Annotated in this window: 54 protein-coding genes and 1 pseudogene (2 of these 55 cut by a window edge); 30 read left to right on the top strand and 25 right to left on the bottom strand. The window is 67.9% G+C overall.

What is annotated here, in order from left to right; all coding sequences use genetic code 11:
• Positions 1-315 carry the 3' portion of a nuclear transport factor 2 family protein gene (locus ACFYZ4_RS11365; RefSeq protein ID WP_390783727.1) on the top strand. It extends 159 nt beyond the left edge of the window, so only the last 315 of its 474 coding nucleotides appear in the window; its start codon lies beyond the left edge, outside the window; its stop codon occupies positions 313-315.
• Positions 316-417: 102 nt separating this feature from the next.
• Here ACFYZ4_RS11365 and ACFYZ4_RS11360 read toward each other — a convergent pair whose 3' ends face one another.
• Both ACFYZ4_RS11360 and ACFYZ4_RS11355 read right to left on the bottom strand, forming a co-directional pair.
• On the bottom strand, positions 418-1,773 hold the full coding sequence (locus tag ACFYZ4_RS11360; protein WP_390783825.1) for an ISL3 family transposase: 1,356 nt from the start codon (positions 1,771-1,773) through the stop codon (positions 418-420).
• Between the two features lie 19 nt (positions 1,774-1,792).
• Positions 1,793-2,026 (bottom strand): annotated as a pseudogene (locus ACFYZ4_RS11355) (transposase family protein); the annotation flags it as partial.
• 154 nt (positions 2,027-2,180) lie between these two features.
• On the opposite strand from ACFYZ4_RS11355, the gene ACFYZ4_RS11350 reads away from it, so the two are divergent.
• On the top strand, positions 2,181-3,779 hold the full coding sequence (locus tag ACFYZ4_RS11350) for an ISL3 family transposase (protein ID WP_390783726.1): 1,599 nt from the start codon (positions 2,181-2,183) through the stop codon (positions 3,777-3,779).
• Between the two features lie 4 nt (positions 3,780-3,783).
• Here the strand turns inward: ACFYZ4_RS11350 and ACFYZ4_RS11345 are convergent, their stop codons facing one another.
• The 4 genes from ACFYZ4_RS11345 to ACFYZ4_RS11330 form a co-directional block, all read right to left on the bottom strand.
• The gene (locus tag ACFYZ4_RS11345) at positions 3,784-4,242 is read right to left on the bottom strand and encodes a hypothetical protein (protein WP_351291807.1); all 459 of its coding nucleotides are present in this window, start codon (positions 4,240-4,242) and stop codon (positions 3,784-3,786) included.
• A 219-nt stretch (positions 4,243-4,461) separates the two neighbouring features.
• A complete protein-coding gene (locus ACFYZ4_RS11340; protein WP_390783725.1) occupies positions 4,462-4,893 on the bottom strand; it encodes a hypothetical protein in 432 nt (143 codons plus the stop codon).
• A 114-nt stretch (positions 4,894-5,007) separates the two neighbouring features.
• The gene (locus ACFYZ4_RS11335; protein WP_390783724.1) at positions 5,008-5,472 is read right to left on the bottom strand and encodes a hypothetical protein; all 465 of its coding nucleotides are present in this window, start codon (positions 5,470-5,472) and stop codon (positions 5,008-5,010) included.
• Positions 5,472-6,143 (bottom strand): hypothetical protein, encoded by a 672-nt coding sequence (locus tag ACFYZ4_RS11330; RefSeq protein WP_390783723.1) that lies wholly within the window; start codon positions 6,141-6,143, stop codon positions 5,472-5,474. Before ACFYZ4_RS11330 ends, ACFYZ4_RS11335 begins: the two co-directional genes overlap by 1 nt.
• 397 nt (positions 6,144-6,540) lie before the next feature.
• Here ACFYZ4_RS11330 and ACFYZ4_RS11325 point away from each other — a divergent pair, with 397 nt between their 5' ends.
• Positions 6,541-6,870 (top strand): hypothetical protein, encoded by a 330-nt coding sequence (locus ACFYZ4_RS11325; RefSeq protein WP_390783722.1) that lies wholly within the window; start codon positions 6,541-6,543, stop codon positions 6,868-6,870.
• 228 nt (positions 6,871-7,098) lie between these two features.
• Here ACFYZ4_RS11325 and ACFYZ4_RS11320 read toward each other — a convergent pair whose 3' ends face one another.
• Positions 7,099-7,230 (bottom strand): hypothetical protein, encoded by a 132-nt coding sequence (locus ACFYZ4_RS11320; RefSeq protein WP_390783721.1) that lies wholly within the window; start codon positions 7,228-7,230, stop codon positions 7,099-7,101.
• A 219-nt stretch (positions 7,231-7,449) separates the two neighbouring features.
• Here ACFYZ4_RS11320 and ACFYZ4_RS11315 point away from each other — a divergent pair, with 219 nt between their 5' ends.
• On the top strand, positions 7,450-8,346 hold the full coding sequence (locus ACFYZ4_RS11315) for a hypothetical protein (RefSeq protein ID WP_390783720.1): 897 nt from the start codon (positions 7,450-7,452) through the stop codon (positions 8,344-8,346).
• Between the two features lie 82 nt (positions 8,347-8,428).
• On the opposite strand, the gene ACFYZ4_RS11310 is transcribed toward ACFYZ4_RS11315, so the two are convergent.
• Positions 8,429-9,511: an integrase gene (locus ACFYZ4_RS11310; RefSeq protein ID WP_390783719.1), complete on the bottom strand. Its 1,083-nt coding sequence runs from the start codon at positions 9,509-9,511 to the stop codon at positions 8,429-8,431.
• A gap of 348 nt (positions 9,512-9,859) precedes the next feature.
• Here ACFYZ4_RS11310 and ACFYZ4_RS11305 point away from each other — a divergent pair, with 348 nt between their 5' ends.
• Positions 9,860-10,528, top strand: a complete 669-nt coding sequence (locus ACFYZ4_RS11305; RefSeq protein ID WP_390783718.1) for a hypothetical protein — start codon at positions 9,860-9,862, stop codon at positions 10,526-10,528.
• Between the two features lie 234 nt (positions 10,529-10,762).
• On the opposite strand, the gene ACFYZ4_RS11300 is transcribed toward ACFYZ4_RS11305, so the two are convergent.
• Positions 10,763-11,494, bottom strand: a complete 732-nt coding sequence (locus ACFYZ4_RS11300) for an integrase (RefSeq protein ID WP_390783717.1) — start codon at positions 11,492-11,494, stop codon at positions 10,763-10,765.
• A 95-nt stretch (positions 11,495-11,589) separates the two neighbouring features.
• On the opposite strand from ACFYZ4_RS11300, the gene ACFYZ4_RS11295 reads away from it, so the two are divergent.
• Positions 11,590-11,994, top strand: coding sequence for a hypothetical protein (locus tag ACFYZ4_RS11295; protein WP_390783716.1), 405 nt, complete (start codon positions 11,590-11,592; stop codon positions 11,992-11,994).
• Positions 11,995-12,494: 500 nt separating this feature from the next.
• Here ACFYZ4_RS11295 and ACFYZ4_RS11290 read toward each other — a convergent pair whose 3' ends face one another.
• The 5 genes from ACFYZ4_RS11290 to ACFYZ4_RS11270 form a co-directional block, all read right to left on the bottom strand.
• The gene (locus ACFYZ4_RS11290) at positions 12,495-13,424 is read right to left on the bottom strand and encodes a hypothetical protein (protein WP_390783715.1); all 930 of its coding nucleotides are present in this window, start codon (positions 13,422-13,424) and stop codon (positions 12,495-12,497) included.
• An 8-nt stretch (positions 13,425-13,432) separates the two neighbouring features.
• Positions 13,433-14,443 (bottom strand): JmjC domain-containing protein, encoded by a 1,011-nt coding sequence (locus tag ACFYZ4_RS11285; RefSeq protein ID WP_390783714.1) that lies wholly within the window; start codon positions 14,441-14,443, stop codon positions 13,433-13,435.
• Positions 14,421-14,750: a hypothetical protein gene (locus ACFYZ4_RS11280; protein WP_390783713.1), complete on the bottom strand. Its 330-nt coding sequence runs from the start codon at positions 14,748-14,750 to the stop codon at positions 14,421-14,423. The genes ACFYZ4_RS11285 and ACFYZ4_RS11280 overlap by 23 nt, the downstream gene beginning before the upstream one ends.
• Position 14,751: 1 nt before the next feature.
• Positions 14,752-19,821, bottom strand: a complete 5,070-nt coding sequence (locus ACFYZ4_RS11275; RefSeq protein WP_390783712.1) for an RHS repeat-associated core domain-containing protein — start codon at positions 19,819-19,821, stop codon at positions 14,752-14,754.
• Between the two features lie 2,008 nt (positions 19,822-21,829).
• On the bottom strand, positions 21,830-22,273 hold the full coding sequence (locus ACFYZ4_RS11270; protein ID WP_390783833.1) for a hypothetical protein: 444 nt from the start codon (positions 22,271-22,273) through the stop codon (positions 21,830-21,832).
• Positions 22,274-22,397: 124 nt separating this feature from the next.
• On the opposite strand from ACFYZ4_RS11270, the gene ACFYZ4_RS11265 reads away from it, so the two are divergent.
• Positions 22,398-23,111: a transposase gene (locus ACFYZ4_RS11265; protein ID WP_390783824.1), complete on the top strand. Its 714-nt coding sequence runs from the start codon at positions 22,398-22,400 to the stop codon at positions 23,109-23,111.
• A 150-nt stretch (positions 23,112-23,261) separates the two neighbouring features.
• Here the strand turns inward: ACFYZ4_RS11265 and ACFYZ4_RS11260 are convergent, their stop codons facing one another.
• A complete protein-coding gene (locus ACFYZ4_RS11260; RefSeq protein WP_390783711.1) occupies positions 23,262-23,909 on the bottom strand; it encodes a class I SAM-dependent methyltransferase in 648 nt (215 codons plus the stop codon).
• 276 nt (positions 23,910-24,185) lie between these two features.
• On the bottom strand, positions 24,186-25,523 hold the full coding sequence (locus ACFYZ4_RS11255) for a hypothetical protein (RefSeq protein WP_390783710.1): 1,338 nt from the start codon (positions 25,521-25,523) through the stop codon (positions 24,186-24,188).
• Between the two features lie 638 nt (positions 25,524-26,161).
• Between ACFYZ4_RS11255 and ACFYZ4_RS11250 the strand changes: the two genes are divergently transcribed.
• The 11 genes from ACFYZ4_RS11250 to ACFYZ4_RS11200 are packed head-to-tail and all read left to right on the top strand — an operon-like array spanning position 26,162 to position 35,934.
• Positions 26,162-27,511 (top strand): TfuA-like protein, encoded by a 1,350-nt coding sequence (locus ACFYZ4_RS11250; protein ID WP_390783709.1) that lies wholly within the window; start codon positions 26,162-26,164, stop codon positions 27,509-27,511.
• A complete protein-coding gene (locus ACFYZ4_RS11245; RefSeq protein WP_390783708.1) occupies positions 27,504-28,643 on the top strand; it encodes a YcaO-like family protein in 1,140 nt (379 codons plus the stop codon). Before ACFYZ4_RS11250 ends, ACFYZ4_RS11245 begins: the two co-directional genes overlap by 8 nt.
• A gap of 45 nt (positions 28,644-28,688) precedes the next feature.
• Complete coding sequence (locus ACFYZ4_RS11240) at positions 28,689-29,504, top strand: hypothetical protein (RefSeq protein WP_390783707.1); 816 nt, start codon at positions 28,689-28,691, stop codon at positions 29,502-29,504.
• Positions 29,497-29,775 (top strand): hypothetical protein, encoded by a 279-nt coding sequence (locus ACFYZ4_RS11235; protein ID WP_390783706.1) that lies wholly within the window; start codon positions 29,497-29,499, stop codon positions 29,773-29,775. The genes ACFYZ4_RS11240 and ACFYZ4_RS11235 overlap by 8 nt, the downstream gene beginning before the upstream one ends.
• Complete coding sequence (locus ACFYZ4_RS11230; protein WP_390783705.1) at positions 29,768-30,217, top strand: GNAT family N-acetyltransferase; 450 nt, start codon at positions 29,768-29,770, stop codon at positions 30,215-30,217. The genes ACFYZ4_RS11235 and ACFYZ4_RS11230 overlap by 8 nt, the downstream gene beginning before the upstream one ends.
• An 11-nt stretch (positions 30,218-30,228) precedes the next feature.
• Positions 30,229-31,332: an acyl-CoA dehydrogenase family protein gene (locus ACFYZ4_RS11225; protein WP_390783704.1), complete on the top strand. Its 1,104-nt coding sequence runs from the start codon at positions 30,229-30,231 to the stop codon at positions 31,330-31,332.
• Positions 31,332-31,574, top strand: coding sequence for a phosphopantetheine-binding protein (locus ACFYZ4_RS11220; protein WP_390783703.1), 243 nt, complete (start codon positions 31,332-31,334; stop codon positions 31,572-31,574). The genes ACFYZ4_RS11225 and ACFYZ4_RS11220 overlap by 1 nt, the downstream gene beginning before the upstream one ends.
• Positions 31,574-33,130, top strand: coding sequence for an amino acid adenylation domain-containing protein (locus ACFYZ4_RS11215; protein WP_390783702.1), 1,557 nt, complete (start codon positions 31,574-31,576; stop codon positions 33,128-33,130). Before ACFYZ4_RS11220 ends, ACFYZ4_RS11215 begins: the two co-directional genes overlap by 1 nt.
• A 39-nt stretch (positions 33,131-33,169) precedes the next feature.
• A complete protein-coding gene (locus ACFYZ4_RS11210; protein WP_390783701.1) occupies positions 33,170-34,429 on the top strand; it encodes an MFS transporter in 1,260 nt (419 codons plus the stop codon).
• A 55-nt stretch (positions 34,430-34,484) separates the two neighbouring features.
• Positions 34,485-35,378: a phytanoyl-CoA dioxygenase family protein gene (locus tag ACFYZ4_RS11205; RefSeq protein WP_390783700.1), complete on the top strand. Its 894-nt coding sequence runs from the start codon at positions 34,485-34,487 to the stop codon at positions 35,376-35,378.
• 55 nt (positions 35,379-35,433) lie between these two features.
• A complete protein-coding gene (locus tag ACFYZ4_RS11200) occupies positions 35,434-35,934 on the top strand; it encodes a hypothetical protein (RefSeq protein WP_390783699.1) in 501 nt (166 codons plus the stop codon).
• 1,276 nt (positions 35,935-37,210) lie between these two features.
• On the opposite strand, the gene ACFYZ4_RS11195 is transcribed toward ACFYZ4_RS11200, so the two are convergent.
• Positions 37,211-37,750 (bottom strand): NUDIX domain-containing protein, encoded by a 540-nt coding sequence (locus ACFYZ4_RS11195; protein ID WP_390783698.1) that lies wholly within the window; start codon positions 37,748-37,750, stop codon positions 37,211-37,213.
• A gap of 225 nt (positions 37,751-37,975) precedes the next feature.
• On the opposite strand from ACFYZ4_RS11195, the gene ACFYZ4_RS11190 reads away from it, so the two are divergent.
• From ACFYZ4_RS11190 to ACFYZ4_RS11175, 4 genes are all read left to right on the top strand, one after another.
• Positions 37,976-38,560 carry a hypothetical protein gene (locus ACFYZ4_RS11190; protein WP_390783697.1) on the top strand — a complete coding sequence of 195 codons (585 nt, stop codon included), beginning with the start codon at positions 37,976-37,978 and terminating at the stop codon, positions 38,558-38,560.
• Between the two features lie 94 nt (positions 38,561-38,654).
• Positions 38,655-38,828, top strand: coding sequence for a hypothetical protein (locus ACFYZ4_RS11185; protein ID WP_390783696.1), 174 nt, complete (start codon positions 38,655-38,657; stop codon positions 38,826-38,828).
• Positions 38,825-38,947 (top strand): hypothetical protein, encoded by a 123-nt coding sequence (locus ACFYZ4_RS11180; RefSeq protein ID WP_390783695.1) that lies wholly within the window; start codon positions 38,825-38,827, stop codon positions 38,945-38,947. Before ACFYZ4_RS11185 ends, ACFYZ4_RS11180 begins: the two co-directional genes overlap by 4 nt.
• A gap of 547 nt (positions 38,948-39,494) precedes the next feature.
• Positions 39,495-39,743 (top strand): hypothetical protein, encoded by a 249-nt coding sequence (locus ACFYZ4_RS11175; protein WP_390783694.1) that lies wholly within the window; start codon positions 39,495-39,497, stop codon positions 39,741-39,743.
• A gap of 301 nt (positions 39,744-40,044) precedes the next feature.
• Here the strand turns inward: ACFYZ4_RS11175 and secD are convergent, their stop codons facing one another.
• Positions 40,045-42,408 (bottom strand): protein translocase subunit SecD, encoded by a 2,364-nt coding sequence (gene secD / locus ACFYZ4_RS11170; protein WP_390783693.1) that lies wholly within the window; start codon positions 42,406-42,408, stop codon positions 40,045-40,047.
• 99 nt (positions 42,409-42,507) lie between these two features.
• The gene (locus tag ACFYZ4_RS11165) at positions 42,508-42,885 is read right to left on the bottom strand and encodes a hypothetical protein (protein WP_390783692.1); all 378 of its coding nucleotides are present in this window, start codon (positions 42,883-42,885) and stop codon (positions 42,508-42,510) included.
• Positions 42,886-43,598: 713 nt separating this feature from the next.
• On the opposite strand from ACFYZ4_RS11165, the gene ACFYZ4_RS11160 reads away from it, so the two are divergent.
• From ACFYZ4_RS11160 to ACFYZ4_RS11150, 3 genes are all read left to right on the top strand, one after another.
• Positions 43,599-43,868, top strand: a complete 270-nt coding sequence (locus tag ACFYZ4_RS11160) for a hypothetical protein (RefSeq protein ID WP_390783691.1) — start codon at positions 43,599-43,601, stop codon at positions 43,866-43,868.
• A gap of 719 nt (positions 43,869-44,587) precedes the next feature.
• Positions 44,588-44,848 carry a hypothetical protein gene (locus ACFYZ4_RS11155; protein WP_390783690.1) on the top strand — a complete coding sequence of 87 codons (261 nt, stop codon included), beginning with the start codon at positions 44,588-44,590 and terminating at the stop codon, positions 44,846-44,848.
• 695 nt (positions 44,849-45,543) lie between these two features.
• On the top strand, positions 45,544-45,867 hold the full coding sequence (locus tag ACFYZ4_RS11150) for a hypothetical protein (protein WP_390783689.1): 324 nt from the start codon (positions 45,544-45,546) through the stop codon (positions 45,865-45,867).
• Positions 45,868-46,023: 156 nt separating this feature from the next.
• On the opposite strand, the gene ACFYZ4_RS11145 is transcribed toward ACFYZ4_RS11150, so the two are convergent.
• Both ACFYZ4_RS11145 and ACFYZ4_RS11140 read right to left on the bottom strand, forming a co-directional pair.
• The gene (locus tag ACFYZ4_RS11145) at positions 46,024-46,785 is read right to left on the bottom strand and encodes a class I SAM-dependent methyltransferase (protein ID WP_390783688.1); all 762 of its coding nucleotides are present in this window, start codon (positions 46,783-46,785) and stop codon (positions 46,024-46,026) included.
• A 1,140-nt stretch (positions 46,786-47,925) separates the two neighbouring features.
• Positions 47,926-48,258, bottom strand: coding sequence for a hypothetical protein (locus ACFYZ4_RS11140; protein WP_390783687.1), 333 nt, complete (start codon positions 48,256-48,258; stop codon positions 47,926-47,928).
• A gap of 286 nt (positions 48,259-48,544) precedes the next feature.
• On the opposite strand from ACFYZ4_RS11140, the gene ACFYZ4_RS11135 reads away from it, so the two are divergent.
• Positions 48,545-48,874, top strand: coding sequence for a hypothetical protein (locus ACFYZ4_RS11135; RefSeq protein WP_390783686.1), 330 nt, complete (start codon positions 48,545-48,547; stop codon positions 48,872-48,874).
• Between the two features lie 46 nt (positions 48,875-48,920).
• Here the strand turns inward: ACFYZ4_RS11135 and soxR are convergent, their stop codons facing one another.
• Positions 48,921-49,385 (bottom strand): redox-sensitive transcriptional activator SoxR, encoded by a 465-nt coding sequence (gene soxR / locus ACFYZ4_RS11130; RefSeq protein ID WP_384347211.1) that lies wholly within the window; start codon positions 49,383-49,385, stop codon positions 48,921-48,923.
• Positions 49,386-49,485: 100 nt separating this feature from the next.
• On the opposite strand from soxR, the gene fdxA reads away from it, so the two are divergent.
• The gene (fdxA, locus tag ACFYZ4_RS11125; RefSeq protein WP_351296205.1) at positions 49,486-49,809 is read left to right on the top strand and encodes a ferredoxin; all 324 of its coding nucleotides are present in this window, start codon (positions 49,486-49,488) and stop codon (positions 49,807-49,809) included.
• Positions 49,810-49,938: 129 nt separating this feature from the next.
• Here fdxA and ACFYZ4_RS11120 read toward each other — a convergent pair whose 3' ends face one another.
• Positions 49,939-50,505, bottom strand: coding sequence for a hypothetical protein (locus tag ACFYZ4_RS11120; protein ID WP_390783685.1), 567 nt, complete (start codon positions 50,503-50,505; stop codon positions 49,939-49,941).
• A gap of 817 nt (positions 50,506-51,322) precedes the next feature.
• Between ACFYZ4_RS11120 and ACFYZ4_RS11115 the strand changes: the two genes are divergently transcribed.
• Positions 51,323-51,973 (top strand): hypothetical protein, encoded by a 651-nt coding sequence (locus tag ACFYZ4_RS11115; protein ID WP_390783684.1) that lies wholly within the window; start codon positions 51,323-51,325, stop codon positions 51,971-51,973.
• A 473-nt stretch (positions 51,974-52,446) separates the two neighbouring features.
• Here the strand turns inward: ACFYZ4_RS11115 and ACFYZ4_RS11110 are convergent, their stop codons facing one another.
• Entirely contained in the window at positions 52,447-54,897 is a 2,451-nt protein-coding gene (locus ACFYZ4_RS11110; protein ID WP_390783683.1) for a hypothetical protein, read from the bottom strand.
• A gap of 219 nt (positions 54,898-55,116) precedes the next feature.
• On the opposite strand from ACFYZ4_RS11110, the gene ACFYZ4_RS11105 reads away from it, so the two are divergent.
• Complete coding sequence (locus ACFYZ4_RS11105) at positions 55,117-56,289, top strand: hypothetical protein (protein WP_390783682.1); 1,173 nt, start codon at positions 55,117-55,119, stop codon at positions 56,287-56,289.
• 114 nt (positions 56,290-56,403) lie between these two features.
• On the opposite strand, the gene ACFYZ4_RS11100 is transcribed toward ACFYZ4_RS11105, so the two are convergent.
• Positions 56,404-56,793 carry a hypothetical protein gene (locus ACFYZ4_RS11100; protein ID WP_079403197.1) on the bottom strand — a complete coding sequence of 130 codons (390 nt, stop codon included), beginning with the start codon at positions 56,791-56,793 and terminating at the stop codon, positions 56,404-56,406.
• 87 nt (positions 56,794-56,880) lie between these two features.
• On the opposite strand from ACFYZ4_RS11100, the gene ACFYZ4_RS11095 reads away from it, so the two are divergent.
• On the top strand, positions 56,881-56,925 hold the start of the coding sequence (locus ACFYZ4_RS11095; RefSeq protein WP_390783681.1) for a hypothetical protein. It continues 423 nt past the right edge of the window; only the first 45 of its 468 coding nucleotides appear in the window; it begins with the start codon at positions 56,881-56,883; the stop codon falls past the right edge of the window.

The following is a 56,925-nucleotide window of genomic DNA, read 5'->3' as shown; positions in this document are numbered from 1 at the left end:
CGCCGCATCGCGGGTCACGAGGCCCTGCGCATCTACTTCGGCAACCGGCCCGCAGACCGACTGTCGCGCCGTATATGCACCAACATCCTGGTTACCGTGACCTCTGCGGACACCGCCGCCGCCACCACCTACTTCACCACGTACCGTGTCGACGGCTACAGCGAGGGCCTCGTACCGCCGCGGCCCCCGGTTCAGGTGGGGCACTACGAAGACACCTTCCGCAAGGTGGACGACACCTGGCTGCTCACCACGCGGACTCTCTTCCTCTCCTTCGCCGGTCCCACCGAACGCCTGAACGGGCCCGGTCACTCATGAGAACGTCTCCCAGCCGGCCGGCCATCAAGGGTCCTGCACCACGGGGAGTGACACTCCACAGAACTTGGCTCTGTCGCAATTTTGGGGGTCGCGGTCTCTTGATCATGGTGAGAGCAGGATGCGGCGTCGTAGGAGGTCGAAGTTGGCACGGCCATACATCTGTCTCTTCAGCAGCTTGATCCGAGTGACGTTGCCCTCGGCTGCTCCGGAGGTGTAGGTCGTGGTGAGGGCGGCCTGGATCGCTGCGCGGTCTCGTCGCATGCCGTTGGCCAGGGTGCGGAGTTCGCGTTGGCCGTCGAGGCGGACGTCGGCGATCCAGACGTCGAGGGCAAGGTGTTCACTGCGCCGAGTGCGGATCATGAAGGCCAGGCGGCGGGCGTACTCGACGGTCGTCGCCAGCGCAGGGTTCCGCTCACACAGCTCGTCGAGACCCTTCCGTTCAACATCGGTGAGGTGCTCGGGTCGGCGCATGGTCCAGTCGGTGACCCTGCGGACGGTGAGGTTTGGCAAGGGAGCGGTGGCCGGGATCGCGCCGTCGCGGTAGGGCTTGAGGTGCCGGCGGACGGAGTTGGGGTCGCCGCGGTAGCCCAGCCGCTGGATTTCCCGGGTGAGGGCGGAAGCGTTGGTGCAGCCTTCCATCCAGCGATGGTGCAGGTAGAGGCGATAGTCGTCGATCAGGCTGGGTCGGTGGATGGCTGCTATGAGCAGTTCATCGACATCCGCGGCGCGTGCGAAGCGGTTGACGGTGCCGCGGCTCAGCTCGAGGTCGCGTGCGATCGCACGAAGGCTGTCGCCGCGTTCGATGCGCTCGTGGATTTGTTGGTGGCGTTCGCGGGTGCGGGCGACCAGAGGTCGCGGCCGTCCGTGAACGTCCAGTTCTGCACGGTCGCGAACTGCAGGGGCCGGGCCGTCTTCGGTCCGGTCATCGTGGGAGGTGAGAGGTTGTCGCAGGTCAGCACGGTGCCGCCCAATGACACGTTCGACTGCTTGCGCCAGGTTGTTCAGGAGGTGCCAGGCATCGGCCACCTGCCTGGCCTGCGGGGCACCAACCTGAGCCCCGTCACGGTAGGAGCCGGCCCGGTCGCGGCAGATGATCCGGACCTCAGGATGGTCCCGCAGCCAGGACGCGAAGGTCGCTGCGGCCCGGTCTGCCAGGACGTCGACCGGACGGCGTGTTGCCATGTCGATGAGGATCGTCGCGTAGGTCCGTCCCCTTCGAACAGCGAACTCGTCGACCCCAAGATGCGGAACCAGCCCGGACGCGGGCAGCGGCAGAGTGCGGATCAGCCGCAGCAGGGTGTCCTTGCAGATGTCGATGGTCATGCGCTGGAACAGGCGAGCGCCTGGCCGGCCGCCCAGGAACAAGGCCACATCGGTCAGCTGAGCGGTGAGAGCGTCCGTGCGGCGTGCGTGGCGACGGGTCAGGGCCGGTCTGCTCGGCGAACGTCCGACGGACACAGCGGTCGTGCGCGCACACGAGTCGGCGCGCTCGCAGTTCGATCCGTACACGCCTGCCAGCGACCGGACGATCCGTCAGAGTCCGCTGGTAGTAGCAGTGCACTCTCGAGGATTTCCGCCCACAACCAGGACACGCAGCCGACGTCGCTCCGGACCGTACGGCGAGCCGGACCTCCGTATCTGTGAGCACCAACTGGTCGACACGCACGGCGACACCCGGAAGAAGAAGATCAGAAACCTGCACCCCACCCATCACACCCGATAGATGCCCAACTACCCCCAAAATTGCGACAGAGCCAGCTTTTGTGCAGGGGCCACGGTGAGTGACAGCTGAGCGTCCCTGGACGGCTTGCGAAGGCGCCCGAAAATAGGCGTTGGTCGGTACTGCTGGGCTGACAGTCCGGACCGTGGAAGAGGTCGTGCTGCGGTTGAAGGAGTTGTTGTTCCCGGCGATCGCGGACGTCGCGGTGGTGTCGGTGGACGTGGATATCGAGATAGTGCGTGTTGACGCGCAATGCACCACGGTCGGCGCCGCCTGTCCGGGATGCGGAGCCTGGTCGACCCGGGTTCACAGCTCCTACCTGCGGTTTCCCGCTGACGCGCCGAGCGCCGGACGACGCGTCGTACTCCAGTTACGAGTTCGGCGCTTCCGATGCGGGAACAACATGTGCCCCCGCCGGACCTTCGCGGAACAGATACCCGGCCTCACCCGCAGGCACAGCCAGCGCACTGAGCGACAACGTTCCACCCTGGCCGCAGTCGGTCTCGCCCTGGCCGGCCGGGCCGGTGCCCGGCTGGCTGCCGTCCTGGGCGTGGCCGTTAGCCGGAGCACGGTGTTGCGCCCGGTCGACGCTCTTCCCGAGCCGGAGGTGCCCGCGCCGCGGGTAGTCGGCGTCGACGAGTACGCCACCCGCAAGGGCCGCCACTACGGCACCGTCCTGGTCGATGTCGAAACCCGCCGCCCGATCGACCTGCTCCCCGACAGGGAAGCATCAAGTCTGGCTGCGTGGCTCGCCGAGCGTCCTGGCGTAGAGGTCGTCTGCCGGGACCGTGCGCCCTTCTTCGCAGAAGGGGCCACAGCCGGAGCGCCGCAGGCGATCCAGGTCGCGGACCGATGGCACCTCTGGCATAACCTGAGCGAAGCCGCCGAACGATCCGTCGCCCAGCACCGCCACTGCCTCCGAGCCCTCGTTCCTGAGGCCGCTGGCCTTGGGCCGGAGCCCGCGTCCGAAGGTATGCCGTCCAGTTCTCCCTGGCCGATGGGCCACCGGTTCGCCGAACGCACACGAGCCAAGCACGCCACCATTCACGCACTGCTGGACGCTGGGCACAGCAAGCGGTCCGTGGCCCGGCAACTCGGCATGAGTCAGAACACGGTCCTGCGGTTCTCCCGTGCTGACGCTCCCGAAGACCTTTTCGATGGGCAGTGGCAGAACCGGGCATCCGTCCTCGACGAGTACAAGACCTACCTCGACGACCGCTGGAATGAGGGGTGCACCAACGCCTGGAAGCTCTGGGAAGAGATCGTCCCGCTGGGCTACAGAGGCAGCTATCAGCGCGTCCGCGCCTACCTGCACAAGAAGCGCACCTCGCCGCGGCCGGTGACCGCACGGCCGCCCTCACCCCGAGCCGTCGCCGGATGGATCCTCCGGCACCCGGACACCCTCACCGAATCCGAGCAGCTACAGCTCAAGAATGTGCGGACACACTGCCCCGAACTCGACGCGCTCACCCGGCATGTGCGGTCCTTCGCGGCCATGCTTACCGGGCGTCAAGGCGAACGCCTGCCGGACTGGCTCGACGCCGTCCGACAGGACGACCTGCCCAGCCTCCACACCCTGGCCGCTGGCATCGACCGAGACCGCGACGCTGTCATCGCCGGCCTCACCCTGCCCTGGAGCTCTGGTGTCGTCGAAGGCCACGTCAACAGGATCAAGATGCTGAAGCGTCAGATGTTCGGCCGCGCCGGCTTCGACCTCCTGCGCAAGCGAGTCCTGCTGGCGTGACTACCTATACCGGCTCCTCGTACACGTCGATCTCGGAGGGCACACGAGCCAGCAGCGGTTCGAAGTGCCCCTCCATGGCAGCGAGCCACTCGTCGAGGCCCGCGTTGGCGTCGTGGAAGAACCAGGAGTTGAAGGTTCCCAGGACGTCCAGGGCGGGTTCGCACTCGTAGCGGAGTTCGCAGTGAATCTGTACGTAGTGGTCGTGCTCACCGCCGTCGTCACTGATGTCGAACTGTCGCGTGAGGTCCACAGTGAACATCGGACGCCCGCTGAAGGCGTACGTGCCGTACTGGAAGAGCAAGCCGTCTGAGTCGGGCGTCGGCGCGGTGGCAAAGCGCCGTCGCGCGAATCGCATGAAGGCCAGCCACGCAGCCCGGGTGGTCAACTCCGTCGTCGACCGCCCGACCTCCAGTTCGGCACGTAGGGCATCAAGGGCTTCCTCGATCCGCGGTCTGTCGTGCACGCCAGCTCTCCTCAGTTCGGTGAATCAGCACCCTAACCTCGTCGAGCCGGATCAAATCCAGCCCTGACCAGCGAGGCAACCGCCTCCCGGCTCGCAACGCTCAGTCACTGCTGCCGGAACCTGTGCCAGAACCCGTTCTCGTGAACAAAGCCACCCTCCCCAGGAGCGGCCGCGCACGCCCACCGCACGCGCACGACCCTCGCCTCCCCGCCTGGGGAGTTAGCCAGCGTCCCGGAGCTGGGTAAGGCGTTCGGCGGCCGCGTCCGGACCGTAGATGTCGATGAGGCGGGCGACGGCGCTGATGGCGTAGGTGGCGATCCACTGGCTGTCGTCGAGGTGGTGGCGGGGGTCGGCTCCGTCGTCGGCGAGGGCCATGACGGTGTCCGCTACGGGTCCGTGCATGGTGACGTGCTGGAGCCAGGCCCGTCCGGCGGGCCCGAGGAAGGCCGGCCGGTTGAGGGAGAGATCGGGGCGGGCGAGGACGGCGTCGTGGAGCAGTCCGCAGAGCTGCTGGCGCGCGTAGGCCTGGGTGGTCGGGCAGGCGGCGCTGTCGGCCGTCGCGGAGGCGATGGCTGCGGCGTCGTGGGCGAGATGGGCCAGCATCAGGTCCAAGGCGGCGTTCTCACCGGCGATCTGCTGTGTACTGATCATTCCGGTACAACGATGCGACTCCTGCTCTGGGGGCGCTCACGTTGCGGGCTTCCGCCTGGGCCTGGACCTCGGCGACGGTTCCTCGTCTGCGTCGCCGAACGGAGTCGGTCTCCTTCAGCGACCGTGGGGGCTGAGCCGTGCGGCGGCCGCGGTGACGAAGGCGGCGGCGGCCTCCTTGGCGGCGTGCCGCCGTTCGTCCAGCTCGGCCCTGTCGTTGGCCCGGCGCAGTGCGTAGGTGGCGTCAGCAGCCTGCTGGGCTGGGATGGTCAGTTCGGGGACCAGGATCTGCAGGCGGATGTGGGGCGCGGTGATGGCGGCGCGGGTCTCGTGGGACCGGGTCTGCGCCTCCAGCTCCGGTTCCGATCCGGCGCCGGTCAGGGTGAGGCGCTCGCGGTGGAACATCGCGGAGCGGTGCGCGTCGAGCGCCGCCGAGAACTGTGTGACGGCGTCGAGCTGGTCCTCGCGGTGGTCGTCGGCGCGCTGCTCGGCTCGCGCGGTGCGGGCCGAGCGGTGCTGGAGGAGTCCGGCGGTCAGGGCTCCGGCGAGGGTTCCGAGGACGGCGACGATCGATGCCCACATCAGGCGGTCCGCCGGGTACTGCAGAACCCGCAGGAGAAGGCGTCGCCGTTCTCGGCTCCGCAGTGCGTGCACGTCCAGGTGACGGTGCTGGTGGTGTGTTCGGCGAGGCAGGCTTTCGCGTCGTTGGCGGCGGCAGCGCTGGTCGGGTAGTCGGGTGCGCTGGTGTGGTGGGTGCCGTCGGCGGCGACGGCGGTGAACATCCAGTGGTCGGTGGCCTGGTGGTGGAGTACGGCGGCGGTGCCGCCGGCGTGCTGGACGGTGACGGGCGGCTGGGGGAGGTCGGCGCGGGAGGGGACGGCCTCGGGCCACTTCACGCGGGCGGACTGACGGCTGATGCCCCAGGCCTCGCCGATCCGCGCGTAGCTGGCGCCCTGGTGACCGGCGACCTTCGCGGCGGCGCCGGCCCGCTTCTCGACGGCGGCCGCGGTCTGGCGGAGCGCGTGGAGCAGGGCCAGCTGGTAGTCGCCGGAAAGCACAACGCGGTCGGGGACCTGGCCGTCGACCGCGCGGTGGGCACGGGCGCGTTCGGAGATCTGCCAGGCCATCGCGTCGGCGGCTTCGGCCACGGCGTCCTGGAGGGCGAGCACGTCGTCCTCGGACGGCTCGGCGTAGGCGGGGGTGCGGATCGTGTTGACGTCGGTCCAGATGTCGGTCTCGCTGTCGAGAGTCATGAGTGACAGTTTCAACTGTCAGTCGTGACGCGACAACTAGATTCTCGGGACTGGCATATGACAGTTCATCCTGCGCGGTGATGACTTCCCCCCATAACCATTACCAGGGATCGCTGCGAGCGGTACACGAAGGGGTGCGCCTACCTCAAGTCCCGGAGGACGTACGAGGCCTGCAGGCGATCGGCCCCCTAGTTGATCTTTGGCGGCTTTGGCGGCCTTGCCGGGCCTCCGGGGGTACCGGTCCGCTGCCGTCGGACGGTTTGCTCATCACAGCGCTGCCCGGCTGGGGTTGCGGGGCTAACCGCCGGCTATCGCACTGTGCCGCCCAGGACGCGACGTTAGCGCTGACGTCCCTCCATGCTCCGCTCTCCATCACAACGCAGAAGAGGACAATGACATGCTCACGAACGTGCTCACCGGCTGGACCGCGGAGACCCTGGGCGGCCTCACCGTGCTCATGGCGGCCGGGATCTGGGGCTGGATCCGTCGGCGGCGGACCGCGCCGCCCGCCGCGGGCGCCGTCACGGCGGCCGCGACGATCCGCACCTACACCCTGCTCGGCGCCCGGGCCACCGACGGCCAGCCGGTCCACTACCCCAGCAGCCGTCCCGTCGGCGCCTGGGTCCTCTGGACCGGGCCGGAGGGGAAGGTGTGGTTCACGCTGACCGACGGGCAGCTGTCGGACGGCACGTATGCGGCCGAGCGGATATCGGTCTTCCACGGTTGAACGGGTGCGGCGGCAGGGCTGTCCGGCCCAGCCAGGGTCCGTCGCCGGGTGGCTGGATGTTGACGGGGTGGATTTCCCGAGGTCTGTGGCGCGTGCCGAGTCGGTCGGGTCGACGCGGCACGCGGTGGTCCCCGTGGTGAGGGTTCGCCGGGTGTTCCCCGGCCCGGTGGCGGCCCAGGCGGCCAGCGGGCCGGTGGGGCACCGCTCGTGGATGCTCCGGGGATCCGTCTACTTGTTGCGCTGTGCGTCCCATTTGCGTACGCCCCAGACGGCGAGCGCGGTGAATGCGGCCGTGATCAGGCTGGCGGGGAGTTCGGTGAGCAGGCCCTGGACTACCAGGGTGAGTGCGGTGTCGATCATGGTGTCTCCCGGTGCGATTCCGATCGGTCTCACTCAGGTTCGCCCCGACTTCAGGCCCGCTGACGTGGTCTGACGCTCCCCGACAACTCAAGGCGGAGATTTACGAGTTCGGACGCGGTACGTTGCCTATAGGACGTTGTTGGACACTTCTGGACACGGCGAGGATGGCGTATGGCTCGGCTCACGGCTCCCACGTTTCCGCCGGGGCCTCGCAAGAGGTTGAGTGATGAGCTGCACGCGGTTCATCGGCGGGCGGGATGGCCTTCGGTACGGGAGCTGGCTCGTGCGCTCGGCGCGGGGGTGGTCAGCTCAAGCCGAATCCATGACGCGTTCACCAAGCCGCGGCTGCCGGCATGGGGGCTGGTGCAGGTGCTGGTGGTGGAGCTTGCGGGCCGGACGCCCGGCGCCGACGCGGACACTGAGGTGAAACGGTTCCACGGCCTGTGGGATGAGGCTGCGCAAGCAGATGGTTCCTCGCGAATTCTCCCCATGGTTAACCCGGTCCCGCCGGCTCAGCCTCCTGTGGCCGCCGTGGAGAGGCCGGTCTTGCGAACCCTGCTGATGGCCGACGTCGACAGCCGAGCCGCACAAGACGAAGCCGGGTGGAAAACCATGCGGCACAAGCTGATCAAGCTTCTTGATCAGGTCACATACGAAGCCGGAGTCAGCCCGGGGGGGCGTGCGCGCGCCGACTGGGGTGACGCCGTCTTGACGGTGATCTCCGCCCCTCTGCCTGCGGGCCGCCTCGTGCGGTCCCTGCTCAAAGTCCTTCCCGAGGACCTGGCTGTCGCCAATCGGCGCACGTCGGCCTCCTCCCAGATCCGGATGCGGCTCGTTGTGACGCCGGGCTTCGTGACCTTGAACGAAGAAGGCCACTGGGTGGGTAGTGACCTCACCCGCGCCTCCAAGCTCCTCGACTCCAACGTCCTGCGGGATGCGCTGCGCGATGCAAGCGGCGACCACGTCCTCTGTGTAACGGAGCCGGTCTACGAGGACGTCGTTCGCCACGAATACGACGGCGTTCCTGCGAACGCGTTCCACAAGGTTCTGGTCTCCACGAAGGAGGGTCCACTCCATGCGTGGCTTCACCAGCCCCCCCTCCGACTCAACTGGTGACGGCCCTCCACCGGGGTGGTGGAACGGATCGCCCCGTACCCAGCACCCCGCGACCGCCGCGCGTGCAGTAAAGGCCTGCTGCCTATAGCACGCCGTGCAGGGCGTTCTCCCTGAACCCGTCGTCGACCTCGCGGTACTTCCTCATCACCTTGCTGCCGGGGGCCCATCCCCCTTGCCGCTCCGCCACGGCGTCGGGGTTGCCGGCGCGGGAGGATTCGGTGACCAGCCCCCGGCGCGGGCTGTGCCCGGTGGGCCGGATGTCGAGCTCGGCGCGGGCGCCGATGCGGGTGAGGATGTCGCCGACGGTCTCGGCGTCAAGTCCGCCCTGCAGGACGGTCCCCCACCGGTTGTGCAGGCGGAGGTAGGCGAACCCGTCCGGGTCGTCGTCGAGGCGGGCCTCCGCTTTCCAGCGGCTCCAGGCCCGGACCGGGCAGAGGTGGGCGCGGGATCCGTACGGGACTTCGACCACGCGCGGGGACACCTTGGACACGCGCACGTCCACGATGAGGCCGCGGCCCTCGGGGTCCTCGGCAACGTCGCGGACGCGCAGCCACGCCAGTTCGTGCTCGCGGCCGGCGATGGCGAAATGCATGGTCATCAGGCTGAGGTCCCGGACGCCGAACCGGTTCGCGGGCAGGGCGGCGGCGATCTTCTCCATGTGCCGGACGAGCAGGGCGGGGGCCGGGCCGCGGCCGCGCGTCTCCTCCGTCTTCGCTATGGCCTTGGTCTTCGCCTTGAGCAGGGCGCGGGCCTCCTCGGCGATGTCCTGCTGCAGCTGGAGCTTGAGCTGTCGGCGGGCGGTGACGACGACGCCGGAGAGGCGGCGGTCGATGGTGGTGGGCGTGGTGAGCCTGCCTGCAGGCCGGCCGGGTTGCGGTGGCCGCGCGGGCTGGTGCCAGCACCACTCGACGAACGCCACCAGGGTGCCGGCGCGGACGGCCGCCGGCGGGAGGTCTGCCTCGACGCAGAATCGGAGCCATGTGTTCCAGTCGGCGGCGTACGACGTGCGGGTGCTGGCGGGGCGGGCGTCGTCGACGTGGCGGCTCGCCTCGCGGTCGAGCCGGTCCAGTCGGTCCTCGGTCGCGGCGTCGAACCGTCCGGGCGCCGGCACCGCGGGCTGACGGGTCGTGGTGCTCGTCGTGACCGACAGATCCGTGTTCGCCACGTTCCACCCCTGAGTGTCCGTCAAGCCTGTTTTTTCGTAGCAGATTTTGTGCTGCCTGGTTCCGTCATATGTGAGCCGTGGCCTTTGGTCCGGGAGGTTGTCGCCAGGCTCTGCGGCGGCGGACTCGATACCGGCGGGCACCAGCAGGGGAGCACTGCTATGTCATCACAGTTGAACGTTCAGTGAAATTCGGCGGCCAGATTCCTTTGCCATCAGCAGCTACGAGGTGAAGGATGGAGTGTATGGGGACTGGCTCCTGTCCACGCGTCCCCCGTGAAAGTGGTTACCGCAGGAACTGCGAGTCAAGTTCGCATGGACCGTAGTCGCTTTTTCCGTCAGGGAACCATCATGAACACCCTTCAGCGCCACCGGATTCCTACTTGTATCGGCGCCTCATGCTTGGCTGCAGCGCTTTCTTTCTCAACAGGTGCAACCATCGCTACGGCAGCCCATCAAGCCCCGGCAATAGCAGCGCAGGACGATTCCGGCAGTGACCAATCTGGGACCGACACCAGCGGCTCCGACACCAGCCAGCAGGACGGCAGCCACCCGCAGGGCTCCGACACCAGCCAGCAGGACGGCAGCCACCCGCAGGGCTCCGACACCAGCCAGCAGGACGGCAGCCACCCGCAGGGCACCGACACCAGCAATCCGCGGACCGACACAAGTAACCAGCAGGACACCGACACCGGCGGCGGCCAGCCCGGCAAGACAGACAAGTGTCACGGCCTCGGTGGACACTGGGTAAATGGCTCTTATATCTGCAACGTCCGGCTTGGGGGAAACCACCCCAGCGACCAGAATAGTAATCCGTCTGGATCGTCCCACCGTAAGCGCACCGGCAACCGAGATGGCGGATTGTTGAATGTGCCCAGGGTGCCAGGATCAGCGGTGAATGTCCTCTACGACGCGGCGCGCTGCAGGCCGAGCCCGACCCCCTTTAACCCATATTGCTGGAAATACGTCGCGGGCGTCGGGTTGCTCTTCATTCTGCCGCCACCCGTGGAATCGCGTTAGCGCCTACAGCACTCCCAGCAGTGCGTTGTCCTCCCATTGGTCGACAACTTCCAGGTATCCGGCGAGGACTTTGGAGTGGGGGGCCCAGCCGCCCTGTTTGGCGATGACGATCTGGTCGTGGCCCTTGAGGCGGGAGGAGGTGGCCAGTCCCCGGCGGGGGCTGTGGCCGGTGAAGCGGATCTCGATTCCTGCGCGTTCGCCGGCGCGGGTGATGACGTCGCCGACGGACTCGGGCTACAGTCCGCCCTTCAGGACGGTGTGCCAGCGGTTGTGCAGGCGGCGCCAGGCGGGCCCGTCGGGGTCGGTGAGGCCGGCGGCGTCCTTCCAGGCGGTCCATGCGCGGACCGGGCAGATCGAGGGGCGGGAGCCGTACGGCACGGGCACGGTGCGGGGGTGGACCTTGGAGACGCGGAGGTCGGCCCGGATCCCGTCGGGCGTGAGCGCGTAGTCGCGGACCCGGTTGAAGGCGAGTTCGTGTTCGCGGCCGGCGACGGCGAAGTGCATGAGGACCAGGGCCCGGTCGCGGATGCCGGTGAGGTTGTCCGGGCAGGCGGCGCTGATCGCGACGAGGTGGTCGACGAGGAGCGGCGGGGCTTGGCCGCGGCCGCGGGTCTCCCCGCTGGCCTCCATCTCCTTGACGAGCTGCTTGAGGCGGTTGCGGGCGAGGCGGGCGATGCCGTCCTCCAGCCGCACGCCGTGGTCTGCGCGGGCGGAGACTACGGTGCCGGACAGGCGCCGGTCGATGGTCGAGGGAGCGGTGAACGTCCTCTTCTTCCATCCGGGCTGGGTCCACAACCACTGCACGAACATCACGAGGGTGCCCGGGGTGACGGCGAGCATCGGCACCTCGGCGGCGGTGCAGAACTTCGTCCAGCTCGCCCAGTCCTGGGCGTAGCCGGAGCGGGTCCGCTCCGGCCGGCCGTCCGCGACGGTGCGCACGGCCTGGCGGTCGATGTGGTCGAGCACAGCGCGGGTCGCGGTGTCGTACTCCTCCGGCCGGGTCGGTGCCGCCGGGATGACGACCGCTTCGACGGCCTTCTGATGGTCCCGAGGAGCAGACCGTGCTGCGGGAGACCCCGCGCCTGATCCTGGCGGAGGCCACGATGGAGGAGCAGGCGGTCTGTGAGGCGATGCTGACCACCGGCGCCACCCAGGAGGAAATCGCGCGGCGGCTCGGCACCACCCGCAAGTCCGTCGAGCGCCGGCTGCACCGGGTGCGGCGCCGCGCGCGGAAGCTCGCCGCGGCCGGCACCATCGTGGTCCCCGTCGGTCAGCTCGGCGGTGACCTGGTGAACGGGCCCCTCGACCTCCGCCTCCTGGTGCTGCTGCTGCTCGGCGTCTTCGCGGCGTACATCGCGTACATGCACCCTGCGGCCGGCGGCGCGCTGCTCGTCGGAGCGGGCGTGGTCACGCTGGCCTACATCCTGATGGGAACCGGCGGGAGCGGCGGGCCGCCGACACCCTGACGGCCAGACAGCACGCGGCGGCCCAGCCGGAGGATCCGGGGGCCACCGTGCGCGCGTGCAGGCTCGGCCTGGACGGGGGCGGATCGGCTCGGGCGCGGGCGGTCAGAGCAATCTGGGCTTGGCTGTGGCCAGCGCGATCCACTGGCGCAGGGCCTCGGCTCCGGCCTGGTCCCGGGTGGCGTGTACGGGCAGGGCGGAGGATCGGATGGAGCCTGCGGCCCAGCCGTTCCAGCCGGAGCGGCGTCCGGCCTTGTAGGCGGGCTCGACGTGGCCGAGGACGGTGCCGCTTTCGGTGTGGAGTCCCGGCCGTGGCGGCCCGAGGACGGGCGCGCGCCCACGGTCTGGAGCTGGCCTGCGGGCGACCGTCCGGCCCTGTGGGTGTGGTCCTGCGAGGCACGGCGGTATGGGGCCGTGATGGCGCGGCACGACTGGGCTGACGGCAGGGTGATCTACAAGGTGGCCGTCGACTTGGACGGGTCGACCAGCACCGTGTCCCGGTTCTACGCGTGGCCGCAGCCGGGCCTGCGCCGGGCGCATGGATCCGGGTCGGAGCCCTCTGCCTCCGGCCCGCCGACGCTGGCCGCAGGTCGGCGCAGCGTCGACTCCGCGTAGGCGCGGCCGCGGCTACAGGTGGGCCAGGTGCTCGCGCACGGGATCGGCGAGCTCGGCGTAGAAGTCGACGCGGTCCTGGGCCTGGAGGACCTGGGCGCAGACGGTGAGCAGGCCGGTGCGGGCCTCGGGCCGGTCCAGGACGGGGCCAGTTGGGTCCGGATGCGGGCGGCCGTCTCGGGGGTCAGCAGGGCGTAGACGTACAGGGTGGCCGCGTCGTAGCCGTACGGGGCGCGGCCCCATCCTTCCCGGTCCAGGATGTGCGGGCCGCGGGTGACGTTGCCGTAGTGGAGGTCGCCGTGGGCGGTGGACCAGGTGACGTCGTCGACCTGGTAGCCGGTGAACTCGGGGATGACGCGGCGCAGGTACTCCTCCCGTACGGCCTCGCGGTCCACCGGCGGCGGCACGTCGGCGAGGGCGTCCAGGGCCGCCAGCATCTCCTTCCACCACGTCTCGGGCAGGCACGGGTCCTCGTCGAGGACGGGGCGCGGGGAGACCATCGGGTCCGGGGCGAGGGCGTATAGCTCGGCCCGGTAGGCGTAGCTCTCGGTGGTCCAGTCCCGGATGCGGAACAGGTCGGGGCGCGGCGCCGACACGGGGAGGGCGCGGGAGGTGGACGGGCCGTTCCACAGCGTGCCGCCCTCGGTGCCGGCCTCGGCGCAGACCACGCGCAGCCAGTGCGGACCGGCGGCCGAGGACAGGGTCCGGCCCCGGTACCCCCACACCCGGCGGCCGGTGGCGCGCAGGCCGAGCTGGGCGGCGGCGTGCTGCTGGGCGGCCAGCATCCGGTCGACGGTGGCAGGGGCGGGGGCCTCGAACATGGCGGGTCCTACCTCGAGTGGGAGACGGCTGCCGCGTCCTTGGATACCAGCTCGGTGGCGAGGGCCGCGACCTGTTCCACGGTGAGGCCGGAGCGCTCGGCCAGGTCCCCGAAGGTGAGGCGGGCGCCGGAGACCAGGGCCTCCAGCGCGGGGCGGACGGAGGTGTGGAGTTCCCATTCGTGTCCGGCGGCGCGCAGCACGACGGCCTCGTCGGCACCCTCCAGCGCGGCCCGGGCGGTGGTGAGGGCCAGGGTCAGGCCGGGGTCGGCGGGGACGTCGCCGATGTACGGGAGGGAGGGGGCCGGGTGGCCGGGGTCGCGGGCGTCCAGGGAGGCGGCGAACTCCGAGACAACGTGGGGGTGGAGCGCCTCGAACACCTCCTTGCGCAGCTGCTCGGCGTACGCCGTGCGCTCGGCGGGCCCGGCCACCGTGGGCACGTTCGCGCGCAAGGTGGGGGAGTGGAGGAGCTGTCCAGCCAGCCACACCAGGAGGTGGTGGCCTGTCGCCGGGGTCAGGCCGCACGTCAGGTGCAAGGACCGGCCCTGGGTGGCGGCCACCGCGTGCCACCAGCCCCGCGGCACGTACAGCATGTCCCCAGGCTGCAGGACCACTTCGGCCAGCGGCGGCCCCTCGGGCTTCTGGGGCGCTTCGACATCCAGGCGGAGCGGGTCCGTGCAAGTGGCCCGGTACAGGTTCCAGCGCTTCGCGCCTTCGAGCTGGAAGATCACCGTGTCGTGGTCGTCCCAGTGGATGCCGAAAGCCTCGGTGGGGTGCCGTGCGGAAGCGCCGCTCCAGAGGCTCGACGAGGTCCTGAACTCCGGGGTGGAGCTTGTCCACGGCGCCCAGAACCAAGGAGGCGCCGGCGCTGGTCTGCCGGTGGAGGCCCGAGGGCTCGACGCGCTGGCGCCTTGGGTCCCCGCCGTGAATGAGGCGGGGACCCAATACGGGCACCAAGTCAGGGCACAGTTGCTCACCCTGCCCAGATGGAACGCGCCATCACCTGAAACGCGCCTCGCCATTCTCGATGTAGAGAATCAGAGGGCTGATTATTTCTTCACTTTCCGCTAGTAGCGGATGCAGCTTCACCCCCCTATCGCGAATTTCCCTGACTGGCCCCATCCGGTCGACGGGGAATCGATTCCTGGCCGCCTCGTTCTGCGCGTTGAAGAGGCTTTCAAGCTCCGAGCTCCAGCCGGGCAGTGGGGCAAACCTGCAGGTGATCCAAGGCTGATCGAAGCCGTACGGGTAGAGATCACCTACCGGCTCGCCGCCGACGTACACCCTCCACGAAGCCGAAGGCGGGGCGTTCCCTTCTTCTCCTACCACTCTAGCTCCTACCGATATCCTTCATGACTTGTTCCAGGGTTGTGCCGGGCGGCCAGTAGTGAACTATTGCTTCGGCCTCCAGACGCAAGTACACAAGCAGCTCATTATGTCTAGTGGCGTTATCCGACAGTTCATCCCCGAAAACTGCTCGAATGTGTTCCGGGACAGTCAGATTCTTGGCCGCGTCGAAAATCCTGGAATTAGTCTTGCTGAGGTCGAGGGAAACGTAACCGTATTCGCCGCTCCCCTTCCATCCTGTCACGCTGCCGCTGCCGTAGGTGTCGAACATCGTCTTGGCGCTGGTCGTGACCGATATCCATGGAGAGTTTTCGTGGCCCATGACGTGCTCCCACGGCTCGACAGACTCGTCGGCTCCTGGCCGTACAAGGCTGGCTCCAGGCCCTTCACCCTTTCGCAAGGACCGGAAGGCATTGGGAGAGCCGAGGGCGAAGACTTGGGCCCGGGGGGCTGCGAGGCTACGGATCCAGCTGAATGCGGGCCCGATGAGACTGCTACTGCCTCCGCCGACTGCGCCGAGAAGTAGATCCCAGGGGTCCGTCGGGCGGCAGTTCACTTCGTTGACTGCGTAGGAGAAGCCCGCACCCACAGCAGCGTTGACTGCTGTTGATGTAGCGAGTGCCCGTCCGCCGGTCAGGCCGAGCGATCGGGCTGCGAAGCTGCCTGTGCCGGGCATGAGGAGGCCAGCAATACCGCCGACCACGGCGCCTCGGCCCGCAGCCATGGCCAGACCGGAGCCGGTGAAGCCGCCGTTACGGTGTTGCCAGCTGTAGATGCCTCCTTCGACTACAGCGCCGAAGGCTGCCCCGATTCCGGCACTGATGCAAAGGGGGCAGGCGCCGGAGGGGTCTGACTGGTTGACGGGGTCGTTGTTGGCGTAGGCATAGGTGGAGGAGTTTGTCGGTGAGGCTGTGTCCGGGCGGGGGTCCGGGCTGGTGAAGCGGCCGGCCTTCGGGTCGTACCCGCGGGCTGGAAGGTCGATCTTTCCTCGGGATACTTGGTCTTTGAAGGTTCCTGTGAAGCCGAAGACGCTGGTCTGCTGTGTGCCGCCGCCGGCTGTTCCGGTGAAGGTGCCCCAGGTTCCGTAGGTGTACTTGTAGTTCTCGATACCTGAGAGGTCCCGGACCGAGGTAGTCGAGTTCTGCCGGTCGTGCAGGTAGTAGAAGCTCGCCGCTCCGGTGTCCACGGCTTGCGGCTCGCCGAGGGGTCCGTAGTGGTAGTCGCCGAGGAGCCAGCCAGAAGGTTGGCTGAGGTCGGTCGCGATCCGCGGAATGCTGTTGTTCACGTCCCACTGGTGGGAGCGGATCGATGCGCCGTTCTTCTTCGTGGTGGTGCGGTTTCCGTCTGCGTCGTAGACGAAGGTGAACGTGTCGGCACCGATGGTTGTGGTCTTCGCCCGGCCCAGCGCGTCGTAGCTGTAGGTGCCGGCGCCGTCCTTGGTCAGGTTGCCGTCGGTGTCATAAGTCAGATCCGTGACGGCGGTACCGGTGGTGCTGCTGGTCATCTGGTCTGCGGCGTCGAACACGTTGTTCGTTGTCGTGGCGCCCGTCGTTGCTGACAGCCGGTTGCCGACCTTGTCGAAGGTGTTGCGCTCGCCGGTGGTGCCGGGGAGGCAGGTGAGGAGGAGGCTCGTGTCGCTGCACGCCCGGGTCAGTCGGCCTGCAGCGTCATAGTCGTACCGCTTCGGCAGGCCGGTGGTCGTCGCGTCCTTGAAGGTCTCCGTCGTCACCCGGCCTGAGCCATCGCGTACGAACTGACGCGTTCCCGCTCCTTCGGTTATAGAAGCCATACGACCGGCCTGGTCGTAGGTACGGGTCTCCGTGATGGCCGGGGTGGTCGGCACTGTGGTGGAGAGCAGGTTGCCTGCCGCGTCCCAGCCGTAGGTCGTCGTCCTGCCGTTCTGCGTCTGGCCCGTCATCCTGCCGTCGGCGTCGTACGCATACGAGGTGTTCCGCCCGTCCGGATAGGTCCGACCGCTGACAGAGCCGTCCGCGCGGTAGGTGTACTTGAACGGATTCGTCGAGCCGGGGGCCGTGATGGTGAGGGGCCTACCCGTCTGGTCGTATCCGATGGTCCGGACGCCGCTGCCGTCGGTGATGGTGGCAGGGCGCCCAGCGTTGTCGTAGGTGTAGGAGACCTTCGGCGTGCCGTCCGAGTACGTGCTCGAGGACAGCAGGTTCAGGCCGTCGTAAATGCTAGTGACGGTCTGTCCGCGAGCGTTCGTGATCTTGGTTCGGTTTCCGTCCAGGTCGTAGCCGTACTGGGTGACCCTGTTCAGCGGGTCGGTGACCTTGGTACGTCGGCCAGCCTTGTCGTACTCATATGTCGTGACACGTAGGTTCGCGTCCGTACGCGTCGAGAGGTTCCCGCCGGAGTCGAAGGCCATCTTCGTGATGCCGCCGTCTGGGGCCGTTATCTGGATGGCTCGGCTCAGGGCGTCGTAGACGTAGCTGGTCTTCTTGTTCTGCGGATCTGTCTGCTCAGTCAGGTTGTTGAGCGCGTCGTACGTGCTGGTGACCGCGTTACCCAGAGGGTCTGTCCGGCTGATGACGTTGTCGGCCTGGTCGTAGCCGGTCCGCCATGTGAACTGAGTGGGGTCGGCACCGGTGGCGTTGCCGCGGGGTTCGACCCTCGACACCAGCCTGCCTGCCGCGTCGTAGCCGTACGACGTCGTGAAGCCGAGCGGGGACGTCTCCGAGATCCGGTTGCCGTCGGCGTCATAGCTGAACGTGAGGGTATTGCCGTTCCCGTCCGTGAGGGAGAGCAGCTGATTGGCTTTGTCGTACACGGCGGAGGTCTTGTTCCCCCGGGCGTCGGTCTGCTCCGCGATGTTGCCGGATTGGTCATACTTGGTTCTGGCGGTGTTTCCCATCGGATCGGTGACAGATTCGGGCCGGGATCTGGTGTCGTAGCTGGTTGTCCGCATCTGGCCGGTCGGATCGATGACGGCGATCCGGCGGCCGGCAGTGTCGTAGCGGTACGCCCAAGTGAACGTGGCGGGATTCGCTCCGGAGGCATTTCCCCGGGGCGTTGTCATGGTCGTGATGCGGCCGGCCTTGTCGTACCCATAGGTGGTCTTACCGCCCTGGCTGTCAGTTCGTGTCATGAGACGCCCGGCTGCGTCGTAGGTGGACGACGTGGTGAGGCCTCCCGGAGATGTCGTTGAAGAGATCCGGTTCGCGGCGTCGTAGGTGTACGTCGTCACGCGCCCGAGGGCGTCGGTGACCGTTTTGAGATTGCCGACCGGATCGTAGGCCCTGAGGAGGACTCCGCCCTTGGGATCCTTGACCGATGCCTGACGGCCGGCGGCGTCGTAGGTGACGGTCGTCGTGAAGCTGGCCGCGTTCGCCCCGGCCTCGTTGCCGCGAGGATCCGTAACCGTGAGGGGAAGGCCCGCGGCGTTGTAGGACACCGTGGTCTTGGTGCCGAGGGGCGAGGTGATGGCGTTCAGGTTGCCGTTGGCGTCGTATCCAAAGGTCTGGGTCTTGCCCAGTGGCGTCGTGACGGTCTTGAGCTGCCCTGCCGGCGTGTAGGTGAGTGCGCTGGAATTGCCGAGCGCATCCCTGACTGAGCTGAGGTGCCGAGATGAGTCGTAACCGTAGGTCTGGGTGTTTCCTCGCCCGTCCCTGTTTGTTGCCAGGTTCCCGTTGGCGTCATACGTGTAGGAGCTCTGGCTGCGATCGGGAGCCGTGACCTTCGTCAGCCGTCCCGCCGCGTTGTAGTCAGAGCTCCAGGCGTTGCCGAGAGGGTCGGTGGTGCGCGTGAGATTCGAGTCGCCGTCGTAGGTGTACTCGGTCCTGTTGCCGAACGGATCGAGTTGGGCGAGAAGGTGGTTGTTTGAGTAGAGGTCCGTCCAGATCCCCCCGTCAGGTGCCGTCGTATCCGTCTCGCTGGCTGCGTAGCTGTACCTCGTGACCCCGCCAATAGCGTCTGTCTGTGTGACGACCCTGCCCTGGGTGTCATAGACGTTGCGCACAGGGAAGTGCCCGTTGCCGTCCTTGACCGAGTTCAGCCGGGAACTGGCGTCGTAGCCGTACTCGGTGGTCACGCCGCTACCGGTGACGGATGTGAGGCGGCCGGAGGTATAGCCGTAGTCGACGCTGCGCCCATCGCTCCCACTCGCCTTCGTCACCAGGGCGCCGGTGTACTGGAGCGTCGTGACCACGCCGTTCGCCGCGGTGATCGAGGACACCTTGCCGCCGCTGTAGGCGTAGCTCTCGCCTCGCCCGGCACGGTCCTTGTCCGAGGTCAGCAGGCCGGACTCGTCGAAGGAGAGAACCCTCTGCTGCAGCGTGGTCAGGGTGTATCCGCCGATGGGCAGGTGTTTGAGGGTGGATCGGCTCGTGCTCGGAGAAGTGAACGTACCGTCACTGTGGCCCGTGTACTTGTGCTTCGATCCGCTGTCCGAGGTCAGTGTGACGTTCCCCGTGCCGGTGTCCTTCGAGAGCCTGGTCTCCCAGGGCACGCTCCAGCCCTGCCCGTGGGCGCCACTCGCGGCATTGTTCGACGAGTAGTGACGTGCCGCCGCCCAGCCTTCTGCGGACATTCCCTGCGTCAGATCACTCGGTGCCAGGTTGAAGGCCCCGGTGGCGGTATTCACCGTGCCGTTGCGGTGCGCCTGCGGCTGAGCGAAGCCAGTAGTACCGCAGTCCGCGCCGCACCCGTAGCTTTCCCCGTCCGAGATGCCCGAAGCGAACTGAGGGACCACAGGCTTCACGCCCGTGTTGTCGCCGGCGGGAACGTCAATCACCGTTCCGATCGCCTCTGCGGCGAAGAGACCAGATTCAGGGCACAGCTGCGGTGTGATCTTGACCTGCATGCTCACATGCGGCGTGGCCGCGTTCCGCTCACTCGCGTAGAAGCCTGACGGTGCGCTCACGACCTGGTTCAGGTCATAGGTGGTGATCTTCCCGCAGCTGACCCGCCAGGTGACCTTTACCTGATGCGGAACCTCGAGCCACTTGCCGTCGGGGCCGAGCTTGGCATCCGAATTCTCCATCCCGGTGGACAACGTGACTGTCTCACCCATGAAAACAGACCCGTCGAAGTACACCTCGTGCCCGTAGCGTCCTTGGCTGATAGCCCGAATGGACCCCTCGGGACCTATGACCTGGACGTCATCCGGAGTTCCGAAGATGTCACCTGGCGCAGCCTGCCGAGACCCTTCAGGACTTGGCGCAGCCCGGTGGTGCGCCTCAAGCAACCGCTGCCGGGTCCGTTCTTCGCTGGGCCCTGCAACAGCACCACCAGTCGGTGCCAGCATCCGAACCGACCCGCCTGCTGCGCGAGCGACGTCCTCCTTCACCTGCTTCCGACGCGCGGCGAGGTCCTGAGGTTTCTGCTGAGCCAGCACCTCCGATCCGTTGGAGGGCACTTGCTGGAACGGAGATGCGTGAGCCGAGACCGGAGTGAGGAGACCCAGAAGAATGGATACACATCCCACTAGTGCGACCCTTGCTTTGTTCTTTCTGACCACCAATCCTCCTTGACCTGCGCTCAGAAGTGGAATACTCAATTCGACCCCTGGCGTGACATCGAATACTTGGTCGAGATCTTGAGAACGGTGCCCGGTTCGCTCAAACGCCGGGAGGAAATGGTCGAGGAATGTCCGATTCCTCAGCAACTCAAGTCCCAGAAGGGGCACTTGACAAGCGAATGCTCTCTTGCCTCGGACAGCTGCTGCCGAGCAGAGCATCCAATGTCTCGCCCATGCGGAGAAAAAATGCCGGGTCTCCCACCGCGTCACCCTCGACAGCCGGGCGCGGGCTCTTCCCCGTGCGCCGGACGCGATGTTGCAGCGGGGCCCGACCTGGACGGTGCCGGCCCCTCGACGCACAGTGGTGCCGGTGAAGTGATTCGACGAAGCGACGGGGACGAAACGGGTGCGGTGGACCCGACGGTGGCTACGGGCGCCTGACGTGGTCCGGAGGGCGTGGGCCTGCCCGGTCTGGAGACGTCATGCCGAAGTACCAGAACACCAACGCCCGGGAGGCCCGCGCCGCCGCCCGGTCCGGCATGAAGTACGCCGCCGGGCTCCGCGCCTCCGCTGGCGCCTTTCTGCCTCCGCACCTGCCGGTCGTGGACGAGGCCACACTTACCGAGCACGAGCCTAATCGTGGACCATCTGCGAGTCCTCGCCGCTGCCGATGCCGACCAGGCGCTGCCGGTCCACGTGGTGACGCCGGACGTGATCGAGGCGGAGCAGCTGGCCCGGGCCCAGGGCGAGCGCCCGTAGTGGCAACGGTGGGCGATCGTCCGGCCGGCCGTGGACGGGTACGTGCTGCACGAGCTGGTGCACGGCCCCAACAGCTCCCGGTGCCACCCGGGCAACCGTGCGTCTCAGGTGCCGCTTCCGGTCCGCGCCGAGGGCGACACCGTGACCGGTGGGTCTGGGCACACACCAGGTGGCCGGTCGACAGCCCGGCCGGATCGTGGATCCGCACCAGTTGTTCGCCCCGACCGCCGACCTGTGCTGGGAGGTCACCGTGTGGCTCGACCTCAGTTGGGAGGCCGCGTCCTCGGCGAGGAGTATGGGGGTGGGGTGTCCGCGTGGCAGACCGTGGGGCGGTGCACAAACCGGGAGGACGCTCAGCTGCTCGCTCGCGGGTACGCCGCGCATCGCGGCTCGTACGCTCGGGCCGACGTTCTGCAGCACGGCCCCCGACCTCGTGTACGCCTCCCCGGTCCGCGACAACTGTGTGCGGCCGCTCGACGCGCCGGAGTGGCCCCGCGCCTCGACGTGGTGCCCGGTCTGCGTCCGGCCTCCCCGGACCGGGCGGAGATCCTCGAACCGGTTTGGCACGGGAGCGAGATGCACCCGCCCTCGTCGTCGCTGGTCGTGTGGACCGGCACCGACTGGCGGACTCTGGTCTGGACGGGCTGGCAGCCGTCCGCTGTCGAGGGCGCAGTCGGCGTAGGGGCTGGCGGGGCGTTCGCTAAGGGCTGTCCCGGAATGCAGCGCCGGGCTGTCACACCACTACGCCCGCGCGGGCGGTGTCAGTCGGCGACCTTGGCACTTGCGCTCGACGGCCAATCCAGGACGAGTCTCATCCGGCGGACGCTCACAGGGGCGATGCCGTTTGAGCCGGGGCAGTGGGATGTGCGTAATGGATGCGGCGGCCAGAGAGGCTGCTGTCGCTCGGTTCCTCCGCCAGTATCCGCAGGCAGGGCAAGCCGAAGGCGATCACCCCGCGCTTGTGGGCTGCGCCGATGCCGACTGGTCGCAGATTCCCGGTTGTCCCGCTGGGATCCCGGTCCTGCTCCGCGGGCTCCTCGATCAGGCCGCCCGCCCCGAGGCCCTGCGCGTGCTGGGCAACGTCTTGATGAACAGCATTCTTCACCTGAGCGCGGCCATGCCGACTGCCTTGCCCTTCCTGATCCGCCTGGCAGCCGTCCCTGACATCGCGGTGCGCCCCGGACTGGTCGAACTCTTGGCCTATGTCGCGGAGCTGTCTCGACCTGTCGACGAAGGCCAGGCGGGGCTCTTCGGCAACGAGTGCGATCACCCAGAACGGGAATGGTGCAGGGCCGCGTTCGCCACACACGCCTCTGAGCTGCGCGCGTTGCTGGAGGACGAGAGTCTTCCGGACGGACTACTCATCGTGGACGACCGCGAGTGCCTACTCAAGGCTGTGGAACCACAGCGAGCCCCATCTCATCGCCGCGCTGCGGCGCGACGGTGCGGACCCAGTGTGCAAGGGCCGGCCTTGGAGCCTGCCACTGGAGGATCGTATGCTGCTGGTCGCCGCCTGTTGGCGCACGAACCTGACCCTGCGCCAGCTGGCGCCGCTGTTTGGGGTTTCCAAGTCCGCGGTCGGCCGCATCATTGACCACCTCGGGCCGATTCTCGCGCTCCAGCCCCGTAAACGGTTCGCCAAGGATGCCGTGCTCATCGTGGACGGCACCCTGGTGCCCACCCGTGACCACGCCATCGCCGCGCAGTCGAAGAACTACAGGTACTCCACGAACCACCAGGTCGTCATCGACGCCGACACCCGACTCGTGGTCATGGTCGGCCAGCCCTTGCCCGGAAACCGCAACGACTGCAAGGCGTGGGAGGAATCCGGCGCCGAAGCTGCCGTCGGCAAGACCACCACGATCGCTGACGGCGGCTATCCCGGCACCGGACTCGTCATGCCCCACCGCCGCCGCAAAGGCGAAGACCTTCCCGACTGGAAGGAAGCACACAACACATCCCACAAGCAGGTCCGGGCCCGCGTGGAGCACGTCTTCGCGCGTATGAAGACCTGGAAGATTCTCCGCGACTGCCGCCTCAAAGGCGACGGCGTCCACCACGCGATGCTCGGCATCGCCCGCATGCACAACCTCACCCTCGCCGGATAGGCAAGCGGACCGCATCGCGACCGACCCTGCCCAAGGCGACTCAAAGATCAGTTACGGGACAGCCCTTAGGTCGCTTTTTGGGGATCACCTTGCGGACCAGATGTGGATGGCCGGCGGTCGTCGGCGGGCCGACGGTCCACGTACATCTCGTCAGGCGCGTACGAAGTCCGCCAAGTACTGTGCTCCCGCAACTGTTACGTCTCGTAGTTGCCAGGATGTGCCAGTGGCGATCTTCTCAAGCTCTTTCGGGGAGACGAAGAGAAACCCTAGCCAAGGGCTCGCTGTGATCCCGTCACGGATTCGGAAGCGTTGCTGGCCGGGCAACCGGCCGTGCGACACATTCTGCTCGCGGTAGGTAACGTGGGCAGGGTGTCGCAGGCTGTAGGGATCAACCCCGACACCGAGCAGGCGCCCGCCCGAACGGGTCACTGAGGCCAGCCGGGAGAGTATCGCTGGTGCTTCTTCGGCACTTGCGAGGAGGCCGATGTTCTGACCACCCAGCAGAACCGTGTCGAACAGGCCCAAGCTTGGACCAACTGTGTCTATGGATACTTCCCGGGCGTCGATTCCCCGGGTCCGTGCAACGAGAACAGCTCCTGGTGAGCTGTCGATGCCCACCACGTCCAAGCCTTGTTCGCGGAGCCGGATGGCGTGTCGGCCGGGTCCGCAGCCAACGTCGAGCGTTCGGCCGACAGCTCGGTCGCATATGGCCTGTTCGAGTGGTCCCCAGTCAGCGTAGGGCGCGAAGTAACGGGCCACGTCGTTGACCGTGAGGAATCCGTCGTCGCGCTCGATCACCTCCCAGGCAACTCCTGGGACGCCTCCCTCCTGCCAAGCTCTCTTGAGTGCCGATCCGAATGCGTCGCCCGTTTCCATAGTTCCTCACTCAGTTCCGGTGGGGAAGGATCATAAAGGCTCGGCCATTCGGAGGGGTGACCTGTACTCGGCCGGAGAGGCATCTGGCCGATATGCGTGAAGAATTGTCCGAGACCCATCGGTTTGACGTTGTTCGAGGCGAAACTCTGAGCCTCGCGTCAGCGGGATGAGGGGATCGCAATATCGCGTCGGGTCAGATCAAGCCAGATACCGGCGGTCCAGGCTTTTCGGCACCAGGGCAGGGTGGCCGAGGAATCGCCGAAGAGGCGGGGAGTGATCCGATTGTGACGGAACAAGCTCGCGCTTTTCGGCATCGATCGTCATGAGCCGTGGCGCGAAGGTGACATTGTGTTCCTGTGCGACCGCCTCCAGGTGATGGGCTACCCCTTCGTGCACGACGTTCTCGTCTCGGGTAGCCAGGTAGACGAACGTCGCGTCTATGTCTCGCAAGAGGGATTTCGGAATGCGGGGCGGCAACGTCAGTGCGTAGTAACGCGGCCACTCACGCAACCGTTGCCGTTCCAGCCAGGAACGTCCGAAGGGGCGCAAGCTGGTGAACATGGCGAAGCTCCACTCGAGCTTGATGCGCGCGACGACCAGCACGAAGTTCACGACGAAGGCCAGAACAACAAGGCTGTGAACGAGAGGCACCCAAGGCACGGACCGATCGGGACCGGATGCCGGCGCCAGTGCGGCCGCGACACAGAGGGAGCCGTATACCGCCCCCTGATAGAAGTCCTTGATCAGCCAACTGGCAGAACGACGACCTCTAGCGGTGCGTCCCATGGCTACGGACAGCAGGCCGACGAAGAGCGACGCCGCCCCCATGATCCAGAAGGACCCGCCCAGCTCGATGTGGCCCGTCGGCGAGAACGCCGTCACCCAAAGGGCCAGTGCCACTACGGAGAAGGGGTAGTTGCCCGACACTCCGAAGACCAGGTGCATCAGGATCGCAAGTCCCAGGGCCCACTGCTGCAAGCCGTGAACGCAGGTGAGTACTCCGGCCAGGAACTCGACGAGGATGACCAAGGTCGGCACAGCTGCCAGGAGCCGGGGGGAGACGGGCAGGCCGAGCAGGCGTAGGTAGTGGGTGGTGACGACACGGCCAGCGCTGCGCTCAGTGAACAGGTACTCCTCGTTGACCTTCAGCAGGGCTGCCGTCAGGTAAACGCCGGCCAGGAGGTCCTGGGCTACGAGGGCCTGGACGGTACTTGGGGTGAACGCCATGACGGTGGCCGCTACGGCCCCCAGCCAGCAGTGATCCGAGAGCCGAACCTGGGTGGCGAGCACCCAAAAGGCGAGCAGCAGGACTGCAGTCACGCGGCCGGCCGGCGACGGGATCGTCAACGTGATCAGTAAGGCGGCCGGGAGGGCGATCAGCTGCCCAGCAGCTGCTGTCCTGCGGGGCAGCCGAATGCCGAAGGCTGGAGCGAAGTGGTGTCCGACACCTGTGAATCCGTATTCCCATAACCGATTCACCTGATGAAAAAGAAGCGCAGCGACAACCAGGCTTATAGGCGTGAGTTGAAAATTCACCCGCACCCCCGTTTATTTCGTGAGTAATTCAGAAGTTCGGTCGACTGGTCCGATCCTGCATGGGTTCACCTATTCAGTCAATGAGATTTTTTGAGACAGTGTGATGCAAATTTCAGTCAACCTCCAGCGACGTTGGACGCACTTCTTGGGCTCGATCTGACCTGCACATTCTGTCGGCGGTTTACGTGCGTGCAGCGTGAAAGTAAACCATGGATGGGCAAAGTGGACGGCAAGGAATGATAAATTCTGGCAGCGTTTCAGTAAGGATTGGCAAAGAAACCCGACGGTTGGGAATTTATCTTGATCGCAACACGTAGCCGGCCGGATCGGAGTGGCAAAAAATATTCGTCTGGACATTCGACGCTGGGTCGCTATAGCGTCCACATGGCGTCACAGGGCGCCGGAAATTCCCTCATTCGAAGAAATGGGAGATAGATATGTCTGAGGTCATTACTGAAGCAGCCAGCGAGACCGAGGAGCTCACGGGTGAGGACTTCGAGGGCCTGTTCGATGGGACCCCGCTGATCATCACCGACAGTGAAGTGCGTAACTGACACAGGAACATCCGGTGGTTCGTGCTGACTGACTTGCCTGGTCCAGCTCGATAGCCGGCACGCCGTTGAAGAAGGGGGAGGGGCATGGCGGTACATGCGTTCGTCGGGCCGTCGTGCCCCGAACCTCTAGTCAGACAGCGCTACCCACACGTCAGCGTCCACGGCCCCGTCCGGCATGGCGACCTTTTCCCGGAGGAGTTCTCAGCTGGGGATGTCATCGTCATTGTGGACGGCCTCTACCATCACCGACTGGCTCTGCGGCACAAAGAGATCCTGGACGCTCTGGCACGCGGGTTGACGGTGGTCGGTGCAGCCAGCATCGGAGCGCTGCGAGCTGCCGAACTTGACCAGTTCGGCATGATCGGCGTCGGCCGTATCTACGGCTGGTACCGCGACGGCGTATTCGACGGAGATGATGCTGTCAGCGTGGCACACGCTGAAACGGACTCGCTCGCCGCGCTCAACGTGCCGCTGGTGAATCTGCACACTGCGGTAATCGAGGCCCAAGAGAAGGGCCTCCTCACGCAGGCTTCTGGCCGGTCCCTGACCGACCAGATGGCGCAGGAGTACTACCCTCTGCGTACCTCCAAACGGATTCTTGCTGTGGCACGCCAGCGCGGCGAGAGTGCCTTCGCAAACTGGTATTCCGACCGTCTTGCTGTCGAGCCGACCGCCTTCGACCAAAAACGGGCGGATGCTCTCGAAGCTCTGGCCCTCGCTGAGCGCCTCGGCACCCGTCCGGACAGCCTCCGGCGTTCCGCAGCGACAAGCAGCCGACCGACCGAGGCTCCGAAGGTTCGGCCGGCGCAAGTCCCGATGGCCGCGGACGATCGGGACTGGCGTACGGAGTACCACCGGCGCTGGCGCAATCAATTTGCGCCAGCTGATCCGACGATCCGACACCGGGTCGCCTTCCAGCAGATCTTTGCGACGAACTTCCCCGACGTCTGGTGGGATTTCCTGCATCGGTGCGCGGACACGGGGAACGCCAGCCACCCCGCCGCCTTCCGGGACCACGTCCGGCAGCAGCTCGGTAGCGCGGCGGACGAGTGGTACGACGACGCGGTCCTGCGTACCCGCATCACGGCATTGTTGTGTCCACTGCCAGACCTGGCAGATCCGCGAGAGGCGGACCTGCTGCTGCGTAGGGAGTCGGACGAGGACCGGGCCCAGGTCACCGACTGGCTGGAGCGCACTCGGCGCCACCTGGATACCCATCCCGAGCGCAGCCTCATCCAGATTTCCGACGCCACATGTGCACGCTTGTTGCGCCGGATCTGGAACGTGGCCGCAGATGCCGAATTGATCGCGGAGTGCACCCGGCGAGGCTTTCCGTCCGTCCGCGGTGCGGCGTCCGCCCTGCGCTACTTCGCCATCGGCTACCTGGGCTCCCTCACGGGGACACGGCCCGTCAGAGGAGAGGCACGTGCATAAGCTCAGGCTGCCCGGCACCCACCGTGCGGTCGCCCCTGAGACGACGTGGAAGCGGATTGCTCCTCTGCTAGGCCGCTACGGCATTACCCGGGTGGCCGATGTCACCCGCTTGGACAACATCGGCATCCCGGTCTTCCTGGCCATAAGGCCTGGGTCGGAGACCTTGGCCGTATCCCAGGGCAAGGGTGCCTCTCCGCTGCTGGCCAAGCTCTCAGCTGTTATGGAATCCATTGAGCTGTGGCACGCGGAGCGACCGCCTCACGGTACGTTCACCGCCGCCCCCGCGGACCTGCGCCTGCCGTATGCCTTGACCGACCTGAACCTCCGGGTGACTGGTGAGTGGATCAGCAGACTGCAGCTGTCGTGGGTCGGAGCCCGGTCGTTGACGGATGACCGAGCCGTGCCTGTGCCCCTTGACCTGGTCCAGCTGTCCTACAGCGGATCGCACTTCGGTCGCCCGCGTGTCTTCGAGTCCAGCAGTACGGGACTCGCCTCCGGTAACACATTTGCCGAGGCCTGCGTACACGCCCTGTACGAGGCGATAGAACGCGATGTCCTGGCTGTGAACCCGTCCAGCACCGACCCACGCCGCCTGGCCATCGCCCCAGACACCATCCAGGACAGGCATCTACGGTCCCTGTTTGATCTGCTCAAGGCCGCTGGAGTGGACTTCCACCTTTCCTATATCCCGAACCGTTTCGCCGTACCGACCTTCGCTGCGTTCGTGTGGTCGCCTCTGTTTCCCATCGTGTGCGCGGGGTCGGGCAGTCACCTGGACCCAGTGGTTGCCCTGTCCCGGGCCTTGACCGAGGCGGTGCAGAGCCGGCTCACCGAGATCACCGCCACCCGCGACGACATCCCCTCGGACCAGGACCTTAGGCGCGACGCGAGCCCCAGACCTGCCTCTTTCGCCGGGACGGACTTCGTGAGTCTCGATGCGGCACCGAGCGCCTCCGGAACCGCTCACCACGACCTGGAAAGCGAGTTGGCGGGCTTGGCGCAGCGGATCACGACAGTCACCGGCCACGACCCTCTGGTGGTCCGGTTGTCCGGCCCGGGCGAGCCGTTCAGCGTCGTCCGGGTCGTCTGCCCCGGCCTGTCCTTCGCCGAAGGACGCACCCTGTCCGCATAGCGACCTGTGCCTGTGGCACACAGTTCATCGACAACGAGGTTTCCAGTGAAGATTCAGCGGGACCGTTTCCGGCATCCGGACGGGTATGTCCTCGAGTACGAGGTGACGATTCCCGACGTCGTCGAGAGCCCCTACCTGCACATTCTCTTCCACGGATTCAGCCGCATCGAGAAACATGTACCACCGGTCTTCGCCCGCAAGCAGTGGAAACAGGCGCAACGGTCCGTGTGTCTGTCCTTCTCCGACCCGATCCACATGCATACCCAAGACTCCTGCTGTGGCTGGTTCCTGTTGGGCGAGGAGGAGTTCGCCCCACGTATCTACGACCTTCGAGCCACTCTGCTGGAACGCCACGGTCTGCAGGGCGCCGTCTGGCACGGCCTCTCCTCGGGCGGCTATGCCGCACTCAAGCACTGCATGCGCGCTGGCGGCGGTGACCTCGCGTTCGTCATCTCGCCCCACGATGACCCAACGGTCCTGCCCCAGTGGCGCGGGGAGGCGATGCCCTTTGCTCACCTGCCCGGCATGGCTGCACCACGCAGGACGACCGATGTCATCGCTGACTGGGCCTCACCCGGCGCGGGACGTTACCTCCACGCGCTGGTTTCGGAGAGGGACTCCTACTTCGCGCTGCACCACCTGAAGCCCATCATGGCTTGCCTCGACGGTCACCCGAGCGCCCGAGCCGTCATGCTCCGCGACGGCAGGGGCCATGGATTCATCCAGGACGCCGACTACGACTCTCAGCTTCACCAGGCCATCCAGAGTTGGGAGAGCTATCGGTCACAGCAGTCCCACGACACAGAGCAGCGCCGAATGAACACAGCCGAGCAAGTACGGAAAGGAGTACCCGGTGTCTGAGGTCAAGGTCGTCCTGTCCGCCCCCTTTGCCAGGTTCGCCGACGGTGAGAGCCGCTTTCAGGTGCCCTCTGGCACGTTCCGGGAAGTGATCGACAAGGTCTACGAGCGCCACCCGGCTCTGCAGCAGCACCTGGCCGACGGCTCTGGTGGCTTCCTCCCCTTTGTCAGTGTCTACATCGGCGAGGACAACATCCGCGACCTGGACACACTAGACGTCGTGGTCGAGGCCCGCACCACTGTGATGATCATGTCGGCGGTGGCCGGTGGATAGTCCGTCAGGGAAGTACACCATCCGTGAGGCGACCACGGCCGATGCTGCGGCCATCCGTGACATCTACGGAGGCGGTGACGTCCAGGAGTTCACCTTCCGGCTCGCGGACCGCTCCAACGCCTCCGGAACCACGCACTACATCGCACAGTCGGAAGACCAGGTCATCGCGGCATTCGCGCTCACCGCGCTCGGCCGGCTGCGCCCCGGAGGCAAGAACCGCCTGATCCTCCATGAGATCAAGATCCGGCCCAACGCCCGGGGCACCGGCCTCACCGAAGAAATCTTTCACTGGATGGCCGAAAGCCTTGGAGTAGGCACAGACCGCGATCTGCTGGCGCTTACCCCGCTCGGCCAGCAGCCGTCAGTCTTCCACAGGTTCGGGCTGTCCGAGTCCCACCAAGTGTTCCGGTGGAACGCCCTGAATGAGGGCGAGCTGCCTTGATGCAACATCATTTGGCTTCGCAGGAGTTCACGTACTGGCTGGCCGGACTGCGATCACGGGCGGCCAAGTGCCGCGATGGCGACAGCCTCTGGCACACAGCGGCCTCTCAGGGACTGCTGTCCCTGGCCATCCCCGAATCCGCAGGAGGCGGCGGCGCCGGGTACGAGGCAGCATGCCTGGCGCTGGAAACACTCGCTCAGGAGAGCGGTCTGAGTGGCACGCCATTCGCAATGGCTGCACAGGCATGGGCATGCCAGGAACCGCTCATCGAATTCGGCAGCAAGCCGCAACACGAGAAGTACCTGACCCCGCTCCTGGCAGGAGCCGCGAAAGGCGCCTTCGCGGCCACCGAGTACGACTCGGGATCCGACCTGCTGTCGCTGAGCACCCGCGCCGTCCGAGACAGCGGGGGACGCTGGCGCCTGAACGGCTCCAAGACCTTTGTGACTAACGGACCGACCGCCGACGTCTTCCTCATCCTTGCCCGCACCGCCGAGGGCAGCCCTCTCACCGGTCTCACAGCGTTCCTAGTCCCCCGCGGCACGCCCGGGCTGCACATCGGGATGGCCATGGACAAGTCCGGGCTCACGGGAGCGGACCTGGGCACGCTGAACATCGACGATTGCGCCCTCGACGACAGCGACGTACTCGGCGGCCCGGGAGCCGGGTTCGCCGTTCTCATGCACGCCATGCGCTACGAGCGGGCATTCATCCTTGCTCCAGCACTAGGGCTGATGGCGCGGGCACTGCGCCAGGCCGTGGAACACGCCCGGTCCCGAAGCCAGTTCGGGCATCCCCTCGCTTCCTACGACACGATCCGCCAGCGCCTGGTACGCATGCACGTCAGCCTGACGAGCGCGCGCGAGCTGCTCCACGCCACGGCGCGGTGTGCGGATGCGGGAACCCTCGATCATGGCCGCTCCTCATTGACGAAACTCCACGTCAGCACGGAATTCAACCGGTTCTGCCAGGAGCTTCCAGACGTCTATGGAGGCTACGCGCTGTTGCCGGAGACGGGCGCAACGGCCCTGCTGACCGACGCGGTGGCGAGCAGGTACTACTCCGGCACCTCAGACATGCAGGTGAAGATCATTGCCGAAGGGTTGGGTTTGTGATGACAGAAGACTCCGTGCTGCGGATTGTGCTGGCCGCGGTCCGCGAGGTGGCTGCAGGAGCAGAGGTGAGCGAGGACACCGAGCTCATCGCCCACCGGATCATCGATTCCCTGTCGCTGCTGAGTCTGGTGGCGGTGATGGAAAAGGAATTCTCCATCACGGTGCGTGACTCGGAGATCCTTCCCGCGCACTTCGAGACCCCGCTCGCCATCCGGGCCTTCCTGAAGTCGAAGGGACACTGATGCCTTCGAGCCCCTCGTTGGCGGACGACCTGCGGACCTCCGCTGCCCGCCACGGCCTCCGCACCGCCGTGATCGACGGCACCGGAGCGCTCACATACGACCAGCTGAACGGCATGGCAGAGGGCATAGCCCGCACGCTGCGTGAAGCCGGCATCCGGCCCGGAGACTGCGTCGCCTGGCACGGCGCGAAGACCCGCCTGGCGGTTGCGGCCGTGCATGGAATCCTGCGTTCCGACGCGGGGTACGTGCCTGTCGACCCCGATGGCCCGATCACCCGCGCCCGGCTCATCGTCGAACGAAGCAGGCCCCGCTTCCTCATAACGGACACCGCGGCCCGCGACCAGTGGCAGACAGTGGCTCCCGACCTTGCCTGGCAGACGTTACCCACCGGCTCCCCGCAGGACCCACCCCTGTGGTACACGAACCTGGTAAGCCCCCGGAAACCCCTCCCCGATCTCGCCTATGTGTTTCATACTTCCGGCAGCACCGGCGTCCCCAAGGGCGTGGTGCACACACACGCGAGCGCTTCTGCCTTTGTCGACTGGGCGGTCGAAGAACTTCAGCTCACGGAGCAGGACGTCATCATCAACTCGGCGCCCTTGCATTTCGACCCGACCACACTGCACCTGTTCGGTGCCGCGCGGGTCGGTGCCGCCGTTGCACTCATGCCCGCCTCGGCGGCACCGTTCCCCGCCGCATACATCGATTTCTGCCGACAGGTCGGGGGCACCGTCTGGTACGCCGTCACCTCAACCCTGGTCTGGCTCGCCCGCCGGGGCAAGGACTTGCTTCCACAGCTCGCCTCACTGCGCGCAGCCGTGGTCGGAGGCGAGGTGCTGCCGCCGAGCGACGTGAACACCCTGTTCACGGCCGTCCCCGGGATACGGCTGCTCAACGTGTACGGACCCACGGAAAGCAATGTCGCCACCTTTCACGAGGTCCACGAGGCACAGTCGCCCGATGTCGTCATTCCCATCGGCCGGGTGCTCCCCGGTGCACAGATCGTAGTGGTCGACGACGAACTGGAACCGGTTCGGCCCGGCCATACCGGACAACTGTTGGTCCGCGGCAGCATGCTGATGAAGGGATATTTGGACCCACAGCAGACGATCGGGGCCTTCGTCCGCACCTCGGACGGTCACCGATGGTACGCCACAGGCGACATGGTTCGGGAGAATCCGGCCGGAGAGTTGGAGTTCGTGGGGCGCAGGGACGCCCAGGTGAAGTCACGTGGCTTCCGGGTCGAACTCGGCGAAATAGAGAGGCACGTTCACGACCTCAATGGAATCCACGAGTGCGCGGTCGTGGCCACACCAGACGCCCTGTTCTCCACCGTGATCACGGCGTTCGTGAGTGCGGACCACATGAATGACGCCAGAGTAATTCCGCACGTGCTCCGGGACCGGCTACCGCATTACATGATCCCGCAAAGGATCGTCCTGGCCGCCGGCGAGCTACCAAGGAACTCCAACGGCAAGATCGACCGCAAAGCGCTCACCGAGCTCGCCGCCCAACCGGACCTCGACGTCAGCACCGGGCTGACGCTCGTCCACTGAAGGAAGGCCGTACCCGTGTCGCTCCCCTCATCGGCTGGCGTGGCCTCCGACGACGAAGTCGAGGTTCTCAAGGTCCCCGACTTCCGGCGGCTATGGGCAGCCAACGGCTTCCGGTACGCGGCTGCAGAGGTGGCCTCGTTCGCGTTGCCGATCACTGCTCTGCTCCTCTTGCACGCACAGCCCCTGGTCATGAGCCTGATCTTCGTATGCAGTAGGGCAGGATTTCTCACCATCGGGCTCCCCGCCGGCGTATGGATCGACCGCTGGCGCAAAAAGCCCGTGCTCATAGGTGCCGACATCGCATATTCGATCGCCTTTGCCAGCGTGCCGCTCGCCTACTTCCTCGACGTACTCACCGTGACGCAACTGGTCCTCGTGGCACTGGTCGTGAGCCTCGCCGGCGTCTTCTTCGACGTCGCACACAGCAGCGTGCTGCCCTATGTGCTCCCCCGACGGCGTGTGGCAGACGGCAACGCCCGGCTGCAGAGCTCCGAAACCGCCATCCAGGCCGTCTCGCCCAGTGTTGCAGGACTGGTCACACAAAGCATCGCGGCCCCCATCCTGTACTGCTTCGCCGCTCTCGCCCACCTCGTGTCGCTGCTCCTGCTGCGGCGAATCCACCCGACTGGAGACATTGCGCGGACCCCAACCAAGACCGAACAGAAATTCACACAGGAGATCACGAGCGGAATTCGCGTCCTGTTCCAGCAACCCCTACTACGACTCCTGCTCAACCAGGCCGCCCTCAACAACGTCGGCGCAGGCATCCTCCTGTCGATGCTTCCCATATTCCTGCTGAAAGAAATCGGCATAGCGACCTGGCTGTTCGGACTGCTGTCCACCCTTGGAGCCGTAGCCGGCTTCTGCACCTCATTGCTGGCACCGCGTCTACGTCGCCGCTTCGGCGAGATCCGCATGACCCTGGTCTTTTCGGGACTGGCGCCCTTCGCCGTACTCGCAGCCCCCCTGGCCGGCGTGTTCCGGCAAGCCGCAGTGCCGCTTGTTGCAGTGGCCCAGGTCCTCATCGGCATCGCCATCGTCGGCAGAGCCGTTTCAACCGCCGGCCTCCGCGCCCGGGTCACGCCCGACGCCTATATGGGGCGAGTGACAGCGGCCTACAGCTTCGTCATCCAGGGCGCCACCCCGCTCGGAGCCCTCGCCGGCGGCCTGATCGCCAGTCACTGGTCCACCAGCACGGCCCTGTGGGTCGGCGGGCTGGTCATGGCGCTCCCCCTCGTCCTGCTGCTGGTCTCCCCCCTACGTAGCCACCGCACACTTCCGCCCGAATGGGAAGTGTGACCACCACGAACCTTCCAACCACCCTGAGCAAACAACCGGTTCATTCGGAGAGCACATGACCCCCCTGAAGCAGGCGGCCGCCGAGTACGAGGAGCGCGGCTTCGCGATCATCCGCAACGTCATACCTGAGGACCTACTGGAGGAGGCACGCAGCCACGTGGAATGGCTGACCTCCAAATACCCGGAGCTGCGCCCTGAGCACTTCCACCACCCATTGATCCGCAACGACGCCTTCTGGGTCCGCCTGGTAACGGACCCGCGGCTGGCAAAAATCGGCCAGCACTTCCTCGGCCCGAACCTCGCCTGTTTCACGGCGCACTACATCTGCAAGCCCCCCTACGACGGTCAGCCGGTGTTCTGGCACCAGGACGGCTCCTACTGGAAGCTGGCGCCGATGCAGGCGCTGACGGTCTGGCTGGCCATCGACGAGAGCACCACCGCGAACGGCTGCCTACGCATGATCCCCGGCAGCCACAAGCTCCCGCTGCACGCACCGAACCTGCGTACGGACAAACCCAACATGCTCTTCTCGGAGGCCGACACCGACTTGGTCTCCCACTGGGCTGAGGAACAGGGCATTGTCGACATCGAGCTGAACCCCGGAGACGTCTCGATCCACCACCCGCACTTGCTGCACTGCTCAGAGGCCAATACGTCGGCGAAGCGGCGCTGCGGCCTCGACATCGGATACATCGCGACATCCACACGCATCGAGAGCCGCGGCCTCTACCTTGACCCAGTGATGGTCGCCGGAGAGCCCCTAGACGGTGTGAACACTTACCGCAGGCTGCCTCGGTATACACCACACGACACCATCCCCTTCAAGGGACACGAGACCTGGAACGACCAGCCAGGAGTCATAGCCGAGAGTGTTCAGCCGGGGGAGGCGCCCCTGACGACGACCGAGCGCATGATCGAGCGGCTGCAGGAGGGCACCGTTGCCCTCTAAACCCCGTTCCGGTCAGCGAATTGTCCATCTCCGCACTCGGGACGACGGTCAGCGCATGAAGGACGTCGTCTACGTCCACCCCCCGCAGTACAAGGGGGAAGAGTTCCAAAACCCCGCAGGACTGCCACGCCCTGTGGTGGCCGGGCTGCCCTTTCCGTGGGTCACCCCGATGGGAGACAGCGAGCCACTCTTCAAAGAGGTCGAGCGGGTCAAAGCAGAAATGTGCCGTAGCCAGTGGGGCTGCCAGGTCTGCGGTTACGACCTTGCGACGACCGCGTGGGTGGCGTTGGAGAGACCACAGGATGGATCGCCGGTGGTCACATCCGCTGCCATGCACCAGACGTGTCTGGTTCTAGCGGCAAAGCATTGTCCCGTTCTGGGTGATGCGAGCAATGGCTATGCGTTCACGGAGGTGCAGCAGGACGACATCACCGCCTCTGACGACGAGACCAGCCATGAGAAGGCGCCTAAAGCTCGATGGCGACTGCGGTCAGTCTCCGAGACCTCACGACCCGATCGCCTGAGGATCTTCCTTTCGCTCGCCCAGTTGCATTGAGCGCCACAGAAGCAGATGCCCACGGGTGCCCCCGCTGCTGGAGCAATGTCTCCTTATAGCTCCAGCAGCGCGGTGGTTGCCATGCACGGCGTAGTCACGACTTGCGCCGCGGACGACCGTGCTGCCGCGCCGACGACGCTCGGACATTGTGACGAAGGAGAGCGACATACGGGCGGTAGCCGCCGTCCGGCCAGGGCGCTCCGCCAACAAGATCACCGACTTCCTGATAGACCGTGCCCTCCTGCTCCCCGACCCCGACACATCCCTGGCCGCGTCCGGCCAACCGCATGCCCAGCAGCCTCCGCCGCGAGACGCCAGATACCGGCAGCCCGGGAAGCCGCGCTCGAAGCCGCGGTCCTGGTGGGCGTCTCTTGCCTACCAGCCCCCTGTCCGACGAGTTGACAGCCTGGGTCCGGGTCATGCGCGGCACCGGCCGCCACCAGCACAAGACCGTGGACTGGAGCCGTATCCGCCGCTACCTCTACATCGCCACACCCGTCCTCACGGCCTGGTCGACCACTACGGATCCCTTGCGCGAGATCAGCACCGCCCAGGTCAGCCGTCTCCCGTCAGGCCGCTCTGGAGCGGGCCACCGCAGCGGAGAGGGACGCGCGCGGGCTACATCGCGGCCGAGGTGTTCGCAGGCCCGGCTCATGATGTGCCGGGGTGTTCGGGAGGCCGGGACCACCTGGCCCGCGGGCACGAGATCACCGCGACGGTGAGCCTGAGCATTGTGGGCCGGCGGAACCCCGGCTGATCGATGAGGACGGAATCCCGGACGGGGTGTTCGCCCTGGAGTCGGACTGGTCAACGGTGGGGCGTTCGGGCTGCTGGACGGGATGCTGCTGCTGTTCACGACGGTCAAGGACATGAAGCGGTTCAACCGCAACACCGCAACCGGGCCTACCGCCGTGTTCCCGTCGACGGCTGGACGATGCAGGACACCCACATGGTCCCGGCCGGGCCGCCCGCCCCCAAAGCCCCTCGCAAGGCCGCCGAGCCCCGTTGCCGGCGCCTGTCCGGTGCCCCCTGCGCGTGCCCGGAGCCGCGGCTCACTGCGGTGATTCGGTTAGTCGCATCTGGCAGGGCCCTGCGAGTTCATGACCCCGGCCGCCACGGACTGCACCGCCTCGTGCCGGACCTGCGGCGGCCTGTACGGAAGCCATGGCGTCCTATCCGGCCCTGGCCTGGTCAGGCTCGGCGTCCTTCGTATCCGAGGCTGGGTCGGGCGGCGAGAGCCTGGTGCCGGCCGGTCACGGGCGGGCGCGTCTGAGAACTACACCCATGTGTAGTTCGCGTCGGTGACGGCATCCAGCGCCGTGTCAGTGACGGCGGCGTGCGGATCGGCGAGGGCGGCAAGGGCGGGGCCGATGGGCGGGAAGATGGGCAGCTCGGCGGTGTTGCGGTAGTCGATCCACTCGATGACACCGACCTCGTGGCCGCCGTCGGGGAGCTCGTCCAGTTCCTGCTCGGCGAGGGTCGCGCGGATGTCGGGGCTGATGTGGAAGCGGTAGATCAGGTGGAGCTTGCGCGGTGGCGGGGTGGGGCCCGGGCGGGTCACGCGCTGGTCGACGACCCACATCAGGTCCCCGCCCTCGGCCGCCGCCGTGTCCAGGCCGAGTTCTTCCGCGAGCTCGCGGGCGAGGGCGTGGGTGAGGTCTTCGCCGTGTTCGACGTTGCCTCCGGGCGGGGTGTAGTGGGTGGAGTCGGCGCGGTCGCGGCGGATGAGGGCGACGTCGTCGCCGCAGAACACCAGCGCCCCAGTCCGGATCTTGATCCGGGAGAACGGGGCGGGTGCGGCAGGGGTGTTCGTCATGGCCGCCAGTATTGCGGCAGGCCCCGGTTGCCGGGCGGGCTTTGCCCCGGGGTAGGACCTCGGACAGCGGATGCAGCAGCAGCGCGCCGAGCACCGAATTGATGGCATCGCCCGTACCGCTTTCGGTGGATCCCGGTACGCGGACGGCCCGGCCGGGGCAGCCTGGAGGGCGCGGACCGGCCGCCAGGTCGGCCCGATCGCACGCCGCGGGAGGGGTTGGTCGTCGTGGACAGGGTGCTCAAGGCGTTGGGGGCCGCGCACGAGGGGTCGGTGGGGGTGCTGCTGGCCGACGGCAGCGAGCCGGGCCCGGTCTACTTCGACGTCGGCAGCGGAGCGGACATGCCCTCGTCACGGGAATGGCACTGCTACGACGGACGGTACGGCCGGCCCCAGGCCGCGGTCCTGCGGGGCAGCTGCTCGTGCGGCTGGCGGGGCATGGCCGAGTACCCGCTCGACTGGACCACCCTCCCCGACGACAAGCCGCTCTACGAGGTGGACGTCGACCTGTCCGGGCCGATCGCGGACTACGACGCACACCTGTCGGTGATCCGGGAGGCGGCCGTCCAACTCCCCGCCGACCTCACCGAGCTCCTCACCGAACTCGTCCGCCGGCTCGGCGGCCTGGCCACCAAGGAGCCCCTGGTCGCGTTGAAGGCCCTCGCCGACCTGCGGCACGTCATCGCTCAGGTCGGCGAGGACGCCGCCTACGAGCTCGCCGCCGGGGAGGTCCCGATCGCACAGGTGGCGACGGCGCTCGGCACGAGCGAGGCCGCGGCCCGCAGTTACCTCGGGAGCTACCTCCACCCCTGACCGCGCACCCCGGCGGGTGAGTTCGCAGGTGGTGGCCGGGACTCCCGACGTTGCTGTCCCGGGCATTGTCAGTGCCGGGATCTACCATCCGCGCGTGGCTGACATCGAACTCAATGACGAACTCATCCGGCTCCAGAAGCGCTCGGACAGCGCCTGGGCCAACCTGCGTGCGATTGAGGACCAGCACGGCCGGTCGTCGCAGGAAGGCGGCTGGCCGCCCCAGGCGCACGAAGAGTGGCAGGCCGCCTGGACCGTGTGGAGACGGTGAGGGCCGCCATCAGCCACTGGGCGGGGGAGAGCGACCAGAGACGCTTCGACATCGAGACGCGGCTGAAGGGCGAGGTCCGGGGCGGCAAGGACCCCCAGGTCTGGCCCGAGAGCGAATAGGCCCCACCCCACGGCGGGGCCGGTTCTCTGGCGCAACCGGCCCCGGACTGATGTGGCGTTTCTCCGGTGAATCGGCGCGCCCGCCCGGGTGATGCGCGCGCTGTTCCCCTCCCGGGCATCGGGGCTGGACGGTTACAACGCGGGGCGTGATCGAGAACCTGCTGCGGCGCGGCCTGCCCGCGCTTGCCCGGTCTCTCTTCCCCTGCTCGTCACCGCCGTGCCGGCCCATGCCGCCGACGGCCAGAGGGCCTTCACTCCGCCCTGACCGTCTCCGCCGCGTGCGAGACGGCGTCGTTCTTCGACGGGATCGTCCGGATCCGCGCGGCCGCGGAGTCCCGCGACGGCTGCGGGCGCACCGCGTTCAAGCACTGGAACGCCGGCCGGCTGCCTGCCGACGGCTGCAACACCCGCGCCGAGGTCATCCTGGAAGAAGCCGTCGAGCAGCCCGACGTCGCGGCCCCCGGCTGCAAGCTCACCGGGGGCAGGTGGTTCTCCCCGTACGACGACACCTGGGTGACCTCGGCCTCCGGCCTCGATGTAGACCACCTTGTACGCCAACGACCTCGGTTCGGACGTCACCCTCGTCGGCGTCACCGCCCGCTCGAACCGGCAGAAGAGCGACCAGGACCCGGCGACGTGGATGCCGGCGCCGGCGGTGCACTGCCGGTACATCTGCGAATGGGTGGCCACCAAGCACCGGTGGAGCCTGGCGGCGGATCAGGCCGAGCGCGAGGCGCTGCTGCAGCACGCGGCCGGCTGCCCGAACGCGAACCTCGCCGTCGAGCGGGCCGGCTGACGACCTCGGCCGCCCCGAGCGACCCGGTGGCAGGACCGCCCGCCGGGTCGGCCCTTCCCCAGCTCGTCGCCCGCGAAGATGAGGACGCAGCCCGGCTTCTGGGCCGCCCGGCGCCATCCGGGCGGCAGCGTCAGACGCAGCGCGTGCAGGAACGGCGCGCTCAGACGGGGTGAGTGCGCGCTCAGCAGGCCCTCTCCCGACCGGGCCTCCACGGAGCGTGGCCGCGGTTGTCGGAGCTCCGTGGAGGCCCGGTCGGCGTGTGATGGAGGCTGCCCTCGGCCTCAGGACCGTCCTCGCGGGCTCAGACGACCGCCCCCGTCCCCCTCTCCTTCTTCCTCCGCGCCTCCAACGGGATGTACCCGTCCGGGACTTCCTTCGCGGCGCGGCGGCCCCGTGCCGGTGGGGGTGTCGGGTTGCGGTGTTCCAGGGCGATCGCGATCGGCACCGCGGTGAAGATGGTCGAGGCGATGCCGACCAGGACGCCCGCGATCAGCGCCACGGAGAAGTCCGCCAGCGAGTCGCCGCCCAGTACCGCCAGTGCGGTCAGGATGAACAGGGCTCCCATGCCCGTGTTCACCGTGCGCGGGAGTGTCTGGACCACCGCCTGGTTGGCCGTTTTCTCCAGGTCGCCAAGGGGGTCTCGGCGGCGCGCTTCGCGGACGCGGTCGAAGACGACCACCGTGTCGTTCACGGAGTAGCCGATCACCGTGAGCAGCGCCGCCAGGAAGACGCTGTCCACCGGCCTGCCCAGCCAGGCGAACAGGCCCACCACGAGGAGGACGTCGTGGACCATCGCAGAGACTGCCGCTGCCGCCAGGGTCCAGCGGAACCGCACGCTGAGGTAGATCATCTGGGCGGCCACCGCGATGCCCAGGGCCAGGAGCGCCTTGTGGCGCAGTTCGCTGCCGAGGCTCGGGCCGATCTGTTCGTCACGCTCCACCGTGACGGTTCCGCCGGGCTTCTCCAAGGCCGCCTTGACGCGCTGCTGTTCGTCGTCGGTGAGCTTCTCCGTGCGTACGGTGATGCCGCCGTCGCCGGACTCCTGCACCACCGCGCGCGGGAACCCCGCGTCGGACACGGCGTTCCGGGCCGTGTCCGCGTCGACGGACCTGCTGGTGCTGTACTCGACGAGGCGGCCGCCGGTGAACTCCACGCCGAAGTCCAGGCCGCGGATGAAGATTCCTGCGACGGCCACCGCCACCAGGAGTGCGCTCGCGCCGAGCCAGCGGCGACGGTGGCGGACCAGGTTCGGGTTGCGGCGGGACAGCCATGTGCGGACCCGGCCCGTCGAGGCGATGCCCGTCAGGCCGGGGCGCTTGCGTACGAAGCTGCGGGCGACAGCGAAGTCCGCGAGCGCGCGGGTGATCACGAGCGCCGTGAGCATCGATGCCAGGACGCCGATGCACAGGGTGACCCCGAAGCCCCTGACCGGGCCCGTGGCGAAGAAGAACAGCAATCCCGCGGCGAGCAGCGTCGTCACGTTCGAGTCGATCACCGCGCTCCATGCCTTGGCGAAGCCGGTCTTCACCGGCTTCGCCAAGTCCTTGGAACGGGCGCCCAGGTACTCCTCCCTGGCCCGTTCGAAGACCAGGACGTTCGCGTCCACCGCCATGCCGATCGCCAGGACGAACCCGGCGAGCCCCGGCAGTGTGAGCGTCACGCCGACCGCCACCAGAGCGGCGTACGAGATGAGGCCGTACAGCGCGAGAGCCAAGGCGGCGAGCGCGCCAAGGAGCCGGTAGACGAGGGTGATGAACAGTGCGGTCAGGGCGATGCCGACGAGCGCGGCCTTGGTGCTCGCCTCGATTGCGTCGGCGCCGAGCGTCGGGCCGACCGTACGCTGCTCCACGACGTCGAGGGGCACCGGCAGCGCGCCGCCCTTCACGAGCGCCGCCAGCTCGCGCGCCTCGGCCCGGCCGAAGCCGCCGCTGATCTGCGTGGAGCCACCGGTGATACCGGTCCCGCACACCACGTCCGCGTTGACGCCGGGCGCCGAGATGATCTTGTTGTCGAGGGTGATGACGACGCGGCGTTCCGGAGCGCCCTGAGGCGCGCAGGCCGCGTCCGAGGTGATCTTCGCCCAGGTGTCGCCCGCGCCCTTGCGGAAGTCGAGGGAGACCATCCAGCCGTTGAGCGACTGCTGGTCCAGGACCGCCTCGGCGTCCTCGACCCCCTGGCCGGTGAGGGCGGTGGGGCCCAGCTTCAGGTGGTTGCCCGGCTGGTCCGGGTCGGGGAGGGTGCGCGATCCGTCGGCCTCGGGCTTCGCGGAGCCGTTGTCGGCCGTCGCCCCCGTCACCGGGTGGACCGTGAGCTGTGCGGTGCGGCCGATGACCTCGGCGGCCTTGCGTGGGTCCTGCACTCCGGGCAGTTCGACGATGATCCGTTTCTCGCCGGAGCGGGCGATGCCGGGTTCGGAGACGCCGAGGGCGTCGACGCGCTGCCTGAGGACCTCCAGAGCGCGGTCGGTGGATGCGGCGTCGGCCTTGACTGTGGGTGAGTCCCGGGTCTCCAGGACGATCTGGGTGCCGCCGCGCAGATCGAGGCCGAGGCGGGCGGATTGGGTGAGGGCGATGTAGAGGGACAGCGCGACGGCCGCCAGCGCGACGACCGCCCTCCACAAGGGTGGGCGGGACAAGGGTGGGCGGGACAAGGGTGCGCGAGACATGCGTACTCCACGATGAGGGCAGGACGGAGGGACGCGTGACCGGCCCCGCGCGGTGTGCGCCGGGTCAGAAGGGTCAGGCGTCGATGACGGTCTGCGTGCTCATCGGTGGGGCGGGCCGCGCGGGGCGGCGGACTCGGCCGGCCTGCGCGGCGGCGCGAGTGCGGTGGCGGGGCCCGTGTCGGGCCCGCCCAGGGCGCGGCGCGGGGCCGTGTCGACGGCCGTACGCGCGGCGCCCGCAGGCTGCGGGCCCGGGAGGTGGGCGTCAGGTCGGTGCGTGACCTCGACATGCAGCGCCGGGACGCCGTCCGGTCCTGCCCCCTGTCCGGCGTGCCCCGCCACCGTGTGGTGGGCGAGCGGCCTGTCGGCCGGCATGGGCATGCCCTGCGTCCCGGCCACCGGGACGAACAGCGCGAGGACGGTGACGACGAGGGTCAGCGCGGACGCGGCCAGGCGCGCGGAGCGGCTCTGTTGCGGCACGCGTCCCCCCATCCCTTCGGCGCTCGTCGGGTGCCCTCGGCGTGGCCCCGCCCTGCTCAACGTATGGGGCGCCCCGGTCCGTTCCGTGTTCCTCGGCAGTTCTTCGGAAGCCGAATAACTTCGGCAACAGCGCGAAACCCAGCCGGTTCGCCGCCTCCGACTTGCTCCGAAGCCACTCCTGGTCCTCCTCCAACAGCGTCCAGACCTCGATCAAGTCCTCCGGCTCCCACTCCTGCCGCACTCCGGGCGCCCTCCGGTCTTCGTGACCGGACCGACGTCGCCGAGCGGCTCCTCAAGAATCCGGAAAGATCGAAACGGTTCGCGGTGCTGTGCGGGGTCGGCGGGGTGGGCAAGACCACGATTCGCCTCCGCCCTGGCCGACGTCGCCCGCGCCGAAGGCCTGCGTGTGTTCTGGATGCGCTGGCGCGGACAGGCCGAAGTCGCCAAATGGATGGCCCGCATCGCTCTGGAATGCGGACTCGCCGAAGAAGAGCTGGAGGAAGCACGAGCCGGGTGCGCCGGCCTGCCCGACGTGGTGTGGGAACAGCTGAACCGGGCCGGCCGGTGGCTTGTCGTCCTGGACAACGTCGACCAACCCGGCGAGGTGGGGCCCGGCGGTGAGCCGGTGGCGAGCTACCGCGGATGGGTGCGACCCGGCAGCCGCGGCCTGCTGCTGGTCACCAGCCGGGACGGTGACACCGCCGCGTGGGGAGGTGCCCGAAAGCCGGGACCGTCGGGCCCGGCTGCGGCCGAAGGTGCGCGAGCGCCAGCCCCGGGCGATTCCGGATCGGCTGTGGGACGAGCTGTTCGCGCAGATGAGATGCGATCGGGACCGTGCCCTGCTGGCCTGCTACGTCAGCTCCGGCGCCCGCGCCGGCGAACCGCTCGGGGTGCGCCTGGAGGACGTGGACTGGTCGGCCGGACACCTGTGGGTGATCACCAAGGCGCGGGCCAGCAGGGCTGTTGATACGCCCTTCGGGTGATGCGGTTGTGATGGGTGTGTCGCAAACGGTGCAGAAACGTTGATGCCTGCGTGGAGCCACGTGAACTATGGGAACGCAACGCGCTGCTGGCCGAGGCATTCTGCAGCAGGGACGATCGAGTGCGTGAGGCGCAGGCGGTGATGGACGAGGCGCTGGCGAGCCGGACCAGGGCACTGGCCGCGTTGGCCGTGACGGTCGGCAGCGACGCCGCCGTGGCCGACCTGATGGGGTTGAACGAACGCGAGGTACGAGTCGCACGCCGCACGGTTGGCAAGGACGACGCCCGTACCGTCGCCGACCAGCTACTCAACCCTCCTGCTTCGCCGGTCAGCCGTCCAGCTGAAACGTCTCCCCAGCCGCCCCCACCCGTCAGCCGTCCAGCTGAAACGTCTCCCCAGCCGCCCCCACCTGTCAGCCCTCCGGCTGAAACGTCTCCCCAGCCGCCCCCACCTGTCAGCCCTCCGGCTGAAACGTCTCCCCAGCCGCCCCCACCTGTCAGCCCTCCGACTGAAACGTCTCCCCAGCCACCCCCACCCGTCAGCCCTCCCGCTGAAACGTCACCCCAGCCACCCCCACCCGTCCCGGATTCCGGATGGGCGTCGTACACGGAAGCAGTGCGCGCGCATATGCCCCATCTGCGCCCGGAAGCGGTGGCGCCGGCTCATACGCCTGTGGTGGAGAGCGGTAGTCCTGCTGCCGGGGTGACCTGGACGACAGGGATGGACTCCGTATTGCAGTGGAGCTGGCAGTCCGGCCTTGATCTTCAGACCGTGGCGGGAGAACTCGGCCTGAACCCCAAGGACCTGCTCCTGCGGGCACAGATGCTTGCCACCGAAGGACGACTGCAGCCGAAGGCTCCGGCGTACGACGTGAGCCAGTCCGGCCGCCACCGTCGGCACGACTCCATGCAGTACAGCTTCGTCCCCGACAGCCCGGAGACCCTGTACAGCTCGTACAGATCGGCTAGCCCCTACATCTGAACCGCCACCGCATCGCCGCTTCGGGAGGACCTGCCTCTTCGGCTCGCGCACCGCTTGTCTCGACCGCCCCGGTGCGACCGGCTCCGGACTGTTGGACACCGCCACCGGGCACCGTCAGCTCACTTCGGCGACAATCCTGTTCCTCACCGCCCGGCCGAGGTGCACTTGGCCGGGCGCACCCAAAGATGTCGCAGAGCACCGCCAGCACCGGGTGCGACCGCCATGAGGGTTCAGGTGACGAGCCCGGCTGCAGGCGCCTCGCGGACCTTGACAGCTTGGTGCAGAGAAGCCACACCTCGACGTGCCGCTACGGGGTGGGTGGGAACCCGCTCCGTACGTCGTGCCGGCAGGCACGGCAGGAGCAGTTCGCCCGCCCTTGACCGTGACCGAACCCCCGCCACCACCTGCACCGATCACGCTGCTCCTGCCCGACGGACAGGAAATTGGGCGCGTGTGGCTCCACGAGCGACAGCAGCTCGACTCCGGGCTGTGGATGTACCGCATCGGCGTCCCCCTCTGGCAGACGGCCGCAAACAGGAGGAATTGCATCAGTTGCAACACTCCGCACGTGCTGCCTGCTGTCGTTCTCGCCTGTCAGGGGCCTCGGGTCCGCAGAGGCGAGAAGGCCACTCGAAGGGCTGACCTGCGACGAGAACGACTGATCTCACATTGTTGCGGCTGATACAACACCGTTTGTGGCTCATGAAGCGCCTGGATCGGCGCGCCTTGTTCTCGAGCGCCGCCAGCTCGACGACGGGACCCACTACCTGCTGCCCGGCCAAGCACCGGGCCGCGCCCGCAACCCCCTCGGCGCCGGCGCCCTCCTGCGCTCACACGGCCTCCCCGTTCTCACCGCACGCAATACCGCAATGATCGAAGCCGTCACCGACCTGCCGCCGATCATCGTCGCCGACCTGTTCGGCCTGCACCCCAGCACTGCCAACCGCTGGGCCGGCTACGCCAACGACAGCTGGACCCACTACCTGGCAGCTCGGGACCGGGGCGTGCCGAGGCTTTGACTCCTTTTCGCCAACGGCTGCACGAGTACCACCCGTCCTTTCCATGAAGCCCCCGAACGCGGCTCGGAGGAACCGTCGGGCGGTCCGATTTCTGGCGTGGTGGCCGGCGGTCGGCCGGGGCGAGCACGCGGCCCCTGCGCCGACCGCAGGTGCTCGTTACTCGGCCGAGCCGGTAGCCGGGGGCACCTCCAGAACGAAGAACAGGAAGCACATCGTGGTCGAGAAGCGTTGGAAGTCGTCGGGGTAGAGCTCGCGGGCGGCCGGATCGGGCTGTGGCTCGCTGATGACGGCAAGACGGAAACCGGCGGCGGAGAAGGCGTCAGTCATCGCGTGCAGCGGCCTGCGCCAGAAACTCATCCGGGCGCTCTGCCCCACCAGGTCGGTCCATTCCTGGGTGTAGCTGGTGGTCGCGTGATAGTCGGGCCGAGGGTCCTGGATGGCGTAGTCCACGAAAGGATGCTGCACCGACGCGATCAGTCGACCGCCGGGCCTCAGTACTCGCCGCATCTCGGCCAGGGTCGGCCCCCAGTCCTCCAGGTAGTGCAGCACCAGCGAGGCGAGGACGTCATCGAACTCACCGTCGGCGAACGGCAGCGGGTCACCCAGGTCGGCCACACGCAGGGCCGCGTCGGCACCCAGCCGCTGCCGTGCCAGCTCCACCATTTCGGCGCTGGAGTCGAGGCCGGTGACGAGGGCACCCCGATCGCGTAGTGCACCGAACAGGGGGCCGGAGCCGCAGCCGGCGTCAAGGATCCGGCGGCCGGCCACGTCCCCGGCGAGGGACAGCATTGCGGGCCGCTCGTAGTAGGCGTTCAGGAGACTGGTCTCGCTCAGGGCCGAGTACGCCTCGGCAAAGCTGTCATAGTCGTTCACCCGGGCCGCGAGTGCGGGCTTGGCATGGTCTTCGGCGGTAGGCATGCTGCGGTCTCCGTCGTGTCATCTCGGCATATCGCAAGGTCGTCCTGATGATCGACGTGGATTCGGCGCGTCCCGGTTCCGGTGTCGGAGACAACTAGATCGTTTCGTCTGGATCACCTGCTCCTTGGCCCAAATACACCGTTGGCTGACGTGCAGTGGGCGCGGATCGAGCCGCGACTACCTGACCGGACGCCGAAGCGGAGTGCGGGGCTCTGGTCGCCAGTTGTGACTCCGGCTCTTCTGTGGAGCCAATCCCTGCGTGCTTGTCCTGGCGTCGAACCTGGCCTGTGACCTGCCAGTTCTCCCAGCTTGTAAGCAAGAGCCGCTGGCCGCCGATGCGGCACCCCAGAAGTCGACCCGAGTTCTGACGGCACTGAGGTATCGGCCACGAGAGCATCGGGATGTACGCGGTGAAAGGCCCTGGTCACGCGGCGATCCGACGCGACCACCCCGACCGCCGGTGCACAGCCGCAACCGTGGCGCGGCAACGTGTTGTAGTCGGACTCGGTGAACCAAACGAGACCGCTTAAGCGGCTGCGGCCCAGCCCATGACAACCACAGCAAGTGGAGTGGCCTGGTCACTGGTCGAGAGCTCTAACGCGGTTCGCGTACTCGCGACGAGCCTTTCGCTGCGCCAGGAGAGCTGAGGCCGTCGCGCGGCTGACAGCGATCAGGAGTGCTGGCACCTCAACATGCGGCTCTACAGATCCGGGAGCCCAGCCCCAAGCTGAGGAATAGCGCACAGTCGAAGTACTGCCTCTCCACCAGTACGGGGGCGGAGTCGAGCCGGCCGAGTACGGCACCTGGGTCACCGCCGAGCAGCTGCGCCCGCTGCCCGGGGTCGACCTCGGCCGCGTCCCTGCCCACCCGCGTACCCGCACCCCCACCCGGGCACGACGGCGTGCACGGTGTGCGACGCCGCCGAGGCGCTGCTGCCGATCCTCGCTCACGGCCAGAACGACGTCCCCGCCGCTGGCGACTGATCGCGGGGCAGACGGCCGGGGACCCGGTGTGGTCATGCCGCCCGTACCCGCGGCCGTCGCCGTGCCGGTCCAGGAACAGACCTTGAGCCGCTGGAGGTCGACCAGGACCAGGGTGATCGGCCAGTGCGGGGCCGTGGGTGTGGGGGTGCTCATCTCTTCACCGCCGGGACGCGGCCTCGCCCGGCAGGACGGCGATGATGCGGCCGTCCACGCAGAGTGTGACCAGCTCCTCCTCGCCGCCGGGGGCCGCGCTCGCATACTTCTGAAGTGCGCACCGGGCGGCCCTGCTCCGGCCGGCCTCGGTGGTCGCCCGGTGCGGATGAGAGTCCAGGCGGAGGCTGAGACGGAGCAGCTCCATGCGCATCTCGTGCCCGTCGGCCGGGGGATCTGCGGCCAGGCGGTTGAAAGTCCGGGTCCACCGCTGCTGCAGGGCGACCAGGTCGTCCGGGAACCCGGTGACCGGTCTCGGGCCGCCCGATTCGCTGCTCACGCCACGGTCGCCCACGCGCGTGCCCGGGCGCAGCGGCGCAGCTCGACCAAGGCGGCCCGGGAGCGGCCCGGGACGGCCCAGAAAGGGTGCGCCTCGATGCGACAGGAGAGGGAGATCAGCCGACGTCGGAGCGTCGTGGTGCCGGCCAGTGCGGGCTGGCGGGCCAGGTCGGTGTACGTGCGCAGCCATGCGGCCTGGAGGGCGAGCAGATCGTCGGGTTTACCGATCGTCGAGCTGACTGGACGAGCTCTGAGCTGCGGCGATGAGTCGCGAACATGTTCGCGATGTGCCCTTCGACATGTTCGTGTCTGGTGAGCGGCTCGACTCGGAGTGGGTGCGGGGCTGGTGCGAGCAGACTTCTGCGGGGCTCTCGGCTTTGATGTCGTCGTTGCTGAAGACGCACGGTTACTCGCCTGTTGAGAACGCCGTAATCCTCGCAACAGATGAGAGCCGTGGGGCGACGGATGCACTCGTGGATCTGACGCCGATCCCCTGTGACCTGACGACCCTTTACCGGGTGGTCTGCGAAGTTTCCTTGCCCGATGTCGAGCACGGATACTTCGTCCACCGCACCCCAGAGAGCCGTCACGCCAGCCTCTTCAACCAGCAAGTTTGAAGATGGTGAGGCTTCACTCTCGAGCGCCGGAACCGTGCGCCGTCCCTCACAGTCTTCGGGGCCCAACTCCGTCCTCGGCGAGCGCGTCGCCCGGGTTCAGCAGAGCGCAGGCCTTCATCGAGAGGCATCCGCAGCCGATGCATCCGGTGAGCTCGGCCTCGAGCCGCTCGATGGTCTGCCGACGCTCCTCCAGCCGACGCTTCCAGCCACGCGAGGCGAGCTGCCACTCCTGGTGACTCGGCGGACGGTCGAGCGGCACATCGGCGAACGCCTCCCGGAGGTCCTGCAGCGGGATGCCGATCCGTTTTGCCACCGAGATCAATGCGATCCGGCGCAGCATGTGCCGCGGGTAGCGACGCTGGTTGCGATCGTCGCGTTCGGACACGATCAGGCCGAGCTCTTCGTAGAACCGCAGTGCGGAGACCGCCGCTCCGGTCCGCGCGCTCACCTCGCCGATGCTCAGCCAGTCGTCCGGCGTGGCCCGTTCGGCGCCGGAACGGTAGCTCGTCATACAAGGCCTCCTCTTGACCTCAAGTCTACTTGAGGCCCTACGGTCGGCTGCGTTGCGCCAGAACGGCAAGTAGGAACGATCGGGAGAGGATGGCAGTTCGATGACGTTTGTGATCGCTTTGCCCTGTGTGGATGTCAAGGACAAGGCATGCATGGATGAGTGCCCTGTCGACTGCATCTACGAGGGTGAGCGGATGCTCTACGTCCACCCGGACGAGTGCATCGACTGCGGCGCATGTGAGCCGGTGTGCCCCGTTGAAGCGATCTTCTTCGAGGACGACACCCCGCAGGAATGGCAGCACTTCAATACCGTGAACGCCGAGTTCTTCTCCGACCTCGGCTCCCCCCGCAGCAGCGCCAAGCTCGGTCCGATCGGCAGGGACCATCCGATCGTGGCGGCGCTGGCGCCTCAGGAAGCCGATTGAGCCCGAGAGCCGTTACGTCAGCCCCTCCGACAGGCACGTTCGAAGATGCGAGGCTTCCTTGAACAGCTCGGCCGAAGTTTCGCCGGCCAGACCTGACCCGGCAGTTCATCGGGTGACGTGGCTGCCGCTTCAGGCTTGGTCACGTTCCGGAAGCTGGGCTTCGAGCTGAGAGATTCGCCGATCCAGGAAGCGTGTGTTGGAGCGGGCGGCTTGGAGGCGGTCTTCGAGCGTCCGGTTGTCCTGGGCCAGCTGGCGTAGGCGCTCCTTGAGGGCCGTGTTCTCGACGGAGGTGCGCTGGACTGCGTCCTGCGGTTGGGGGGTTTCCAGGTCGCGGATGTACTGGGAGCCGTTCGGGCCGTGCAACACCTCGCGCAGCACGTACCCGTCCACGGCCGCCTCCACGACCGCCCACCGCTGCCACTGGGGGCGCCGGCCCTCCGCCCGGGCCCGCCGCTCCGCCTCGATCACGTCCTGCTCCGGCATCACCACCCGGACCGGCAGCAGCCTGTCGGAGGCCGCGAGGGACCGCAGGTTCTCCACGACGAGGCGTTCCCCGTCCGTCAGCGCGTCCTCGTCGACGACAGGCAGGTGCGGAGGCAGGGAGCCGACCGTGGTGCGCAGGGCGGTCGTGTACTTGGCGCCGGACCGAGCGGCCGCGCGGGCACGCTTGGCGGCGGTGTTCTGCTTCTTCGGCATGACGTCTCCGGGCCGGACAGACCCACGCCCTCCGGCCGCACGTCAGGGGCCACGGAAGGTAGAACGGCGCACAGCACCAGTGGTGCTCTCTACGCGGGCCCCGGGAGACCTTGACCGCTCCCCGGACCGGGGGCTGCCCGCGGCGTGGGCGCGGGCTGAGCGGCGACCGGCAGTACGCGTCCGGCCGGGCGGTGCACCCCCAGCGTAGAGGGGAGGAGACACCTCCGGCGCCGGAACATCACACGTACTCGCGTCCGCCGGTGCACATGCCGGCCCCGTCGCAGTCGTCGGTGCAGCCGCCTGTCCGCATCGCGGTGTCGTTCAGCCGTACGGACCACCACGGTGGCCTGCGCGCGGAAGCGATCCGGATTCTCCGACGGGACGGGCGCTGTGCGCTAGCCTGTGCCTGCGGCAGTACGCGCCTGCCAGCCTCCCGGGCCGAAATGCACCCACGCCCCGGCTCCGAGGACAAGGGTCACAGACTCGCGCGGCCCCTGAACCTGGTACATGAGTGACCCTTGCTGCGGCATGGGCGTGGGCATGCCGCTGAAGGACGATCGTGACCAGAGACAGGAAGCGCAAGCGCGCCATCCGTGCCGTGCAGGAGAGCACGGGGCAGAGGTACACCCAGGCCTCCAAGTGCGTCAGCCCGCCGGAACCCCGCCCAGACGGGTGGACGTTCCCGCTCTCGGATCTGCTGCATGAATGCGCCACACTCCCGCCTGCACCTGCTGCCGAGGCTGGTACGAACCACTACGACCCAGGCCCCGAGGTCTTCCAGTCACATGTCTTGGGAGCCGCAGTTCCCTACGCCACCGTGTTGGAACTTGCCGGCGCCCTGGCCAAGGAGGCGCATCCAGCGCAGCTCACCCTGGAGTCTTTGACTCCCTGCGAACAGGCGGTCGTCGTCTGCGGCGAACGCCGAATCGCGTTGGATCTGAACTGGTCGGGAGTGCAGGAACTCTGCCGCCGCGTCGGCTGCGACACACCCCCGTACTACACCCCGCTCGTGGTGTGTGACGAGCACCTGCGGCAGTGTGATGTGCGCTCGCTGGTCTGGATGACTCGCGACTGCGGGTACGCCGTCGGCCAGGAGGAAGACCCGGTGCGCCTGGAAGGCCTGCCCGAGTCCGATCTTCTGGTTCGGGCCGCCGTCGAGATCGGCGCCTACACCGAGGTCGTACAGGCATGGCTCGATACCTGTTTCGCCCCCCTGAACGAAATCGACGACATGCTTGGGGACGAGGACAGGGCCTTGGCCATGCGGCACTCGGTGGAGCGCGAGCGCCTGAGACTGGACCGCGTAGCGCGCAAGGAGGGCCTGCGCCTCCGTAAAGAGGCGGGGACCTGCAAAGCCTGTGACCACGAGCTGCACCCGGGCTGGGATTTGCTGAGCCACCCCCTGTACTGCTCGCGGGCCTGCACCCCGCTCCCGGCTCCGCTCCCTCCGCTTCCTGTGCCGTTCTGAGGCGTGTCAGAAGGATTTGGGCTTCGCCGTGACCAGCGCGATCCACGCCCCGTCGCAGCCGTCGGTCCGCTCGTCGTTGGCCAGCGCGACGACGGCCAGCACCGCGGCATGCGCTCGCGCGGACCTCGTAGTCGCTTTCGGCGTGCCCGGGGCCGTACCAGCCGCCGGACCCGACGCAGGCCGAGCGGCGACAGGCAGTACGCGGCTGGCCGGACGGTGCACCTCCAGCGTATGAGGGAGGCGGCACCGCCCGGCGCCAGAACTGGCTGGGGCCGGGCCGACGCGCCTGGCTCCATCGGGTCGCGTCCGGTGGTCCCACGGCCCTGTACGCGGGGTCCGGGGGTATTGCGGGTGAACGCAAGCAGCGAAGCCCCGGATTGCGTCGCGGGCTTCGCTGGCGTTGGTGTGCGGTGGTGCCTCAGCGCCATTCGCTGCGCGATTGGTCCCCAAGGCCGGACTTCCGCATGTGGCCGCTACCTCTTGATCCCGTTGAGGCAGAGCACGTACTGCTTGCCGGACCGGTGCCGGTTCCTGTCGAGTTCCTCGTTGAAGCCGATATCCGTCAGACCCAGGCACCTGGAAGTGTCCTTGGTGTCGGGCAGCACCCGGACCACCTTGAAGGCCGCGTCATCGCCGTCGCATTCGACCACCCGCAGGTCCGGGAAGATCAGGCTCCCGTCGTTCGTGAGGCAGTCGCCGGCCTCGGCCCGGTCGATGTCATCGCGGCTGACGAACCAGTACACCGCGCCGGTGCCGAGGGCGATCACGACAGCGGCGATCACGACGATCTTCGCGATGCCCGCCTTCCGGCTCCGGGCCGGCGGGGCGGACAGCTGCGGCGGCTGGGTCATGGAGCGGTCTCCTGGTGTCGTGCGTGTGTGCGATGCATGTTGACGTGCGCACGCTATATCACCGAGTGGCCGCCGCTGCCGGTGGCCGGGCGGCGGTGCGCAGCGCCCGATGTTCCCCGAGGCCGGAGGAACACAACGCGGTGCGCGGCTCACTGGGCCGACGTCCAGCGGCCCGACGGCGATTCGTCGAGTCGCTGCGGTACCGGTGCGGCGGGCCGTGGCAGGCCGGCCCCCTTTTCGGCACGATCTGGGCTTAGCGGTGGCGAGCGCGATCCACTGGCGCAAGGCCTCGGCTCCGGCCTGGTCCCGGGTTGCGTGTGCGGGCCGGGTGGAGGATGGGGTGGAGCCTGCGGCCCAGCCGTTCCATCCGGATCGGCGTCCGGCCTTGTAGGCAGGCTCGACGTGGCCGCGGACGGTTCCGTGTTCGGTGACGACCTCGTAGTGGCGGGTTTCGCGGTCCCGGAGCACGAGGTGTGCGTCGGCGAAGGCCAGGGCTTGGGGGACGTCCGGGCCGGTGCCGCCGTAGCCCCAGGTGATGTCGTCGAAGCTGTAACGGGGATCGGTGGGCAGGATGTCGCAGCGGCCGTCCGGCAGCAGCACGAAGGCGGTCATGTTGCCTGGGGTGGCCAGGATCTCGGCGTTGTCGGGGTACGGCGCGCTCGGTAGCACCTGGGGGCGTTCGAGGGCGAGAGCGCCGGTGGTGGGGTTGCGCAGGACCATGCGGCCGTACGGGTCGTAGCCGGTGCGCAGGCCTTCGCGGTCCTTCTCCCAGATGTGGCCGAGGAGGGCGGCCTTGCGGTGGGCGTCGCCGTCGGCGGGGCCCCACCAGGAGATGGTGGCGAGGTAGGCGTTCTCGGCGAAGCCGAGCGTGGAGACGGCGTGCGGGGAGGGGCCGGGGTCGTCGATGAGGGAGGGATCCAGGAGGTGGCGAACGCTGACGAGTTCCGGCTGCGCGGCGGAGAGCGCTTCGAGCAGGACCGGGTCGGCGTGCTCGCCTCCGGTCTCTGCCCGGTCGGACAGTGCGGAGGCGAGGGTGCGCACGGTGGTCAGGGCGCGGTACACGGCGCCGGCGGACAGCTGGTCATCGGGCATTTCGGCGTAGCGCGCGAGGAGGGCGCCCTCGGCCTGGCCCAGCTGGTGGAACTGGCGCTCGACCAGGGTTGAGCCCGCGTCCTGGGTGGTGCTCAGGCTCTGGTAGTCCTCGACGGCGCCGAGCGCGTCGGGTACGCGGACCCGTACGGCGATGCCGAGGGCTTCGGCGGTGCGGGCCGCGTCGGCGTGGCCGTCTGCGGCCAGCAGGGGCAGGGCGGGAAGGTCAGGGCGGTCGCCGGCTCCGGCAAGGAGGGCCGTCCGGTAGCTGTGCAGGGAGGTCAGGTGGTGCAGTTGGGTGCGCAGCTGGCGGGGGTCGAAGTCGATGACGGCGGGGCGCTGTCCGGCGGCGAGCGCGGGTCCGGTGGCGAGCGCGGGTCCGGCGGCGAGCGCGGTGACGACGGCCACCGTGTAGGTGCCGGGCGGGTAGTCGAGGTCCGGCTCGCCGCCCAGGACGTGGGCGAAGTCGGTGCGCTCGACCTTCTGCCAGACCGGCTGCTCGAACTCGCCGGTCCAGGCGTCGCGGCTGCCGCGCCGGAGGAGCACGTCGAGCAGTCCGCCTGAGCCGCCGGCGCGGGGGAAGGCGAAGGAGACGTAGTCGATGCTCAGCTCCTTGCGGGGGAGGCCGCGGGGCCAGAAGCCGAACCACCAGGCGTTGCGGGCCTCGCCGACGCCGAGGTACTGGGCGGCGATGCTGCGGGCCACGGTCTCGGCGAAGTTGACGATGATGCCGTGCGACTCGGCCAGGGATCCGCAGAGCACGACCGTGCGCCGGGTTCCTGCGACGGGGCCGCGCCAGATCCGTACGTGCACGCGGGGCGGCTTGGCGATCCAGGCCCCGGGGATCGTGAGGACCGCGTCGACGTCCAGACGCAGCGCTGCGTTCGGGACCGGGAGCTTCTCCCAGTTCGGTGTCGCCAGCCGTCCGGCCGCCGCACCGTGCCGCTCTTCAAACAGGGGGTGTGCCGACTGTGCCGCTGCCAATCTCTCGCAGTTCCGCGCACATGGCAGCGCCCGGACTGGTCCACCGCGGCCAACGCCGGGCAGCAGCTGTTCCTCGCCGATCTGGTCCGGCGGGTGCACCTTGCCGCCGCCGCTCGACCGCGAGGATACGGAGCCCCCGCGGCGCACCAGCAGCCCGACATCGCCTTCTGGGCGACACCCCGGTGGCGCCAGGAGCCGCTGTTCATCGCAGCTCGGGACATGTCGCGCGTCACCGTGCCCGACGTCACGCCGATGGATTCCGCCTTCACCGCCTACGTCGGCACACAGGCCGATGCCAGCGCCGAGACCCAAGGCTGGTCACCAGCCTTGCGCGAGCGCGTGCAGAACAGCCTGTACCTACTGACCGCCGTCCACGGTCCGCACGAGACGATCAAGGCCAGCACCGATGCCACGCTGTCGCGTCAGCAAAACCGACGTGCCGTCATCCGGGTCACCGAAGTCCTTGCCCACCTCGCTCTCCTCGACGACGACCGCATCGACCCCCTCGACGCGTGGATCCACCGCCGACTGGCCAGCGTGCACCCGGAGATCCGCGAAGAAGCCCTCGTGCGGATCCACATCGTCCGTCACGGCGGACCTCGCCGCCGTCCCCGCTCGACTACCACGGTCCGAAACCAGGCCGACTCCGCGATCCCGTTCCTTCTTGCCTGCTCGCAGCGCTACCGCACCCTTCGCCAGGTCAGCCGTGCCGACGTCACCGAGTGGCTCGCCCCATGCGCGGCACCGCACACCGAAGCCGTCGCGCTGCGCGACATGTTCAAGACCCTCAAGAGCGAACGGTCGTTGTTCGCCAACCCCTCACGAGGCGTGAGCCTGGGATCCCGGCCCAGCTCGGTGCCCATGCCGCTGAGCCCCGAAACGATCCAGCGTCTGACCGCAGCCGCCGAGGCCAACCCCGCCCTGAAGCTGCTGATTGCCCTCGTCGGCATCCATGCGCTCTACCCGCACCAGGCCCGAGCGCTGCCCCTGACCGCCATCGACTTCACCCGCGGCCGGCTCACGCTCGGCGACATCGATCACCCCCTCGACGCCTTCACCCAGCAGGCCGCCGTCGACTACATCCACCTCCGGCACCAGCGCCGGCCACATACCCGCAACCCTCACGTGTTCATCAGCTCGCAGACCGCGCACACCCGGGCCCCGGTCACAACCGGCTGGATGCAGCCTCTGCTGCGCGGCCTCCCGGTCACCGCCCGGCAACTTCGCGAGGACCGAATCCTCGAAGAGGCCGCCGTCACCGGCGCTGACCCGCAGCTCCTATGCGCGGTGTTCAACATCACTCCGGAGACCGGACTCCGCTACACCCGCGTCCTCCACCCCGACCCCACGGACAGCGACGACGTATCCGGCTGCAACATGGAGACATCGTGACCGACCACCACGCTCACCTGCTCGCCGCCATCGTCGAGCTCGGCGGGTAGCTGGAGCTCCCAGCTACCCGTAACGGGCGCTTCAGGGGCGCGGTCATCCCAGAAGGCTGCGCGGTCAGCGCCGGCCGCCGCCGATGCGGCGGTCGTCGGCCAGTGCGGTAAGCGGGCCGAACTCGCGGGCAAGCTGGTTCCACGTCAGAACCTCGCCACAGCGGGCCGGGAACTCCTTCGGGTTGAACTCGGGCATGGTCCAGGTGCCAGTGCCCCGGTCCCGCAGCCACAGGTCCCCGTCACCGTCGACCACAGTCGGCGGGACCGGTACGGGCTCGGCCTGATCGGTGGGCTCCCAGGTGACCCGGCCCGGGTGGGAAACGCGGCGCAGCTCGGTGGTGGCCAGCCGCGCGGCCAAGTCACGGGTGGACTCTTCGGCGTCCTTGACCGACGCGAGTCGGAATGCGTCGTCAAGTACGGGCAGGGCTGGATTCTTGCTGCGCTTTGAACTCATACGCTGACTACCTCCGGTGGGGGGCGTCACATCCGTTATGGCGCCCCGTAGAGGAACACGGTATCCGAGGCGGGAGCCGGGCCGGCTATGACCACGGTCCATGTGGAGGCGCTGGCACACCGGGCGGTGCGG

Source organism: Streptomyces sp. NPDC001513 (genome assembly GCF_042894695.1).
Taxonomy (GTDB): Bacteria; Actinomycetota; Actinomycetes; order Streptomycetales; family Streptomycetaceae; genus Streptomyces.
Note: the sequence above shows the minus strand (reverse complement) of the source record. Positions and strands in the feature narration are given on the sequence as shown.

Excerpts from the sequence above, each read along its gene's own strand:
- ACFYZ4_RS11340 (WP_390783725.1), bottom strand. The coding sequence starts at position 4,893 with ATGATCAGTACACAGCAGATCGCCGGTGAGAACGCCGCCTTGGACCTG.
- ACFYZ4_RS11335 (WP_390783724.1), bottom strand. The coding sequence starts at position 5,472 with ATGTGGGCATCGATCGTCGCCGTCCTCGGAACCCTCGCCGGAGCCCTG.
- ACFYZ4_RS11330 (WP_390783723.1), bottom strand. The coding sequence starts at position 6,143 with ATGACTCTCGACAGCGAGACCGACATCTGGACCGACGTCAACACGATC.
- ACFYZ4_RS11325 (WP_390783722.1), top strand. The coding sequence starts at position 6,541 with ATGCTCACGAACGTGCTCACCGGCTGGACCGCGGAGACCCTGGGCGGC.
- ACFYZ4_RS11320 (WP_390783721.1), bottom strand. The coding sequence starts at position 7,230 with ATGATCGACACCGCACTCACCCTGGTAGTCCAGGGCCTGCTCACCGAA.
- ACFYZ4_RS11305 (WP_390783718.1), top strand. The coding sequence starts at position 9,860 with ATGAACACCCTTCAGCGCCACCGGATTCCTACTTGTATCGGCGCCTCA.
- ACFYZ4_RS11290 (WP_390783715.1), bottom strand. The coding sequence starts at position 13,424 with ATGTTCGAGGCCCCCGCCCCTGCCACCGTCGACCGGATGCTGGCCGCC.
- ACFYZ4_RS11285 (WP_390783714.1), bottom strand. The coding sequence starts at position 14,443 with ATGGCGAGGCGCGTTTCAGGTGATGGCGCGTTCCATCTGGGCAGGGTG.
- ACFYZ4_RS11250 (WP_390783709.1), top strand. The coding sequence starts at position 26,162 with ATGGCGGTACATGCGTTCGTCGGGCCGTCGTGCCCCGAACCTCTAGTC.
- ACFYZ4_RS11220 (WP_390783703.1), top strand. The coding sequence starts at position 31,332 with ATGACAGAAGACTCCGTGCTGCGGATTGTGCTGGCCGCGGTCCGCGAG.
- ACFYZ4_RS11215 (WP_390783702.1), top strand. The coding sequence starts at position 31,574 with ATGCCTTCGAGCCCCTCGTTGGCGGACGACCTGCGGACCTCCGCTGCC.
- ACFYZ4_RS11205 (WP_390783700.1), top strand. The coding sequence starts at position 34,485 with ATGACCCCCCTGAAGCAGGCGGCCGCCGAGTACGAGGAGCGCGGCTTC.
- ACFYZ4_RS11200 (WP_390783699.1), top strand. The coding sequence starts at position 35,434 with ATGAAGGACGTCGTCTACGTCCACCCCCCGCAGTACAAGGGGGAAGAG.
- ACFYZ4_RS11195 (WP_390783698.1), bottom strand. The coding sequence starts at position 37,750 with ATGACGAACACCCCTGCCGCACCCGCCCCGTTCTCCCGGATCAAGATC.
- secD (WP_390783693.1), bottom strand. The coding sequence starts at position 42,408 with ATGTCTCGCGCACCCTTGTCCCGCCCACCCTTGTCCCGCCCACCCTTG.
- ACFYZ4_RS11155 (WP_390783690.1), top strand. The coding sequence starts at position 44,588 with ATGGACTCCGTATTGCAGTGGAGCTGGCAGTCCGGCCTTGATCTTCAG.
- ACFYZ4_RS11145 (WP_390783688.1), bottom strand. The coding sequence starts at position 46,785 with ATGCCTACCGCCGAAGACCATGCCAAGCCCGCACTCGCGGCCCGGGTG.
- soxR (WP_384347211.1), bottom strand. The coding sequence starts at position 49,385 with ATGACGAGCTACCGTTCCGGCGCCGAACGGGCCACGCCGGACGACTGG.
- fdxA (WP_351296205.1), top strand. The coding sequence starts at position 49,486 with ATGACGTTTGTGATCGCTTTGCCCTGTGTGGATGTCAAGGACAAGGCA.
- ACFYZ4_RS11120 (WP_390783685.1), bottom strand. The coding sequence starts at position 50,505 with ATGCCGAAGAAGCAGAACACCGCCGCCAAGCGTGCCCGCGCGGCCGCT.
- ACFYZ4_RS11105 (WP_390783682.1), top strand. The coding sequence starts at position 55,117 with ATGTCGCGCGTCACCGTGCCCGACGTCACGCCGATGGATTCCGCCTTC.
- ACFYZ4_RS11100 (WP_079403197.1), bottom strand. The coding sequence starts at position 56,793 with ATGAGTTCAAAGCGCAGCAAGAATCCAGCCCTGCCCGTACTTGACGAC.